This window comes from Acinetobacter sp. 12966 (assembly GCF_031196995.1).
Classification (GTDB): domain Bacteria; phylum Pseudomonadota; class Gammaproteobacteria; order Pseudomonadales; family Moraxellaceae; genus Acinetobacter; species Acinetobacter geminorum.
Genome location: NZ_JAVIMC010000136.1, coordinates 56,352 through 114,022 on the forward strand (window position 1 = coordinate 56,352; position 57,671 = coordinate 114,022).

Annotated in this window: 57 protein-coding genes, 3 tRNA genes and 1 pseudogene (2 of these 61 cut by a window edge); 37 read left to right on the top strand and 24 right to left on the bottom strand. The window is 38.4% G+C overall.

Annotated elements, in window-relative coordinates; genetic code table 11:
- Positions 1-244 carry the beginning of a ferredoxin--NADP reductase gene (locus RFW85_RS19115; RefSeq protein ID WP_002118187.1) on the bottom strand. 536 nt of this gene lie to the left of the window's left edge, so the window shows 244 of its 780 coding nt (coding positions 1-244); it begins with the start codon at positions 242-244; the stop codon falls past the left edge of the window.
- A 101-nt stretch (positions 245-345) separates the two neighbouring features.
- Here RFW85_RS19115 and tsaA point away from each other — a divergent pair, with 101 nt between their 5' ends.
- Positions 346-1,080, top strand: coding sequence for a tRNA (N6-threonylcarbamoyladenosine(37)-N6)-methyltransferase TrmO (gene tsaA / locus RFW85_RS19120; protein WP_170248649.1), 735 nt, complete (start codon positions 346-348; stop codon positions 1,078-1,080).
- Between the two features lie 6 nt (positions 1,081-1,086).
- Here the strand turns inward: tsaA and RFW85_RS19125 are convergent, their stop codons facing one another.
- A complete protein-coding gene (locus tag RFW85_RS19125; protein WP_170248648.1) occupies positions 1,087-2,358 on the bottom strand; it encodes a DUF4010 domain-containing protein in 1,272 nt (423 codons plus the stop codon).
- Positions 2,359-2,646: 288 nt separating this feature from the next.
- Between RFW85_RS19125 and RFW85_RS19130 the strand changes: the two genes are divergently transcribed.
- The 4 genes from RFW85_RS19130 (at position 2,647) to RFW85_RS19145 (ending at position 6,951) form a co-directional block, all read left to right on the top strand.
- Positions 2,647-4,404: a GspE/PulE family protein gene (locus tag RFW85_RS19130; protein ID WP_170248647.1), complete on the top strand. Its 1,758-nt coding sequence runs from the start codon at positions 2,647-2,649 to the stop codon at positions 4,402-4,404.
- 80 nt (positions 4,405-4,484) lie between these two features.
- Positions 4,485-4,844: a NirD/YgiW/YdeI family stress tolerance protein gene (locus RFW85_RS19135; RefSeq protein ID WP_170248646.1), complete on the top strand. Its 360-nt coding sequence runs from the start codon at positions 4,485-4,487 to the stop codon at positions 4,842-4,844.
- A gap of 107 nt (positions 4,845-4,951) precedes the next feature.
- Positions 4,952-5,614 carry a response regulator transcription factor gene (locus RFW85_RS19140; protein ID WP_170248645.1) on the top strand — a complete coding sequence of 221 codons (663 nt, stop codon included), beginning with the start codon at positions 4,952-4,954 and terminating at the stop codon, positions 5,612-5,614.
- Positions 5,611-6,951 carry a cell wall metabolism sensor histidine kinase WalK gene (locus RFW85_RS19145; RefSeq protein WP_170248644.1) on the top strand — a complete coding sequence of 447 codons (1,341 nt, stop codon included), beginning with the start codon at positions 5,611-5,613 and terminating at the stop codon, positions 6,949-6,951. Before RFW85_RS19140 ends, RFW85_RS19145 begins: the two co-directional genes overlap by 4 nt.
- 72 nt (positions 6,952-7,023) lie before the next feature.
- Here RFW85_RS19145 and hemP read toward each other — a convergent pair whose 3' ends face one another.
- Entirely contained in the window at positions 7,024-7,194 is a 171-nt protein-coding gene (gene hemP, locus RFW85_RS19150; protein ID WP_002118129.1) for a hemin uptake protein HemP, read from the bottom strand.
- A 136-nt stretch (positions 7,195-7,330) separates the two neighbouring features.
- Between hemP and RFW85_RS19155 the strand changes: the two genes are divergently transcribed.
- Positions 7,331-8,227, top strand: coding sequence for an NUDIX domain-containing protein (locus tag RFW85_RS19155; RefSeq protein ID WP_170248643.1), 897 nt, complete (start codon positions 7,331-7,333; stop codon positions 8,225-8,227).
- Between the two features lie 25 nt (positions 8,228-8,252).
- On the opposite strand, the gene RFW85_RS19160 is transcribed toward RFW85_RS19155, so the two are convergent.
- Both RFW85_RS19160 and mrcB read right to left on the bottom strand, forming a co-directional pair.
- A complete protein-coding gene (locus RFW85_RS19160; RefSeq protein WP_170248642.1) occupies positions 8,253-8,801 on the bottom strand; it encodes a tetratricopeptide repeat protein in 549 nt (182 codons plus the stop codon).
- Between the two features lie 21 nt (positions 8,802-8,822).
- Positions 8,823-11,219, bottom strand: a complete 2,397-nt coding sequence (gene mrcB, locus RFW85_RS19165; RefSeq protein WP_170248641.1) for a penicillin-binding protein 1B — start codon at positions 11,217-11,219, stop codon at positions 8,823-8,825.
- 185 nt (positions 11,220-11,404) lie between these two features.
- Between mrcB and RFW85_RS19170 the strand changes: the two genes are divergently transcribed.
- On the top strand, positions 11,405-12,313 hold the full coding sequence (locus RFW85_RS19170; protein WP_309171799.1) for an NAD(+) kinase: 909 nt from the start codon (positions 11,405-11,407) through the stop codon (positions 12,311-12,313).
- Positions 12,310-12,582 (top strand): YeaC family protein, encoded by a 273-nt coding sequence (locus tag RFW85_RS19175; RefSeq protein WP_002118245.1) that lies wholly within the window; start codon positions 12,310-12,312, stop codon positions 12,580-12,582. The genes RFW85_RS19170 and RFW85_RS19175 overlap by 4 nt, the downstream gene beginning before the upstream one ends.
- Before the next feature lie 201 nt (positions 12,583-12,783).
- Here RFW85_RS19175 and RFW85_RS19180 read toward each other — a convergent pair whose 3' ends face one another.
- Positions 12,784-13,797 (bottom strand): glycosyl transferase family protein, encoded by a 1,014-nt coding sequence (locus RFW85_RS19180; RefSeq protein WP_170248640.1) that lies wholly within the window; start codon positions 13,795-13,797, stop codon positions 12,784-12,786.
- A gap of 503 nt (positions 13,798-14,300) precedes the next feature.
- On the opposite strand from RFW85_RS19180, the gene RFW85_RS19185 reads away from it, so the two are divergent.
- Both RFW85_RS19185 and RFW85_RS19190 read left to right on the top strand, forming a co-directional pair.
- Positions 14,301-15,659 carry a dicarboxylate/amino acid:cation symporter gene (locus RFW85_RS19185; protein ID WP_002118145.1) on the top strand — a complete coding sequence of 453 codons (1,359 nt, stop codon included), beginning with the start codon at positions 14,301-14,303 and terminating at the stop codon, positions 15,657-15,659.
- 163 nt (positions 15,660-15,822) lie between these two features.
- On the top strand, positions 15,823-16,968 hold the full coding sequence (locus RFW85_RS19190) for an acyl-CoA dehydrogenase family protein (RefSeq protein ID WP_002118240.1): 1,146 nt from the start codon (positions 15,823-15,825) through the stop codon (positions 16,966-16,968).
- A gap of 50 nt (positions 16,969-17,018) precedes the next feature.
- Here the strand turns inward: RFW85_RS19190 and RFW85_RS19195 are convergent, their stop codons facing one another.
- Positions 17,019-17,645, bottom strand: coding sequence for a hypothetical protein (locus RFW85_RS19195; protein WP_309171800.1), 627 nt, complete (start codon positions 17,643-17,645; stop codon positions 17,019-17,021).
- Positions 17,646-17,753: 108 nt separating this feature from the next.
- Positions 17,754-18,698, bottom strand: coding sequence for an alpha/beta hydrolase (locus tag RFW85_RS19200; protein WP_170248639.1), 945 nt, complete (start codon positions 18,696-18,698; stop codon positions 17,754-17,756).
- Between the two features lie 183 nt (positions 18,699-18,881).
- Here RFW85_RS19200 and pheA point away from each other — a divergent pair, with 183 nt between their 5' ends.
- The 4 genes from pheA to RFW85_RS19220 all read left to right on the top strand — a co-directional run bounded on the left by pheA (position 18,882) and on the right by RFW85_RS19220 (position 24,485).
- Positions 18,882-19,991: a prephenate dehydratase gene (pheA, locus tag RFW85_RS19205; RefSeq protein ID WP_002049199.1), complete on the top strand. Its 1,110-nt coding sequence runs from the start codon at positions 18,882-18,884 to the stop codon at positions 19,989-19,991.
- Between the two features lie 107 nt (positions 19,992-20,098).
- A complete protein-coding gene (locus tag RFW85_RS19210) occupies positions 20,099-22,345 on the top strand; it encodes a bifunctional prephenate dehydrogenase/3-phosphoshikimate 1-carboxyvinyltransferase (RefSeq protein WP_216076553.1) in 2,247 nt (748 codons plus the stop codon).
- Positions 22,346-22,472: 127 nt separating this feature from the next.
- Positions 22,473-22,856, top strand: a complete 384-nt coding sequence (locus RFW85_RS19215; protein ID WP_044100993.1) for a hypothetical protein — start codon at positions 22,473-22,475, stop codon at positions 22,854-22,856.
- A gap of 168 nt (positions 22,857-23,024) precedes the next feature.
- A complete protein-coding gene (locus RFW85_RS19220; RefSeq protein ID WP_170248637.1) occupies positions 23,025-24,485 on the top strand; it encodes an aminoacyl-histidine dipeptidase in 1,461 nt (486 codons plus the stop codon).
- Positions 24,486-24,521: 36 nt separating this feature from the next.
- Here RFW85_RS19220 and rtcA read toward each other — a convergent pair whose 3' ends face one another.
- From rtcA to RFW85_RS19245, 5 genes and pseudogenes are all read right to left on the bottom strand, one after another.
- Positions 24,522-25,568 (bottom strand): RNA 3'-terminal phosphate cyclase, encoded by a 1,047-nt coding sequence (rtcA, locus tag RFW85_RS19225; RefSeq protein WP_170248636.1) that lies wholly within the window; start codon positions 25,566-25,568, stop codon positions 24,522-24,524.
- Positions 25,569-25,826: 258 nt separating this feature from the next.
- Entirely contained in the window at positions 25,827-26,285 is a 459-nt protein-coding gene (locus tag RFW85_RS19230) for a DIP1984 family protein (protein WP_170248635.1), read from the bottom strand.
- 13 nt (positions 26,286-26,298) lie between these two features.
- Positions 26,299-26,681 (bottom strand): annotated as a pseudogene (locus RFW85_RS19235) (hypothetical protein).
- Between the two features lie 2 nt (positions 26,682-26,683).
- Positions 26,684-27,952 (bottom strand): RtcB family protein, encoded by a 1,269-nt coding sequence (locus RFW85_RS19240; RefSeq protein ID WP_170248634.1) that lies wholly within the window; start codon positions 27,950-27,952, stop codon positions 26,684-26,686.
- Positions 27,953-28,207: 255 nt separating this feature from the next.
- Positions 28,208-29,182 carry a ribonuclease Z gene (locus tag RFW85_RS19245; protein ID WP_170248633.1) on the bottom strand — a complete coding sequence of 325 codons (975 nt, stop codon included), beginning with the start codon at positions 29,180-29,182 and terminating at the stop codon, positions 28,208-28,210.
- 67 nt (positions 29,183-29,249) lie between these two features.
- On the opposite strand from RFW85_RS19245, the gene rtcR reads away from it, so the two are divergent.
- Complete coding sequence (rtcR, locus tag RFW85_RS19250) at positions 29,250-30,851, top strand: RNA repair transcriptional activator RtcR (RefSeq protein WP_309171801.1); 1,602 nt, start codon at positions 29,250-29,252, stop codon at positions 30,849-30,851.
- A gap of 56 nt (positions 30,852-30,907) precedes the next feature.
- On the opposite strand, the gene RFW85_RS19255 is transcribed toward rtcR, so the two are convergent.
- Positions 30,908-31,540, bottom strand: a complete 633-nt coding sequence (locus RFW85_RS19255; RefSeq protein WP_032053414.1) for an alpha/beta hydrolase — start codon at positions 31,538-31,540, stop codon at positions 30,908-30,910.
- 125 nt (positions 31,541-31,665) lie between these two features.
- On the opposite strand from RFW85_RS19255, the gene yaaA reads away from it, so the two are divergent.
- Entirely contained in the window at positions 31,666-32,439 is a 774-nt protein-coding gene (gene yaaA, locus RFW85_RS19260) for a peroxide stress protein YaaA (protein WP_170248630.1), read from the top strand.
- A 19-nt stretch (positions 32,440-32,458) separates the two neighbouring features.
- The gene (locus RFW85_RS19265) at positions 32,459-33,082 is read left to right on the top strand and encodes a metal-dependent hydrolase (protein WP_170248629.1); all 624 of its coding nucleotides are present in this window, start codon (positions 32,459-32,461) and stop codon (positions 33,080-33,082) included.
- A gap of 99 nt (positions 33,083-33,181) precedes the next feature.
- Here the strand turns inward: RFW85_RS19265 and RFW85_RS19270 are convergent, their stop codons facing one another.
- The 5 genes from RFW85_RS19270 to RFW85_RS19290 form a co-directional block, all read right to left on the bottom strand.
- The gene (locus RFW85_RS19270) at positions 33,182-33,967 is read right to left on the bottom strand and encodes a thiazole synthase (protein WP_001154366.1); all 786 of its coding nucleotides are present in this window, start codon (positions 33,965-33,967) and stop codon (positions 33,182-33,184) included.
- A gap of 13 nt (positions 33,968-33,980) precedes the next feature.
- A complete protein-coding gene (gene thiS / locus RFW85_RS19275) occupies positions 33,981-34,178 on the bottom strand; it encodes a sulfur carrier protein ThiS (protein WP_002115323.1) in 198 nt (65 codons plus the stop codon).
- A gap of 13 nt (positions 34,179-34,191) precedes the next feature.
- Positions 34,192-34,557, bottom strand: coding sequence for a DUF423 domain-containing protein (locus RFW85_RS19280; RefSeq protein ID WP_002115263.1), 366 nt, complete (start codon positions 34,555-34,557; stop codon positions 34,192-34,194).
- Positions 34,558-34,669: 112 nt separating this feature from the next.
- Entirely contained in the window at positions 34,670-35,536 is an 867-nt protein-coding gene (rpoH, locus tag RFW85_RS19285; RefSeq protein WP_002115267.1) for an RNA polymerase sigma factor RpoH, read from the bottom strand.
- Positions 35,537-35,669: 133 nt separating this feature from the next.
- Positions 35,670-35,915, bottom strand: coding sequence for a sulfurtransferase TusA family protein (locus RFW85_RS19290; protein ID WP_086265859.1), 246 nt, complete (start codon positions 35,913-35,915; stop codon positions 35,670-35,672).
- Positions 35,916-36,288: 373 nt separating this feature from the next.
- Between RFW85_RS19290 and RFW85_RS19300 the strand changes: the two genes are divergently transcribed.
- Together RFW85_RS19300 and rhlB are read left to right on the top strand one after the other, a co-directional pair.
- Positions 36,289-36,501, top strand: a complete 213-nt coding sequence (locus RFW85_RS19300) for a cold-shock protein (RefSeq protein ID WP_000126912.1) — start codon at positions 36,289-36,291, stop codon at positions 36,499-36,501.
- 108 nt (positions 36,502-36,609) lie between these two features.
- Positions 36,610-37,761, top strand: a complete 1,152-nt coding sequence (gene rhlB, locus RFW85_RS19305) for an ATP-dependent RNA helicase RhlB (RefSeq protein ID WP_016140502.1) — start codon at positions 36,610-36,612, stop codon at positions 37,759-37,761.
- Positions 37,762-37,798: 37 nt separating this feature from the next.
- Here the strand turns inward: rhlB and RFW85_RS19310 are convergent, their stop codons facing one another.
- The gene (locus RFW85_RS19310; RefSeq protein WP_170248628.1) at positions 37,799-38,179 is read right to left on the bottom strand and encodes a hypothetical protein; all 381 of its coding nucleotides are present in this window, start codon (positions 38,177-38,179) and stop codon (positions 37,799-37,801) included.
- A gap of 204 nt (positions 38,180-38,383) precedes the next feature.
- On the opposite strand from RFW85_RS19310, the gene RFW85_RS19315 reads away from it, so the two are divergent.
- The 12 genes from RFW85_RS19315 (at position 38,384) to RFW85_RS19370 (ending at position 50,739) form a co-directional block, all read left to right on the top strand.
- Positions 38,384-38,959, top strand: a complete 576-nt coding sequence (locus RFW85_RS19315; RefSeq protein ID WP_170248627.1) for a nitroreductase — start codon at positions 38,384-38,386, stop codon at positions 38,957-38,959.
- Positions 38,960-38,993: 34 nt separating this feature from the next.
- Positions 38,994-40,067, top strand: a complete 1,074-nt coding sequence (locus RFW85_RS19320; protein ID WP_002115297.1) for an NAD(P)H-dependent glycerol-3-phosphate dehydrogenase — start codon at positions 38,994-38,996, stop codon at positions 40,065-40,067.
- Between the two features lie 56 nt (positions 40,068-40,123).
- Positions 40,124-40,579: a histidine phosphatase family protein gene (locus RFW85_RS19325; RefSeq protein ID WP_086265862.1), complete on the top strand. Its 456-nt coding sequence runs from the start codon at positions 40,124-40,126 to the stop codon at positions 40,577-40,579.
- 23 nt (positions 40,580-40,602) lie between these two features.
- Complete coding sequence (gene gspL / locus RFW85_RS19330; RefSeq protein WP_170248626.1) at positions 40,603-41,742, top strand: type II secretion system protein GspL; 1,140 nt, start codon at positions 40,603-40,605, stop codon at positions 41,740-41,742.
- Entirely contained in the window at positions 41,742-42,221 is a 480-nt protein-coding gene (gene gspM, locus RFW85_RS19335; protein WP_309171803.1) for a type II secretion system protein GspM, read from the top strand. Before gspL ends, gspM begins: the two co-directional genes overlap by 1 nt.
- Positions 42,222-42,310: 89 nt before the next feature.
- On the top strand, positions 42,311-43,315 hold the full coding sequence (locus tag RFW85_RS19340; protein WP_086265864.1) for a quinone-dependent dihydroorotate dehydrogenase: 1,005 nt from the start codon (positions 42,311-42,313) through the stop codon (positions 43,313-43,315).
- A gap of 6 nt (positions 43,316-43,321) precedes the next feature.
- Entirely contained in the window at positions 43,322-43,909 is a 588-nt protein-coding gene (locus RFW85_RS19345; RefSeq protein WP_002115251.1) for a CvpA family protein, read from the top strand.
- A gap of 25 nt (positions 43,910-43,934) precedes the next feature.
- Positions 43,935-45,476, top strand: coding sequence for an amidophosphoribosyltransferase (purF, locus tag RFW85_RS19350; protein ID WP_044100970.1), 1,542 nt, complete (start codon positions 43,935-43,937; stop codon positions 45,474-45,476).
- 78 nt (positions 45,477-45,554) lie between these two features.
- Entirely contained in the window at positions 45,555-47,444 is a 1,890-nt protein-coding gene (locus tag RFW85_RS19355) for a M48 family metalloprotease (RefSeq protein WP_078221132.1), read from the top strand.
- A 100-nt stretch (positions 47,445-47,544) separates the two neighbouring features.
- Positions 47,545-48,192 carry a hypothetical protein gene (locus tag RFW85_RS19360; RefSeq protein ID WP_170248624.1) on the top strand — a complete coding sequence of 216 codons (648 nt, stop codon included), beginning with the start codon at positions 47,545-47,547 and terminating at the stop codon, positions 48,190-48,192.
- Between the two features lie 11 nt (positions 48,193-48,203).
- Positions 48,204-49,169 carry a D-glycerate dehydrogenase gene (locus tag RFW85_RS19365; RefSeq protein WP_078221130.1) on the top strand — a complete coding sequence of 322 codons (966 nt, stop codon included), beginning with the start codon at positions 48,204-48,206 and terminating at the stop codon, positions 49,167-49,169.
- A gap of 142 nt (positions 49,170-49,311) precedes the next feature.
- Positions 49,312-50,739, top strand: a complete 1,428-nt coding sequence (locus RFW85_RS19370) for a M48 family metalloprotease (protein WP_080759594.1) — start codon at positions 49,312-49,314, stop codon at positions 50,737-50,739.
- Between the two features lie 90 nt (positions 50,740-50,829).
- Here RFW85_RS19370 and RFW85_RS19375 read toward each other — a convergent pair whose 3' ends face one another.
- Positions 50,830-51,276, bottom strand: a complete 447-nt coding sequence (locus tag RFW85_RS19375; protein WP_002115302.1) for a GatB/YqeY domain-containing protein — start codon at positions 51,274-51,276, stop codon at positions 50,830-50,832.
- Between the two features lie 25 nt (positions 51,277-51,301).
- A complete protein-coding gene (gene rpsU, locus RFW85_RS19380; RefSeq protein ID WP_001136722.1) occupies positions 51,302-51,517 on the bottom strand; it encodes a 30S ribosomal protein S21 in 216 nt (71 codons plus the stop codon).
- A gap of 145 nt (positions 51,518-51,662) precedes the next feature.
- Between rpsU and tsaD the strand changes: the two genes are divergently transcribed.
- A complete protein-coding gene (tsaD, locus tag RFW85_RS19385) occupies positions 51,663-52,673 on the top strand; it encodes a tRNA (adenosine(37)-N6)-threonylcarbamoyltransferase complex transferase subunit TsaD (protein ID WP_005068344.1) in 1,011 nt (336 codons plus the stop codon).
- Positions 52,674-52,675: 2 nt separating this feature from the next.
- Here the strand turns inward: tsaD and RFW85_RS19390 are convergent, their stop codons facing one another.
- On the bottom strand, positions 52,676-53,779 hold the full coding sequence (locus RFW85_RS19390; RefSeq protein WP_170248623.1) for a DUF6670 family protein: 1,104 nt from the start codon (positions 53,777-53,779) through the stop codon (positions 52,676-52,678).
- Positions 53,780-53,884: 105 nt separating this feature from the next.
- A complete protein-coding gene (locus tag RFW85_RS19395) occupies positions 53,885-54,766 on the bottom strand; it encodes an ATP-binding protein (RefSeq protein WP_170248622.1) in 882 nt (293 codons plus the stop codon).
- A 177-nt stretch (positions 54,767-54,943) separates the two neighbouring features.
- On the opposite strand from RFW85_RS19395, the gene RFW85_RS19400 reads away from it, so the two are divergent.
- From RFW85_RS19400 to RFW85_RS19420, 5 genes are all read left to right on the top strand, one after another.
- A complete protein-coding gene (locus tag RFW85_RS19400) occupies positions 54,944-56,452 on the top strand; it encodes a DUF3336 domain-containing protein (RefSeq protein ID WP_170248621.1) in 1,509 nt (502 codons plus the stop codon).
- Positions 56,439-57,254, top strand: coding sequence for a protein kinase (locus RFW85_RS19405; RefSeq protein ID WP_216076549.1), 816 nt, complete (start codon positions 56,439-56,441; stop codon positions 57,252-57,254). The genes RFW85_RS19400 and RFW85_RS19405 overlap by 14 nt, the downstream gene beginning before the upstream one ends.
- Before the next feature lie 92 nt (positions 57,255-57,346).
- A tRNA-Leu gene (locus tag RFW85_RS19410) sits at positions 57,347-57,431 on the top strand.
- A gap of 55 nt (positions 57,432-57,486) precedes the next feature.
- A tRNA-Trp gene (locus RFW85_RS19415) sits at positions 57,487-57,560 on the top strand.
- A gap of 27 nt (positions 57,561-57,587) precedes the next feature.
- A tRNA-Leu gene (locus RFW85_RS19420) sits at positions 57,588-57,671 on the top strand; it runs 1 nt beyond the window's last position.

The window sequence follows — 57,671 nt, forward strand, 5'->3', positions numbered from 1 at the left end:
TTTGCAAAATCGAAGTTAAAGGACCATCTTGTACTTTAATTGAGAAGAATTCTAACTCTTCTTCGTAGTTTGCACTTGCAATCGAATACGCACGCATTAACGGTTTGCCATTCACTTCAAGTCCGATCATTACGAACTGACCATTTTTAAAACGTAAGCTAGTGTCGCGTGTAGTTTTAAAACTGAAAAGAGTGTCATTCCAGTGGTGAACATGAGTAATGCGTTCAACGTTAAAAGCAGCCATTAAAGGTCTCGATCACGATTAAAAGAAAACAGATTGCTATTCTAATCTAATTTCATTCCCGATAAACTGAATATATTTAATTGTGTTTATAAGAAAAAGTGATGATCAATTCTGTCACCTTACCCATCATTGGCCATATGTGCTCTCCCTATCGTGAAAAATTTGGTATTCCACGCCAGCCTAATCTGGTCAATATCGAGTCTTATATTGATATGGTAGAACCATATAATGACTTATTAGCCTTTGAGGGAATTGAGCAATTTAGTCATCTCTGGTTAGTTTGGCAGTTTCATAATAATAAAAATCAAGGCAGCGCAGATAAGTTCCGTCCACAGGTTCGTCCGCCACGTTTAGGTGGTAATGAAAAAATTGGGGTATTTGCTACACGAAGTATGTATAGACCTTCTCCAATCGGGCTTTCAGTCGTAAAACTTAATAAAGTGGAAAAAGTGGGGAAGTCTGTCCGTGTCTATGTCACAGGAAGTGATTTGTTAAATGGCACCCCAATTTTAGATATCAAACCCTATATTCAATATTCTGATGCAATTGCGGAGGCTCAAAGTGGTTATGCACATGCAGAACCTGAACGAAAGGCAGTCATTTGGACTGAAGCTGCATTAACAGCGCAAAAATATTTTCTGCAAAATAAAGAAATAGATTCGCAGTATATTGATGAGCTTGAGCAAGTGTTAGCTTTAGATCCTCGGCCTGCTTATCAAGAAGACCCTGAACGAATCTATAAAATGAAATTTTCAAACTTTGATATTCATTTTAAGGTCGATCAATTTGTAGTTACCGTCATCGATGTAGTGAAGACTTCTTCGCTTGCACAATAGAAATTTTTAAAACCAATGGATATTGAGCCAAAGTAAAGTAATCAATATCCCCATGTGAATGAGTTGGGCGGGAACGAAAGCAAGGGCATAGTGTAGCCCGCCCGAAATTGCAGAATTCACACTTTTAGCAAGTGCATGAACTGCAAAGCCTCCTAAAAAGGCAATTAATAAGGATGTCCTATGTGCGCTATCAGGTTCACCTTGCACAATGACCGCTGCTATAGCTGCATGTATTTCAAATAATGAAGCAAGTAACGTTCCCGCGATTAATCCCGCATCGCCTAAAGATATACTTAAACCATAAACACCTGCCTGAATAAGGGTAAGTGTACCTGCAATAATAATGGCCTCTTTTAAGCTGAACATTCTTGAGTCAAGCTCGGGCGAAGCCGTACTAGGCTCGGCTTTACGTAATAAAATAAAGGCCCATACTGCTAAAACTATTAATGCAATAAGTGTAGGAAATATAATTAGCTTGAACCAAGCAAAGCTAATACCGATCACAATAATTAAGGTTTGAATCAGTGTTGAAACGCAAGACATCAATGCAGCACCTGCATTGGTCTTTGCATTTGCTCGACCAGAACGAACTTCTAAACCTAAACTGGCAATGGTCGCCGTACTTGAAACAAAACCAGAGGCTAAGGAAGAAAGTAATAAAGCATTTTTAGAGGAGAGTAATCGCTTTGCAATATGAGCGAGTGCTTGCACAAATAAAATTAAAGTCAGTAATTTTAAAATCACATGTGGATTTAGAACTGGTCCCCAAAAAGGCTTATTGGGAACTAAAGGCAAAGCAATTAAAAGTAAGGCAAGCAGAAAAATACCATCACGCAATTCCGATTCGGTAATCCACTGACTGGCAATGCCATGCATAGACTGCTTGGCTATTAAGATAGTTGTCATGATCACAGCTAGGCCAGCAGCGAGCGAAATATTCCAAATACAAAGTGCCCCAATGAAATAAGTCATAATAAAGGCGAGTTCGGTAGTTACGCCCGGGTCATTTGGCTGATTTTTTAGGGAAACGATGCTAATTGCACCGATGATTAAAGCTCCAACAATCCCAATTGAAGTGCCGAATAAAAAACAGATCGCGCCTAATAAAGCACTAATTGCAAAAGATCTAAAACCAGCGAAAGTTTTATATTCGTGTTTGAGCTTACTGCGCTCTCGTTCTAAGCCGATTAATAAGCCACAGCCAAGGGCAGCTGCAATGACTGTAATGAATTCTTCAAAGGATGTTGTTTGTAATGACATTGTCATTGGAAGTTCCATATTACTTCCTCTTATGCTTATCGTTATATGTAGATTTGAATCATTTTAAAATCATGTATTCATGTTCAGTTTATGCTTTTTATGAGACTGATCATAGTATCTTTTTTAGACAATGCAACATACAAAATATTTTTATAAACATGACCTATGACGCAAAAAAATATCAAGTTGAGAATTGGTTTAATTATTTGAAGTTGAAGGATATTTAAATAGTGGATTTAACGATTTTGGGGTGAGTTAAATCTAAAACATCTCTGCTATATTATAAAAATATATTGGGGATAACGCATGAATGCACATGTAGAAATAGATACTTATTGGTGTCTAGAACAACTATTACAAGAAGGCCGTATCACAGAACGAGATAAATTACTGGTACAGTCAAGCCACCGCCAAAAAGACCAGTTAAAGTGGCATCCATTACAGTGGATCGCACATTTTAATTTAAAAGATCAGCAGCATACACATGCCCATTTGAGTTTAAACCGCTTGTGTTTATGGTTTGCAGATCGGGTTCAGCTACCACTATTTGTAATAGATCCTTTAAAGGCAGATGTAAGCGCTTTAACGCAGGTCATGTCACAAGAGTTTGCGATTCGCAATCATATTTTAGCTGTTGAAATTCATGCTGACCGAATCGTGATAGGAACAGATCAGCCCTTTCAAACAGATTGGCTCAATAATCTCGAACGAAGTCTAGCGCCTAAAAAAATTGAACGGGTACTGCTTAATCCCGAACAGTTACAGCGTTATTTGCGAGAATATTATCAGGTAAGTCGCGCGGTAAACTCGGCTCAAAAAGATGCGGCTCATGACCGCGACGCTAAAAATGTTGAAGCACTTTTGCAGCTTGGCGATAGTCAAAACCCAGATGCGAATGATCAGCATATAGTGAAGTTGGTCGACTGGATTTTACAGTTCGCATTTGAACAGAGTGCCAGTGATATTCATATGGAACCGCGCAAAGATAATGGTAAAGTTAGGTTCCGTATTGATGGCGTTTTACACACCATTTATAACATGCCTTCAAATACACTGACCGCCGTGATTTCTCGAATTAAAATTTTAGGGCGTTTGAATGTAGCGGAAAAGCGTAAACCACAAGATGGTCGCTTAAAAACACGTACACCAAAAGGGCAAGAAACCGAACTACGCCTATCTACTTTGCCAACAGCATTTGGTGAAAAACTGGTTATGCGAATTTTTGATCCTGATGTGCTGGTGCGTTCTTTTCAGCAATTGGGTTTTGAAGAGCGTTTATTACAACAGTGGCAACAATTAACAAAAAATAGCCACGGTATTATTTTAGTCACGGGACCCACAGGCTCTGGTAAAACGACCACGCTATATTCATCTTTAAAGCAGCTTGCAACCGAGCAGGTCAATGTATGTACCATTGAAGATCCGATTGAAATGCTAGAGCCTAGTTTTAACCAAATGCAGGTCAATAATGCAATTGAATTAGGCTTTGCAGACGGTGTGCGTGCGCTTATGCGTCAAGACCCTGACATTATTATGATTGGGGAAATTCGTGATCAAGATACAGCGAATATGGCCATTCAGGCAGCATTAACAGGTCATTTGGTTTTATCAACTTTACATACCAATGATGCACCGTCTAGTTTGACTCGTTTGCATGATCTAGGTGTACAGCCATTTCTGACAGCTGCAACAATTTTAGGTGTTCTCGCGCAGCGCTTAGTCCGCCAGCTTTGTCCACACTGTAAGCAAAAAACTCACATTAATGAGGATGAGTGGGAACACCTAACCTTTGACTACATTATGGAAATGCCTGAAACGGTTTATCAAGCGGTAGGCTGCGAAGAATGTCGTCATACAGGCTATAAAGGGCGAGTCGGTATTTACGAATTTATGCCGGTCAGTCTTGAGCTTAAACACCTTATTAGTAGTCATGTGACATTAAATGATTTAAGAACTCAAACTAAAAAAGAAGGTATAGAACCTTTAAGAATTGCAGGAGCCCGTAAAGTGATTGAAGGACTTACGACATTAGAAGAGGTCTTGAGGGTTGTGCCATTAAATTAAGTTTTTCTTAAGATTCACCTCATTTATGCTTGATTTAATCGCTTTATCCCAAGAGGGAACCATAAACAGAGGGTAATAATATGAATATGCTTAAAGTAATGTTGATGACTGCTGGTATGACTGCTGCTAGCGTAGTTGTGGCGAATACACCAGTGAATCAAGCTGCAATTGCTCCGGCAACTGTCACCACAGTAAAACAGGCATTAATCTCAAAAGATAATACACCGATCAAATTACATGGTCAGGTTGTAAAATCTTTAGGTGATGAAAAATATCAATTTCGTGACAAGACAGGTAGCATTACAATTGATGTAGATGATGAACTTTGGCAAGGTCGCCCTATTTCAGCCAATACAAATGTGACTTTAATTGGTGAAGTAGATATTGACTATAAACCTTTAAAACGCGTAGAGATTGACGTAGATCAAGTTCAGTTCTAATGAATGAATCTCTAGATTTACTACTTTTAGCCGCATTTAAATCATGCGGCTTTGCTTTTTTTATAAAGGCTTGGCAAGATCAAATCAGGATATAACAGGAAAAATAGATGAGAATTTTGCTTGCAGAAGATGATCGCTCTCAAGCTGAAAGCATTCAATCATGGTTAGAGTTAGACGGTTATCAGGTAGATTGGGTCGAAAGAGGTGATTATGCACTTACGGCAATCGAACAGCATGATTATGACTGTATTTTACTTGATCGGGGACTACCTCAACTGGCTGGTGAAAAGGTTTTAACGACGATTCGCCATAAACAAAAAAATGTTCCTGTTATTTTTATTACAGCTCGTGACAGTATTCATGATCGGGTAGAGGGGCTAGATTTAGGCGCAAATGATTATTTGGTTAAGCCTTTTAGTTTAGAAGAGTTATCCGCCCGAATTCGCGCTCAATTACGTAAGCACACGTTGAGTCAACAATCAATTCTAACATGGGGCGACCTACAACTTGATACGCAAGCGAAAGTCGTATTAAGCGCTGGCAAGTCTATCGATTTAACGGCAAAAGAATTCCAAATATTGCGTAAGCTTATGGTGCATCCCGAGCATATTATTACCCGTGATCAATTAGAAGAAGCCCTTTATGCATGGGGCGAGGAAATTGAAAGTAACGCGATCGAAGTGTTTATTTATCAACTTCGAAAAAAAATCGGAAGCAGCAGCATTAAAACCATACGGGGACTAGGCTACCGTATGGGAGATTTAAAATGAAATCGAATCGCTCATCTTTGCAGTCGCAACTGATTAAAACCACGATGTGGAGTAGTATCGTGGTGGGATTGTTGGCTTTAAGCTTACTCACCATATTTTCGATCTATCACAACATGTCAGTGCAAGACGAAATCATGGATGAAATTTCAGATACTTTACTGGTTTCCGATCTTTCTGAACACTCCATGAAACAGTTTGATGAGCTAAGTGATGAATTTGATATTCAGTATGAGTTATTAAACACAGGCCAAGTACTTACTCATTCTCATACCTATCAGCATGAACTTTTTGAACAAGGTAACTTATCAGAAGGTTTTTCGTATTTTTGGTTTGATGGACAATTATGGCGTAGTCTAGCTGCACAACAAGAAGACTCTCAACTACAAGTTGAAGTTTTTCAACCAATGAGTACGCGTGTTGAAGAGGTACTTAAAGCACTTGCTGGATATAGCGGTCTTATGTTGTTGTTCTGGCTATTACAATGGGTGATTATAAGTTGGCGTACCGAACATGAATTGGCCGCGTTAAATCTACTCTCTAGACGGATTGCTCAAAAAACTGCATCAAATTTAGAACCGATTCAGGAACCAGATGTCATTACAGAAATTCAACCTGTTATAGATGCTTTAAATCAATTGCTTGCAAGACTGCAAAGAGCTCTCGTTGCTGAACAGCGTTTTACTGCGGATGCTTCGCATGAGCTACGTTCTCCGTTATCTGCCATACAAATGCGCCTTCAGGTTTTGCAGCGTAAATACCAACATCTTCCAGAACTTCATCAAGATTTTGAACGCATACAAGAAGACGTCTCTAGAAGTACAAAAATACTTGAAAATTTGTTACTTCTTGCTCGTTTGGAACCCAATGAGGCTGAGCAGCCCGAACTGCCTAAGACAGTTATCGATTTAAATTATTTGTTGGCAAGAGTGATTGAAACTGTAGATTTAGATGCGAAAACTAAACAGATGTTGATAGAGACAAATACTTTATCGACAGAAACTAAAACATATGCGAATGAAGAATTGCTGTTTATTGCTTTTAGAAATTTATTTGATAACGCCATTCGTTATAGCCCGAATTTAGGTTCTATTCATGTTGAGATTAGTCAGTATGAACAGCAAATTAAGGTGTCTATTGAAGACACGGGAAATGGGGTAGATGATGAAGTGCTATTACGGTTAGGGCAGCGCTTTTTTCGGGTGCTTGGTACTCAGCAGCAAGGTTCTGGGTTAGGAATTTCAATTACTCGAAAAATTATTGAATTGCATAATGGCAAGTTACATTTTATGCATGCTGAACAAGGTGGTCTGAGGGCAGAGATTATTCTTCCTTCATAAAAAATAGCATGGTTACCCATGCTATCCATTTTTTGTTTTCCCACGAATATTATTGAAACGCGAGTATGTTTTTTATTTAGTTAAAATTAGGCGATTGTTGCGAGTGAGGCGTAAACGATATTCCTCGCCAGCATGCATAATGCGAATTTCACGACCTAATGCAAAGAGGTTATTAGAATGTAACATTGGTAAGGCGTGAGCTGTGTCATTGTTACGGGTAAATAAGCTAAAAGGTGCGTTCATTTGTTGTGCTCCGTGGTATGTTCTTGAACGATTTAAATGATAATCATTATCGAATAGATCTGTCAATGAGATTTTTAAGATTTTATAAAATGATAAAATTTGCTTACACTTGAGAAAAGTTTTAGAGAGTAAAAAGATGCCCAAACCAATAGTCGATGTCGCTATAGCAATCTTGATCCATCGTGGAAAAATATTAGTTGGATGGCGCGAAGAGCAGCAACATCAAGGTGGAAAGCATGAGTTCCCTGGAGGAAAGGTTGAGCAGGGTGAAACACCAGAAGAAGCCTGTCGCCGTGAAATCTATGAAGAAGTGGGTATTGGTTTAAAAGATTGGCACCAGTTTGATTATATTCACCATGAATATGATGACATTATTGTCAATTTACATTTGTTCCATAGTTATGTGCCTGATGAACTATTAAATCTTATTCATCAGCCATGGGCATGGTATACACGTGAACAATTGCTTCACCTAAACTTTCCAAAAGCCAATAAAGACATCATAAAGAGGCTATACTGGCCTCATCTCATCAAAATTAGCAATACGCTTTCAACGGTAGAAAGTAGTGATGCTTTATTGTACTGGCGTATCGAAGAATTTGAGCCGCAGTATATAGAGCAATTAACTGCTTTAGATGAAGAACAACGATCAAGTTTAATTGTAAATGTAGATATTTGGCAGCAATTAAGCCCTGAATTACGAAAACAGATTAAGACCGTTCATTTAAAACAATCTCAACTCATGAATTTGCATAAAGGCGATTTAACAGTGGGCGTACGTTATATTGCTGCTTGTCATGATGCGGTTTCTTTAAAGCAAGCTCAGCAGATTGGTTGCGATGCTGTTTTTATTAGTCCTGTAAAACCAACAACGACTCATCCAGAAGCTGTGGCATTAGGTTGGGAACGTTTTAGGGATCTCGCCCAAAATAGCCAGATTCCGGTTTTTGCATTGGGGGGAGTGCATCCTGATAATTTAGCTACTGCACAACAGCATGGTGCATATGGCTTAGCAGGTATTCGTAATTTCTAATAAGAAAATAGAAAAGCATTAAAAGCTAGAGGGCTTTTAATGCTTGTTGCGCTTCTTGAACAGTTTTTTGATTATTGCGTTGTTGTCCAGCTTTTAAGATGGTCAACCAAAGTTGCTTTTTCATGGCCTGACTTTGGGCAAAACTTAAACCACGTCGTGCTAGAGACTCGGCATTAGAATATTGCTGTTTATGATTTGCCGTAAGGGCAAGAAATAGATATGTTTCTGCGGCTTGAGGAGCTAAACGCTGTGCTTGAAGCGCATAGCGTTCAGCTTCTGACCATTGCTGGTTTTTATAAGCCTGCTGTGTTTTTTGCATTAAAACTTTAAATGCAGGTAACTGGCTACCATCATCACTAAAATGTTGAGGCTTTTTCTGTTGAGGAACAATCACCTGTAAATTTTTACGTTGAATTTCTGGGTGATCATAAGGCGTAATTTTTACACCTGATGAAGTTTCCGTCTTTTTGACTGGAGGAGTAGGTGTTTTCTCTTGGGAGTCAGAATGATCGGGCAGAGTTGTACAGCCGACCATAAGAACAGCACCAATATAAAAAACACCTTTCTTCAACATATCCTAATTTCCTGTTAACGCTTAGTTGTTATAACTACCACTTGAAATTACACGTGAGTTGTTTGACAGATCTTGTTCCATCTGGTTTTCACTTTCACGAATATAACTGTCGGTATTATCATCCTGAGAATCAGGAATTGTGTTATCACTTTGTGGTGTATATGTTGGATCAACTTGATAATAAGGTGCTCCACATAGCGTAGCACGGTGCGGAACTGTATGGGTTAGCATCGGAATATACATTGCACCATCACATGCCTGAGCAGATAAATCACCCGTTGCACGGTCAATCCACTGCCACTGTACTGTGTCTGGTTGACGTAGATTTACAGGCGTTTGACGTAATTGTTTCATCACATTAATCCATACTGGCAATGCACCAGATGAACCTGTTAATCCAGTCACTTTGTTGTCATCTAAACCTAACCAAACTACAGCAACGTGGTTACCTGAGTAGCCCGCAAACCATGAGTCACGTGTATCGTTAGTCGTACCTGATTTACCTGCCAATTTTAAAGCAGGAGACAAGCTATTATAAGCTGCGCGACCAGTACCCGAAGACATGACCTGTTGTAGACCATAATTCATGATATAGCCAACAGACGGATCAATCGTTTGTTGAACATTCAGACCATAACGGTCAAGTAGGCGACCATTGGCATCTACGACAGATCGAATTGCACGAGTCGGATATTTAAAACCACCTGTAGCAAAGTTCTCATAAATTCCAAGAACCTCCATTGGTGACATATTGACTGCCCCAAGGAAAATAGAAGGGTAGGCAGGAATGGTCGACTCAACACCAAACTTTCTTAAGTTGTTGGTAAATGTAGATAAACCAAACTCTTGACCCAAGCGTACAGCAGAGAGGTTATATGAGTTTGCCAAAGCTTCACTCAGGCTGACTACACCATGTCCGCCACCACTGTAGTTTTTAGGTGTCCAGCTTTTGCCACCATCTACAGGGACACTAATCGGTGCATCTTCAATTTGGGTTGCCCAGTTATAACGCCCAGATTCAATAGCACTTAAATAAATCACAGGTTTTAATAAAGAACCGACTTGGCGTTTTGCATCTACAGCACGGTTAAAACCAGTAAAGTCTTGTGTAGAACCAACAGCAGCAACAAGCTCGCCGTTTTCTGGATGTGCAATCAGTACAGCACCTTGTAAATTTTTCAAACGTGATGGGTTGCTGTTTGCTAAGCGCTCTACAGAAGCTTTAAACGCATTTTGAACTTGAGTTTGAGTAATAGGATCTAACGTCGTAAAAATACGTAAGCCTTGATTAGTTAAATCACTTTCTTGATATTCTGTACGTAATTGACGACGCACAATATCTAAAAAGTCAGGGAATTTTGCAGGACCTAAACTTGGTTTGCTTAGCACATTTAAAGGACGTGCAATTTCATCTTCATATTCTGCTTGAGTTAAATAACCCATTACACGCATGTTATTTAACACGGTATCGCGGCGTTTTTTTGCACCTTCAGGATTTTTCCATGGGTTATACAAAGAAGGGCCTTGCACTAAACCAACTAAATAAGCTTGCTGTGCGACACTTAGCTCACGTAACGGTAAACCAAAATAAAATTGAGAAGCCAAACCATAGCCATTAATTGAGTAGCTACCATTTTGGCCTAGATTCACTTCATTTAAGTAGGCTTCTAAAATTTCATCTTTGCTGTAATGCAGCTCAATGAGTAAAGCCATTAATGCTTCATTAACTTTACGTTTGAGTGTACGTTCAGGTGTGAGGTAGAAGTTTTTAACTAATTGCTGAGTCAGGGTTGAACCACCTTGACGTTTACCACCTGTGATATTACTCACTAATGCACGGGCAGTACCACGAATTGAAATACCGTGATGATGATAGAAATTACGGTCTTCTGTTGAAATTAAAGCTTCAATAAGTGGTTTAGGGACATTATTCAGTTTAATGAGAACACGGTCTTCATTATGTTGAGGGTAGATCCCGCCAATCAGAAGTGGCTCTAGTCGTGCAACACCAGTTGAAGAAGGTTTTGTACTTCGAACTTCAGCAACCTGATCATTTGCAAAACTTAACTCTAGTACTTGTTCGGGTTCAACACTGTCACCGTAATCAAAACCACGTGTATGGATATACATGTTGCTACCCTGAGTAACATAGGTTCCAGACTTGTCATAATTACTTGAAGTTTTGTAACCCAAAAGTTTTAATTCTTGAGTGAAATTTGCTTGGGTAATAGGCGCGTTATTATAAATTTCCAAAGGTCGTGCAAACACTTTGGCGGGAATATCCCACCGTTGTCCTTCAAATTTTTCACGGATAATATTATCTAAACGAATCAGATAGATACTAAGAGCAATAAAAGCACCAATGACCAAAATGGAAAAAATTAGTGCAAAGAAACCGATACCACGTTCAAACTTCATAAAAATGAGATAAAACCCTAACAATGCCTGTAATGATGCGATAGCTTGTCATCAATTTGCAATGATAAAACTGTGAATAATTGGAAAACTTAGATTGAATTTTACAGCATCTTGTTGTTATGTTTTTTTAAATTAATCAGGTTAATGTTATTATAGCCAAGTATCGCAGCGGAGCTTACTCATTCGTGCAAATTTCACATAAGTCCTTCAGAAACGTCGGGTTAATCGGTCGACCAGATAAATCATCAGTAGTAGAAACACTATGTTTAATTCATGATCATTTGTTGAACCTAGGCTTAAACCCCATTTTTGATCAGGAAACTGCTGAATTAGTGCCTTATGATCATGCACAAATAGTAAGTCGTCATTTATTGGGTGAAGTTGCTGATTTAGTCATAGTTGTTGGAGGTGACGGTTCTTTACTCCATGCTGCTAGAGCTTTAGTTCGCTACAATACGCCTGTTATTGGTATCAACCGCGGGCGGTTAGGTTTTTTAACTGATATCAAACCTTCAGAAGCCATTTTCAAACTTGACCAAGTACTTCAAGGGCATTTCCAGCTTGACCGCCGTTTCTTACTTGAAATGGAAGTAAGAACAAATGGTGAAGTCATTTATGACGCCATTGCTTTAAACGATGTGGTTTTGCACTCGGGTAAATCAGTACATATGATTGACTTCGAACTTAATATTGATGGTCAATATGTTTACCGCCAACATAGTGATGGTTTAATTGTTTCGACTCCAACCGGATCAACGGCTTATGCATTGTCAGGTGGTGGTCCAATTTTACATCCAAGTATGGATGCTATTGCATTAGTTCCAATGCATCCCCATACATTGTCATCACGTCCCATCGTAGTCGGTGGTCAAAGCGAAATTAAAATTGTTATTCGCGAACATCGGGTGTTACCAATGGTGAGTGCAGATGGGCAACATAGTGTCTCACTCAATGTTGGAGACAGTTTACACATCCGTAAACACCCATTTAAACTAAGTTTATTACATCCACCAGGTTATGATTTCTATATGGCCTGCCGTACCAAACTTGGTTGGAACCAAGATTTTGAATCTTTTCAAAGAGATGAATCATGAATATTGAACAAATGCTATCTGTTTTAAACCCTGAAATTGTGGAGCGGTTAAAAACAGCAGTAGAAATTGGTAAATGGCCAAACGGCGTTGTTTTAACTAAAGAGCAACGTGAGACTTGTATGCAAGCTGTAATCGCTTGGGAGTTAAAGAACTTACCAGAAGATCAGCGTAGCGGTTATATTGACCGTGGTACAAAAGAAGAAGGTGAAGAGTGTGATGATGATCATCACAAGCATGAACCAGAATTTAAACCAATTCGTTTTGTTTAAAACTTAATAAGACAGAAAAATTATTTTTGGTTATTCCATACAGCCTTATATAGCATGTTTTTCATAAGTTATAGAATATAGGCTTTTATTACTTTTGAAGGATCAAAAGTAACCAAAAATCCTCTGTATCACTGATGATACTTCCTGTATCGCAGTGATACGGTCGACATCCATGTCGACCTTCACGATAGCATTTGTTAACTACGAATTAAGATTGCTTAAATTTCGTGTTTCCCATAACACTTTTGCTTTTTGCATCGCTTCTTCAAAGCTAGCAACAACTCCCATCGTATATAGCGCGATTCCGATGGTTTCTGTTACGGCCATTTCTCCATATTCATGGTGCTGCTGACCAAGCCATACTGCTTTAAATGTTGCTAAATCTAATTCTTCTTCAATTGGGCTTCGCTCAGGTGTGAGCTTTGGCAACTCATGTTCATAAAGCTCACCATTTTTAATACCACAAATCAGCGTTTTAGCATCTGGATTTCGTTCAAATTCACCACCTTCACCTTTAATAACGGCACTATTTTGATAGCCTAAGCGTAATGCGCTATGTTGGTGAGAAGTTCTATAAGCAGGGTGGAATATTGCTTGTAAGGTGGCTTTAGCGTTAAAAGGATTAATTAAACGAGCCAAAGTATGAATAGGCGAACGCAATCCCATGACATTTCTTAGAGATATCAAGTCGCTTAAAACTGGTGAAATCACATCTAGTGGTAAGTAAGCGAAATTTTGCTCTACTAATTGTGTACGGACTTCTTGTTCAGAATGACAAATTTGATAACCCAGATATTCTAATACTTGCTCTGTATAAACACGGTTAAGTGTGTGACCTGACGCACCATGCATAACAATTTTATGGCCATGCTGGGCAAGTGTAAGGGCGGCTAACAAAAACCATGGATAGTGTTTGCGCTTACCCGCATAAGATGACCAATCTAAATCAACATCTAAAGGTTCAAAATGAAGCTGATCTTTGGTCGCTTGCACAAACCCTGCAAGTTCATCAATCGATTCTTCTTTAACCCGAAGTAGCATTAAAAATGCACCTAGCTGCACATCTAGCACTTCACCTTTTAAAATCATGGTAAAAGCTTGATAGGCTTCTTCATAGCTTAAAGAGCGAGATCCGGTTTTCCCCTTACCTAAAATACGGACATATTGAGCAAAGGGATGTTCAGCATCTTTATAGATATTACGTTTAGTATTCATCGTAGTTCAAAACAATAAAAATGATGGGATGTAGGCAGCTCAAAATGAAATGTCCACAAGTATTTAATCAATATGACATAAAAAGCTGCTGAAAAAATATCAAAAGTGTTTCTTATACTAAAGTCTTAAGGCTGCCTGAGTGTTTTTTATGCGTATTAGCTAAAAAATTAACCGAATCGTTATTTAATTCGAGTAAACTTTCCCGTGCTTTTTTGAGCACTCATATCATAATTTTATGTGATTCTCCTATATCTTCAGCTTTTTATTGAAAAAGTAAGAGGTTATTTCTGGCTACTCAAAGTGGTTAGAAACTTCAGGTATTCTCCTGTTTTAGAAAACAGTTATTTTGTTTTCATTGAGGTAGTAGGAAGGTTTTTTGTTCACAAAAAACCATTTCCCTTTTGCGGTGTTAATGTGAAAGGTTAGGGCTGTGTATTCGTAAAGAATAGACGTTTCATTTTGGTATTTCCAACGGACTTGGAAATATAGATTGAAGTAAAGTTATGGCTAAAAAACCGATTTATAAATCACTTTATTTTCAGGTGATTATTGCGATTATTGCGGGTATCTTGGTAGGGCATTTTTCTCCAAGCTCAACGCAAATTGTCAATGGTGTCGAACAGCATATTCCGGGGTTAGGTGAAAAACTCAAGCCATTAGGTGATGCCTTTATTCGTTTGATCAAGATGATCATTGCTCCAGTTATTTTCTGTACCGTGGTAAGCGGTATTGCTGGCATGGAAAGCATGAAGTCAGTCGGAAAAACTGGCGGCGTTGCGTTGTTATACTTTGAAATCGTTTCAACAATTGCACTTCTAATTGGCCTTGTTGTAATTAACATTGCTAAACCGGGTGTAGGGATGAATGTTGACCCTACCACTCTAGATACTTCGGGCATTCAAAAATACGTCAGTTCTGGTGAGTCACAATCTACCATTGATTTCTTAATGCATATTATCCCTGATACGGTGGTTGGTGCATTTGCAAATGGTGAAATCTTACAAGTCCTTCTTTTTGCAATCCTCTTTGGTTTTGCTTTACATAAGTTAGGTGATGCAGGACGTCCAGTTTTAAAATTTATTGATCAAGTTGCACATGTGTTCTTTAACATTGTGAATATGGTCATGAAATTGGCTCCGATTGGTGCATTCGGTGCAATGGCATTCACTATCGGTAAATATGGCGTTGGTTCACTCGTACAATTAGGGCAGCTCATTATCTGCTTCTATATTACGTGCTTACTCTTTATCTTCTTGATCTTGGGTACAATCAGCCGTATTAGTGGATTCAGTATTCTTAAGATGATTCGCCTGATTCGTGAAGAGTTATTAATTGTACTTGGTACATCTTCTTCTGAATCTGTTTTGCCTCGCATGTTACGTAAACTTGAAATTGCAGGTTGTGAAAAATCTGTAGTTGGTTTGGTTATTCCAACAGGTTATTCATTTAACCTCGATGGTACGTCAATTTATTTGACTATGGCTGCAATCTTTATTGCTCAGGCAACAAATACACAGCTTGATATTCAACATCAGATTACTTTGTTGTTGGTACTCTTAATTTCATCTAAGGGTGCTGCGGGTGTAACAGGCTCTGGCTTTATTGTTATGGCTGCAACTTTATCTGCTGTAGGACATATTCCAGTGGCAGGTCTGGCATTGATTTTAGGTATTGACCGTTTCATGTCAGAAGCCCGCGCATTAACTAACCTTGTTGGTAACTCATTAGCAACGATTGTTGTTGCAAAATGGGTCGGTGCTTTAGATAAAGATAAGCTAAATGATGCCTTAAATAATCCAGATGAAGTCGACAGAAAAATGATGGAGCAAAAAACTCCTCAAGTCGCTGAAGGTTTAGATTAATTCAAATAAACCTATATAAAAGAGGAAGCTTGGGCTTCCTTTTTTATTGGCTGACTGAAAAGTACAGTTTTAATGAGCAGCTATGTCATGACAGTAGCTTAAAAAATGATTAGCATGCACAACAATCAGATTAGATAAAACAATAAAGCCGAAGGAAAATATTATGTTGGCATACGATGCAGATTTAGAATTATTCCGTGATAATTTTAAACGTTTTATGAATGAGCATATTGCACCGCAATACGATCAATGGGAACGCGAAGGAATTATGCCTCGCTCTGTCTGGAATCAACTGGGCGAAAATGGCTTTTTGTGTGTGGATGTTCCAGAAGAATACGGTGGTTACGGCGTACCAACCTATTATTCATTAATGTTGGTTGAAGAATCGGCACGTGCTGGATTCTGTGCATTATCAACAGCGATTTCTTGCCACTCTGAAATTGCTGCACCGTATATTTTGCACATCGGGACAGAAGAGCAAAAACAATATTGGTTGCCGAAAATGGTGACAGGTGAAGTGGTTGGTGCAATTGGTATGACTGAACCTGGAGCAGGCTCGGATTTACAATCAATGCGTACTAGCGCCATTTTGCAAGATGACCATTATTTATTAAATGGCTCAAAAACATTTATTTCAAATGGACAACATGCTGACCTTGTGGTGCTTGCAGTAAAAACTGATCCTCAAGCGCGTGCGAAAGGGGTGTCGTTATTATTGGCAGATACTCATCTGGAAGGCTTTAAGAAAGGTACCAACCTCGACAAAATCGGTCTGCATTCTCAAGACACATCTGAGCTATTTTTTGACAATGTTAAAGTTCCTAAAAACCAGTTACTCGGTCAAGCTGGACAAGGCTTTGCTTATTTAATGCAAGAGTTACCACGTGAACGTACAGCTATTGCATCTACCGCAATTGGCGCTATTCGTGGTGCAATTGATTTGGCAACGGCTTATGTAAAAGAACGTCATGCATTTGGCCAACCTATTTCACAGTTCCAAAATACGCGTTTTGTTTTAGCACAAGCAAAAATTGATGAGCTTGCTACGGCTGCTTTCTATGAGAGAAACGTTGCTCTATATCAAGAAGGCAAGCTAGATGTGGAAACTGCGGCAGCGCTTAAAAGTTTTAGCACTGACATGCAAATGAAAGTCGCAGATAACTTGCTGCAACTCTTTGGTGGTTATGGTTATATGACTGAATATCCAATTTCACGTTTCTTTGTAGATGCACGTATTCAACGTATTTACGGTGGTACAAATGAAATTATGAAAGAAATCGTAGCGCGTGGATTAATTGGCAAAGCCTAATTAAATAGATTTAAAAAAAGCCTACCTTTGAGTAGGCTTTTTTATATTACCTATTTGTTAGTTTGATGAATGACAGGATAGTCTTGTTGTTTCGGTAATTGCTGTAATGCATGATTCATCTTTCTTAAAAACTCATCAGCTTCATCTTGATGAAATGAATCTTCGGTGTATTTACTACGTTCTTGAAAGACGACACCACAACCCGTTATTTTCATATTTTCAGGATTAAATGACCAGTCATTTGGATTCTTTAAGTTAATGTTTAAATCACTTTCACAGCTTTTCCATAAACGTAAAAACTCATTTGATAATTCTGCTTTAAATCCTCGTGCTGGATAGACTGAAAATCCTTTCATTTCAGGATTAGAAAACTGTATAAACTTGTCTACTGGCATACCGCCCCAAATGATTGCTGTATCTGGTGGTAAATAGATACCTGATAAATTTTTCTCTTTTAAAGCATGTATTTGCTCAAATTTTTGTCTGAAATGTTGCGACTTATAGGTCAGCTTGGTTTGAGGTGGGATTGGAATGCCACGAACTTGATTACCGACAGTCGTCATATAGTACGGAGAATTATCCCTACCATTGCATCCTGCGATTAAGGGACAACCGCCACAAGCCGTTAAACTAAAACTTGTAATACCCAGTAAGCCTAAAACAATAATTTTATTCATTCTATTTTACTGTTGTTATGACATATTGGGTCAGTATAACCAATCTATACATTAAGAGGACTATCTTTAAGAACAACGAAATAATCATCTTTAAATGTAATTATGTTTTTACTTGGCTGGCTGCTGCAAAGGCCCATCAAATAAAGATTTACAGCTTTCTAAATTTTGACATGAAGCAAACATAAGTGCTTTAGGCAAGCTCGCATACAAATTTGTAATGTGTTGTTCAGCAGGGTTATAAAAATGCCAATAACTAAATTGGTTTGAACGTTTATTTTCTAAAGCTTTAAAGAAATCTGCTTCATTAAATTTATTGTTAAGTTGAGTGTGAGGGCCACCTTGCTCATGTGTACCGACTGTGGTCATGAGGAAAGGGGAATGATTTGGTTTCTGACTTTGCCAATGATTTAACTTCTGAAATAACATGCCTTGGTCAAACCAGAGAGAAGGGCTTGCAGCAAAGTAACGCTGAAATGCATTTGGCTTTTGAAAAAAATGATAAAGCACAAACAAACCTCCAAAAGAATGTCCATAAAGACTTTGCTGTTGGCTATTAATCGGAAATTGTTTTGCAATTGTAGGCTTGAGTTCGCTATTTAAAAAAGCAATAAACTGATCAGCGCCCCCATATTTATATTTACCTTGTGCTTGAAATTCAGCAGAAGGTTTTGGAGTGTAATCATAAGCACGCTTTTGCACATCAAAGGTTTTTTGCTGAGGGTAACCAACTGCTACGATCATGAGTGGATCTAGTCCTAATTTAGTAGAACCAGCGCCAATCGACTGAGCAATATTGGTAGCACTTGGAAACGTAGCATTTCCATCTAATATATAAAGTACTGGATAACCATGTTGGGGTGGGGCGACAGGCGGTTTATAAATTTGAACAAGATAATCATGGGCTGTATTTTTAGATTTGATTTGAAATTGTGCCTGATTATTTTGAAAATCGATTTTTTGTTGATTTTGTATGGGCATTTCGGCGAAGGCAGAGCAGCTTATTAAAGTACTCGATAAAAAACTAGTAGATAAAAGGAAAAATGATTTTTGCATAATGGACGATAATAAAATTTATTATGCAAATGATAAATGAAAATCATTATCAAATAAAGTGATCAAGAAATGTGAGCAAAAAGGTTAATGAAAAAAGCTCTTACAGCTATATTGCCTAACAAATCAAAGCAGACTATTGTTATACTCTCGTTTAAAAGATGATTTTACTGAGGCTGCATTCTAATGATCAACGATGATCAAAACAAAACGACTTCTCTTAGTTTAGAACAAATTCGCGAAGATATTGATAGTGTAGATCAACAGATTCAAGAATTATTAAATCGACGTGCAAGCCTTGCTGAAGCTGTTGCAAAAGCTAAATTTGCTTCCGAAGAGAATCCTCTGTTTTATCGTCCTGAACGTGAAGCACAAGTTTTACGCAAAGTCATGGAGCGCAACCAAGGTCCTTTGTCTGATGTAACCATGGCGCGTTTGTTCCGTGAAATTATGTCTGCTTGCCTTGCTTTGGAAGCTCCGCAAAGTATTGCATTTTTAGGACCGGAAGGGACTTTTACTCAATCTGCTGTTCTTAAACACTTTGGTAAAGATGCAGTAGTTCGTCCATTACCAACTATTGATGAAGTGTTCCGTGAAGTAGAAGCAGGTAGTGCACATTATGGTGTAGTCCCAGTTGAAAACTCATCTGAAGGTATTGTGAACCATACTTTAGATTGTTTTAAAACATCGAATTTAAATGTGATTGGTGAAGTTGAATTGCGTATTCATCATCAATTCCTAGTGTCTGAAAATACACGTAAAGACAGTATTAAACAGATTTATGCCCACCAGCAAACTTTGGCTCAATGTCGTCAGTGGTTAGATGCGCATTATCCGGGTGTTGAACGTGTTGCCTTAAACTCAAATGCAGAAGCTGCACGCCGTATTCGCAACGAATGGCACTCAGCAGCAATTGCATCTGATATTGCAGCAGGTATGTATAACCTTGAAATCTTGCATAGCAATATTGAAGATAATCCGGAAAATACCACTCGTTTCTTAGTCATTGGCCGTGAAAAAATTCCACAAAGTGGCAATGACAAAACTTCATTATTAATTTCAGCACATGACCGTGCTGGTGCTTTATTAGAAATTTTAGCGCCGTTTGCAAAACATAATATTAGCTTAACAAGTATTGAAACTCGTCCAGCATTACCTGAAAAGTGGGCATATGTATTCTTTATCGATTTGGAAGGCCATATCGATCAAGAGAATGTTGCTGCGGCAATCAATGATATTCGTCCAATGGTAAAAGAGCTTCGTATTTTAGGTTCTTATCCTGCTGCCGTTCTCTAATTAATCATGTTGGAATAATGACATGCATCAAGATGGGCATGTCATTATGCTTAAAAACAAATTGCTCAAAGGATTAAATAACGTTGAGCAAAAGCAAAGTTGAAGTTATGTCACAACCCCTATTTAAAAAAGTTGCATTTATTGGTTTAGGACTCATCGGGTCGAGTTTGGCACGGGTTATTGTTGCCGAAAAGTTAGCGACAACTATTGTGGCTTCTACACGCTCACAGAAAACTTTAGAAGATGCAAAATCACTTGGCTTAATACAAGAAGGATTTTCTGATCCTGTAGAGGCTGTGAAAGGGGCAGATTTAGTTGTTTTAGCCTTGCCAGTACGTGCGACACAAAAAGTGCTTGAGCAAATTAAGCCTTATTTGTCAGAAAGCACGGTTTTAACAGATGTGGGAAGTACAAAAGGTAATGTTGTTGATGCAGCAAAAGCTGTATTTGGTGAAGATTTACCAGCAGGTTTTGTACCAGGACATCCTATTGCTGGTAGTGAGCATACGGGCGTTCATGCAGGTAAGGTTGATTTATTTGCAAATCACAAAGTTATTTTAACGCCATTACCAACAAGCGCAAAATGGGCAGTTGAGAAACTGATTCAACTTTGGTCAGCTGCTAAGGCTGAAGTTATTTGTATGGATGTTGCCAAGCACGATGAAGTTTTAGCACATACAAGTCACTTACCGCACTTGATGGCATTTAATTTGGTTGAGCAACTTGCAAACCGAGAAGATAACCTTGATATTTTCCGTTATGCAGCAGGTGGTTTCCGTGACTTTTCACGGATTGCAGCTAGTGATCCACAAATGTGGCATGACATTTTCTTTGCCAATAAAACAGCGATATTAAATGCTGTAGATGGCTTTGAAAAGCAACTTACCGTACTTAGAAAACTGATTGAAAACGAAGATTCTCATGCATTAATGGGTTTACTCGGCCATGCTCAGGCAGCACGTCAACATTTCAATCATATGTTAGCCAAAAAACCTTTAATGGAGAAAAATAAGGTGACACAGCAATTCAGTATCTTACCGGGAAATAAGGCATTTAAAGGTAAATTTACCGTACCGGGTGACAAATCTGTGTCACATCGCTCCATTATGTTTGGTGCTATTGCAGAAGGCACGACTCATGTCACTGGTTTCCTTGAAGGTGAAGATGCTTTGGCGACTTTGCAAGCTTTCCGTGATATGGGTGTAAGCATTCAAGGCCCGAAGAATGGTGAAGTGACCATTCATGGTGTAGGCATGCATGGTTTAAAAGCACCAGCGAGTGCCTTGTATATGGGTAACTCTGGAACCAGCATGCGTTTGCTTTCAGGTATGTTATCTGCACAAAAATTTGATTCAGTAATGACAGGTGATGCATCACTTTCTAAACGTCCAATGGAGCGTATTGCTAAGCCATTGCGTTTAATGGGCGCACAAATCCAGACAACAGGTGAGAAAGGTACACCACCTGTCAGCATTACGGGTAGCCAGCAATTAAAAGGTATTCAATACGACTTGCCAATGGCATCTGCTCAGGTGAAGTCGGGTATTTTACTTGCGGGCCTATGGGCTGAAGGTGAAACTTCGGTAACTGAGCCAGAACCAACTCGTGACCACACAGAGCGCATGCTTCGTGCTTTTGGTTATGATGTTAAAACCGAAGGAAATAAGATTTCTCTTGTTGGTGGCGGAAAATTAGTAGGTACTAATATTCAAGTTCCATCTGATATTTCATCTGCTGCTTTCTTTATGGTGGGTGCTGCAATTACAGAAGGTTCCGATGTTGTTCTTGAAGCTGTAGGTATTAATCCAACACGTACAGGCGTAATTGAAATTTTAAAACAGATGGGTGCTGACCTGACCGTTGAAAATGAACGTATTGCCGGTGGTGAACCTATTGCTGATATTCATATTAAAGGTTCACGCACGCTTAAAGGCATCCATATGCCTGAAGACCAAGTACCTTTAGCAATTGATGAATTCCCAGCTTTGTTTATTGCAGCAGCGTGTGCCGAAGGGCAAACAGTATTAACTGGTGCGGCGGAACTTCGTGTGAAAGAGTCTGACCGTATTCAGGTCATGGCAGATGGTTTAAAAATCATGGGCATTGACTGCACACCAACTGATGATGGCATTATTATCGAAGGTAAAGGCAAATCTGGCGATTGGTCACCAATCTTTGCTGGCGGTGAAATCGAATCACACCATGACCACCGTATTGCGATGAGTTTTAGCATGGCAGGTCTTCGTAATTCTGGTCCGATTACAATTCATGGTACTGAAACTGTGGCGACAAGCTTCCCAACTTTCACTGAGTTGGCGAATCGTGCAGGTTTAACAATCGAAGTTAGCCAATAACTTTTGACCTAACACATTTTATAATTGCTAACACAATAGCAACGGCAGCAGCGGGCTAAAGGCTTGGCTGCTGTTTGTTTATTGCTTATGCTAAGTGCAGATAATGATAAAAGTGTTAGGACAAAGGATGAAAAAATTACAATTTATTGCCAGTTGCCCGCAACATGGGGTGCTTGATCATCCACCAAATGAATGCCATATCACTCAAGAATATGTAGCGGCTTTACTGTTTAAACAATTGGGGCATTATGGCTTCGATGCACAGCATATTGTGCATGAACATGAAAAAGTAGAAGTGAGTATTGATAATCATCTTTTGCCATTATCGATTACTTGCCAGAAAACAGACCATGATGGGCATTTGATGTGTGAAATCTCTGCCAATCCAGATGAAGAACAAGATTGGTTTGAGAAAATCGAAACACAAAGTATTATTCGTCAGCTTGCACAGGCAGTTGAAAATAGCTTGAAAGCCGATCATAGCTTTTCAGCATTTGAGTGGAAAAGCTAAAATATATTGTTTTAAGAGCTTTTTATGAAGTGCGGCTTTTTAGAAAGTCGTACGATCTCTTTAGATTAAGATAAAAATACAAAATCTTTCCCGAAATCCCTACCTATCTTTAATGCATTGTGTATATTGAAATTATTAAGATATTTACATAATTAGAGTGTGGTTTTCATGACACAAGTTAATATTGCAGCGTTATCTCCTCAAGTGGTTTGGCAGCATTTTCAAACACTTTGCACTATTCCTCGTCCATCGAAGCATGAACAGCAGCTTCGAGAGTTTTTACAGAACTGGGCTAAAAGTCGGAATCTAGAAACTTATGTAGATGAAGTAGGAAATTTGATTATCCGTAAAGATGCGACTGCGGGTAAAGAACATGTGTCTGGAGTTATTCTTCAGGGCCATTTAGATATGGTTACACAAGCCAATACTGGTACGGTACATGACTTCTTTAAAGACCCGATTCGTCCAGTTCTTGAGGATGGTTGGCTAATTGCCAAAGACACTACTTTAGGTGCTGATAATGGCATTGGGGTGGCCTTAGCTTTAGCAGTTTTAGACTCAAATGATATTGCTCATGGCCCAATTGAAGTTCTTCTAACAGTTGATGAAGAAGCAGGGATGAGTGGTGCACGGCTTTTAGAGTCTGGGATCCTAAAAGGGAAATGGTTATTTAATATTGATACAGAAGAGTGGGGGCAGTTATATCTTGGCTGTGCTGGAAGTATTGATGTTGAAGTAGAACAACCACTTACTTATGAACCAATCCCTGAAAATCTGAACATTGTGAATATTCAGGTTGCGGGTCTTAAAGGTGGTCACTCTGGTGTAGATATTCATTTAGGACGTGGTAATGCCAACGTTATTCTGGCCCGCTTTTTAAATGAGTATTTAGCAAAGCTTGGTGGACACCTTGTTGAATTTACAGGTGGTACGGCCCGTAATGCTTTACCGAGAGAAGCTGTAGCGACTATTGCAATTTCATCTAACCAATTGCCTGAATTAGAAAAATTAATCGATGAATATCAAACAGCATGGAAAAAACAGCTACAAGGTGTTGATGACAATCTGCAATTAACTATTCAGCCTAATAGTGCTGAAGTGACCGAAGTGATTGCTCAACCACAGCAAAACGAGTGGTTGCAAGCTTTAGCAACAAGTCCTTATGGCGTTGCAAGTATGAGTCAAGCTTTACCAGATGTAGTTGAGACTTCAAATAATATTGGGGTCGTAAAACTAAATCGAGAAGGTGGAAAAGCTGTTTTAATGGTTCGCTCAATGGTGAATCAAGAAGCTCAAGATTTTGCAGAAAAAATTCAGGCACATTTTAGTCAATTTAATATTGCTTCTCCACTCACACCCTTAGTTTCGGGTTGGACACCAAATCCAGATTCGGCTGCTCTAAAGTGCTTACAGCAGGCCTATCAAAAGGCATTTAACATTGAGCCAAATCTTAAAGTGATTCATGCAGGCTTAGAGTGTGGGATTATTGCTGAACATTACCCACATTTACAGATGGTTTCATTTGGACCAGATATCCAAGGTGCGCATGCACCGGGTGAACGAGTAAAAGTTGATACTGTAGATAAATGCTGGAAGTTACTAGTAACTGCTTTGGCATCTGTAGAGTAATTTTTTTAAGAAATAAGAAGCTCAGTTATGAGCTTCTTAAACTTTGACCTTTACATGAAAATGATTTTTACCTAACTCGATAAATTCGATTTCACAATCAATAAATTTTTCAATCATAGCTGCTTGAGTGCGAGTGTGTTCGCTAATACATTGTGCGGTGAACTCACCACCTTGACCTAAGGCCAAAGGCAATAACAACTGATCTGCTAAATACTCATCCACAGCAGCATTAGATTTCATATATTGCTTCACTTGTTCAGCCAAATGATTGGCAATTTGTTCTGCACTTTTTCGCATTTCGCCTAAAGAGGTAAATAGCTGGGTATGATGCTTATGTTCAAGTTTGATATACACCGTATTGCCTTGGCTGATTCCATTCAGTTGAAATTGCTTTTGTGTATCCAATTTCAGTCTTTTATTTAAAGTCGCTAATTCTCGTTGTGCAATTTGCGCTTCTTCTGAAAGGTTCAGGATGGCTGCAAAAGCCTCGGTACATTGCAAAGCACCACGATCTAATAAATTCAGTTTGTTGCGATGTTGCCATGGCTGAACAATAACCTGAATTTCACCTGCACCAATTGGAAAGAAGCCTGCTTTATTTAATTTAAAATCGACGTGAATTCCAATTTTTGTTAGAGCAGGTAAAAAGCACTGTTCAATAAAATCTGCCGTTGGTGCAAGCGGGTTATGTGTGCCACCTGAAATGATAAGCTCAGAGGCTTGATTTTGTAATAACAAAACAGGTAGAAGAGTTTGTAAAACCAGTGTTGTACTACCTGCGGAACCGATTTGAAATTGATATTTTCCACTTTGAACATGTTGAGGTACGAAATATAACCGTTGGCTGTGTAATTCAGCACCTTCCACATAAGCTTGGCTAATTTGTTGAGATGCTTGAACACAGACCAAATGCTGACGCATTAAGCCTGGTTTTTTTCGTCCCGCACGTATATTAATTAATTCAAATGCCTGACCTGTAATCATTGAAAGGGCAAGGGCAGTTCTTAAAATCTGCCCACCGCCTTCACCTTTTGAACCATCAATTTGAATGGTTCTTGGCATATTTGCCAAAGCTTTATTCACTTCTATTTTCCTTATTTTCTAATTTAATGAACATACTGTCAGTACATGGTAATGCGAAGTAACGCGTGACTTTGCTTTCGACAAAGGTTTGCTAGGTGCGTAGTGCTGAGCCTGATAAGTGAATATCGATGCACGGCTCACATGCTGCCATAGCCGCCTGAATTATTTTCAATCCCTCAGATCGGAGTAACGCAGGATCTTGTACTCGCCCAGTATGCCCAAACTTTGATTGTGAACTAAATTCACAAAATTTGTTGTTTACTCAACTAAATCGATCTGCCAGTTGGCAGCTTGAATTTTGATATTTAAATCACGCAATTTCGCACTGATATCATCCGCCTGCTTTTGTAAGCTAGAAACAGGAATGACTTTCTTCCACTTAATTTCACGTGAGCTATAACGATCAGGTTCTCGATGCGTATTGGTAATCGCATCTATTAAAATCTTATGCTGTTCAGCATAACTATCACGCAAGCTTAATAGAGACAATAATACTTTGCCATCTTCCAGTTTTGCTTGCGCATTGGTCAAATGAATACGACAAATCAATTGATTGCTTTCTTGGGTTAAAGCAAACACCTGTTTGATGAGTTCATTAGGGTCTTCACTAGGCTCATCGCCATCTTGTATCAATACATTGGCATTGATACGTTGTTTTAACGAAGCGAGCTTTTTTTGTTGATCGCTTCGCAGTAAAAGTGCTTCTGCGAGTTTCATTTTTATTTACCTATTATTCAATATGTAGAATGACTAAGTTCGAAATATCTTCCAATTGCATACTAAATTTTGCACATTCAGTAATGTCTTCTAAAGTTTCATCTTCATGCCAAGTTGTCATGAAGCAATGATCGGCTGGTGGTTGATAGTTATGAAAAAATAGATACTCTTCATCTAGAACATCATCCCAAACAGAACACTCATATCCTGTAACCATTGCTTGAATACAGTGTTTTGAATAGACAATCTGCTCACAGATCCAATTACGCCATTTAGGCAGAATTTCATCAGTCTTCACAACCAAGATGATGTAATACGGTTGTTCAGGTAGAATCAGATGCTTTTCTTCATTGCCCTGATTCTATAGCTTCGAATATCTAAACAATATTTTTCCATGATCACCCTTTAACACACACCACTTGTCTTAATGTATAAACCACCTCAACCAAATCACTTTGAGCTTTCATTACATCCTCAATTGGTTTATATGCTGATGGAATTTCATCAATAACTGCGGCATCTTTACGGCATTCCACACCTTCAGTTTGGGCAATTTGATCTTCAACAGTAAAGCGTCGTTTTGCTTCAGTACGGCTCATAACACGGCCTGCACCATGCGAACATGAGCAGAAAGCCTCCTGATTTCCAAGCCCGCGGACAATAAACGATTTCGCACCCATTGAACCTGGAATAATTCCGTATTCACCTAGACGCACACGGACTGCACCTTTACGGGTGACCATCACTTCTTCACCGTAGTGTTCTTCCTTTTCCACATAGTTATGGTGACAGTTCACTGCTTCCAAACGTGCTTGAAAAGGCTTTGGTACAATAGTAGCCAAGGCTTTAATCGCAGATTGCATCATGATTTCTCGGTTCTTCATCGCAAAGCGTTGAGCCCAACCTACCGCAAACCAGTAATCATCAAAGTGTTCAGTTCCTTCTACTAGGTATGCTAAATCTTTATTTGGCAAATTAATGAAATGTTTCTGCATGTCTTTACGTGCAAGTTCAATAAAATGATTACCGATAGCATTTCCTACACCACGAGAACCTGAGTGCAACATAATCCAGACATAATCATGCTCATCTAAACAGATTTCTACAAAGTGGTTTCCAGTACCTAAAGTTCCCAAATGTTTGCGGTTGTTGGTGTTTTTTAAACGTGGGTGTTTTGCGCAAATATATTCAAAATCTGCAACCAGATCAGCCCAAGCTTGATCTACCATTTCTGGTGGAGTTTCCCATGAACCACGATCACGTCCGCGCTTAGTCATTCCATGGGGAATTAATCGTTCAAGTTCACTACGTAGAGCATGTAAGTTATCTGGTAAATCTGAAGCAGTTAAGCTTGTACGGGTTGCCATCATTCCACAACCAATATCTACACCCACGGCAGCAGGAATAATTGCCCCTTTAGTTGGAATTACGCTACCAATAGTTGCTCCTAAACCAAAGTGTACATCTGGCATAACAGCCATCCATTTATAAATAAAAGGCATTTGAGCTGTTTGTAATAATTGTTGTTTTGAGTTGTCATCAACAAGCACGCCTTTAGTCCACATTTTGACTGGCATACTTTTTTCATTTTGCAGAACTTCATAAGAACGTTGTTGCTGCTTTTGTTCAAACTGAGCTTGTTGGTTAATTTCTTCAATGACAGACATTTTCTTTTCCTTTCAAAGCCTGCCTGCCAAGCGTTTGCAGGCAGGTGTTATTCACAATATCCGAATGATGTTGTGTGCTTTGTACTATTGCACTGAGTGTGCCAACTTTTAAAAATACACTTAATTTAAAATATAAGTTATTGAAAGTAAGATATAAAAATAATTATTCTTTCTGTGTAACTAATTTCTGTTGGAAATTTTAATATTTAAAAGATATCTAAAAATATATTTAAATATCTTTTTGGATATATTTATTTAATGGGTCTTCTCATTTTTATCGACTTTTAAAAGCTGTCCAGCTTCACTTAAAGTAAATTCATCAAAATCATTTGCTAAATAAAAATGACCTTTATAAAACTGACGAACTTCTTCAGTAATAGCTTGCTGCCCAGCTTTATCCTGATGTCGGGGGCTAAAATGCGTCAGAATTAAATTGCTTAAAGATTGCTGTTCTGCAAATTCAGCCACCATTTTTGCTGAGCTATGCATTGGACCTTTGCCGACTTTATCTAAAACCGTTTGCAAATAAGTCGATTCGTGAATAAGGAGTTGAGCATCTTTGCAAGCATCAACTAATAGTTCTGGTTGGTCATTATCACCACCTATAATTGCATGAACTTGGTGATTTTGAATTTTGTTAAAGTCTTGAGCTTTTAAAGTTTGTCCCTCAAATTCAATATTGTAGCCTCGTTTCAAATGGCCCCACATATCTCCTTGAGGTACGCCAAGCTGAGTTAGAGCTTTGGTATCTAACTTCTTCTGAATCGATTTGATGTAAATGCTAAAAGCAAAACTTGGAACACGATGGCTTAGTGGATGTGCTTGAACAATGAATTCGTCAGTGATCTGTTGTGGCTGCGTTGCTTCATTCACATCAATAAATTGAAGGGAATAGGGTAAATGTAAATCTGTAAGTTGGGCAGTGATTTCAAACCATTGCTGAATTTCTTTCGGTGCAATCACGATTAAGGGTTTGCTACGGGCATTCATGCCTGCACTTGCCAATAAACCAACTAGACCATAACAATGGTCGCCGTGAACATGTGTAATACAAATGGCAACTAGGTTTTGTAGTGAAAGTTTGGCTTGTTGAATGCGATGCTGTGTCCCTTCGCCAGCATCAATTAAAACCCAGTCCTTATTTTTGCTGTTACGAACTGCTAATCCTGAAACATTACGTGTCAGGGTCGGTACACCTGAAGACGTGCCTAAAAAAGTAAAATGAAGCATATTCTTGGAATTGTTTGGTCAAATGCGTATTGTATATTATAGACACTTATAAAATTTTATAGAAATTATGGCGGATGCAAAGAAAACAGTCGTTATTGGCTTTGTCGGTTCTACACTTGATCAGGGGAGAAAGCCAGATCGATGGCAACGTTGGCGTCCTACAATTAGCCTGTTAATGCATGAAGATTTACTTGTAGATGAATTGGTGTTGTTACATGATCGCCAACATCATAATTTAGTTAAATCTATAGCAGTAGATGCTAAAGAAATCTCACCACAAACTGAAGTTTCTGGACATAAGGTCAGTATTAAAGATCCTTGGGATTTTGCTGAAGTTTATGGTGCACTTTATGATTTTGTAAAAACCTATCCGTTTAATGTCGAAAAAAATAACTATTTATTGCATATCACTACGGGAACACATGTTGCCCAAATTTGTTGGTATTTATTGGTAGATGCACATTATTTGCCAGCTCAACTTATTCAAAGTTCACCTAATCAACAAAAGACCTCAGAAGGTGAATATAGAATTATTGATCTGGACTTATCTCGATACGATGTTTTAAAACAGCGCTTCGATGATGAGCAAAAGCAAAATTGGCAACAACTTAAAGCCAATATTTCTACTCATAATAAAGCGTTTAATCAGCTTATTGAGGAAGTTGAATTAGTTGCAACCCGCTCTAGTGCGCCTATTTTAATTATGGGGGCAACAGGGGTTGGTAAGTCTCATTTGGCAAAACAAATTTTTCAGTTAAAGAAAGATAAATTTCAATTAAGTGGTCGTTTTATCGATGTTAACTGTGCAACCTTACGTGGTGATAGTGCCATGTCGACCTTATTTGGTCATATAAAAGGTGCATTTACAGGAGCAGCTGCATCTCGTGCTGGTTTATTAAAAAGTGCTGACCAAGGCATTTTATTTTTAGATGAAATTGGTGAATTGGGACTTGATGAACAAGCTATGCTGCTAAAAGCGCTAGAAGACAAAAGCTTTTTTCCTGTTGGAAGTGATAAGGAAATTCAGGCCGATTTTCAGCTGATAGCGGGTACTAATCGTGATTTGCGCAATGAAGTTCAAGCGGGTCGTTTTCGTGAAGATTTATGGGCTCGTTTGAATACGTGGACGTTCTTCTTACCAAATTTAAAAGATCGTGTAGAAGATATTGCACCCAATATTGATTTTGAGTTACAGCGTTTTGCGGCAATTCATCAAAGACAATTACGTTTTCAACGTGATGCCTTAGAAACATATTTAAAGTTTGCTAAATCAGCAGATGCATCATGGCAAGGAAATTTTAGAGATCTAGCCGCGAGCGTGACTCGTTTAGCAACTTTATCGCAAGGTGAGTTAATTCGCCGTGAAACTGTAGGAAAAGAAATTCAACGGTTAAAGCAACTTTGGCTTATTCAGGGTGAATCTTACAAAGATAAAGATGCTGATATTCTGTTGAGCTATTTAAGTACTGAGCAGCTAGAACAAATAGATGAATTTGACCAGATTCAATTACGAGGTGTGCTCAAAGTTTGTAAAAATTCAAAATCAATGGCAGAGGCGGGAAGACAACTCTTTTCGGTATCTCGTCAACAACGTAATACAACGAACGATAGTGACCGAGTGAAAAAATATTTGGCACGTTTTGGGTTAAGTTGGAATAATTTTCAATAAGGACATGGCTTAAAAATGATGGGCATACTCTCAAGTTATGCCCATCAAGTTACCGTTTATTTCATGATAATAAAACGTGTAATGATTTGGCGAAGCTGTTTTAAATAACCTGTAAAGAAGTGGTTAGCACCCGGTAAAATCGTGATTGGATGCTTTTGTGGTTTTGCCCATTCAATCGCATCTGAAAGCAAAGTAATGTCATCTTGCTCACCATGGATGAGGAGAATATCACCTTGAATTTCAGGAGTTTTATAGTGGCGTAAACCTACTACAGTAGCTGTTGGTAAACCACATAAAATTAACTGTACAGGTCGTAATTCAGGTTCGAGCTGTGCAAAGCATTTTGCTAAAACATGTGAGCCAAAGCTAAAACCGCCTGCATAAAATGGTAGGCCTTCATGAAGCTTACGAACGTGCTCAATTACAGCTAAGATATCTTCAGTTTCACCATGGCCTTCATCATGAACACCTTCACTGCCCCCTAAACCACGGAAACTAGGACGATAAACAATACAACCATATTCATTAAAAATTTGGGTTAAAAGGGCAGGGACTTTATGTTGAGGGGTTCCACCTTGCAATGGGTGCGGATGGCAAACAACCGCAAAGCCTTTGATTTCACCTTCAGGGCGGTCAACGAAAAGTTCAATTTTACCTACTGGACCCTGGATGAAAGTTTGCTCAGACATATAAGAACCGCTAAATAACAAAACGTGATGCTATTTTACCGATAGTCGTCATTGAAAACACGAGTTAGCATTAAAAAATATCTACTGTTATAGTTGGTATTAAGAATAATTTTTTCAGGTTGTCTATGCTTGCTTTAATTTCTCCTGCAAAAACTTTAGATTATGAAACAGCGTTACCTACAGATGAGTTTACTCAGCCTCGCTTGTTAGAAAACTCAGCACAATTAATTGATGTTTGTCGCAAACTTTCTGCTTCGGAAATTGCGAGTTTAATGAGTGTGAGTGAGAAAATTGCCACATTAAATGCAGATCGATTTAGAGACTGGAATCCAGAATTTAATTTCTCGAATGCTCGTCAGGCGATTTATGCATTTAAAGGTGATGTCTATACTGGTTTAGATGCTTATCAATTAAAAGACAAAGATATTGATTTTGCACAGCAGCATTTACGTATGCTTTCTGGTCTTTATGGCTTACTGCGTCCTTTAGATTTAATGATGCCTTATCGTTTAGAAATGGGTACCAAATTAAAAAATACTCGTGGTCATAATTTGTATGAATTCTGGGGTGATATTATCACTAACCAAATTAATGAAGACTTGGCAGCAATTAAATCTGAATTACTGGTAAATCTAGCTTCAGATGAATATTACAAGTCTGTCAATGAAAAGAAAATTAAGGCTGAAATTGTAAAGCCTGTTTTCCTTGACCAGAAAAATGGCAAATATAAAGTCATTAGTTTCTATGCGAAAAAAGCACGCGGTTTAATGGCCCGTTTTATTATTGAAAACCAATTAAATAAAGCTGAAGACATCAAAGCTTTTAATACCGAGGGTTACTACTTTGATGCTGATAACTCATCAGCAAAAGAGTTGGTGTTTAAGCGTGATGAACAATAATCTTAAGCGTGGTTAATAGATGATGATGCAGCTTTATTTATCAAAACTAAAGCATGTTTGGTTTGAGCTGCATCAGCATTATGATTTTTCTGAACCGCAGAAAATCTATAATGAACTTATTGCGGCTTATAGTGAAAAGCAGCGAGCCTACCACACCGTACAACATTTATATGAATGTTTGAGTTTAATGGAGGCGGTTCAATACGAATTGAATGATCCGTATGCTGTTGCATTGGCTCTCTGGTTTCATGATGTTATCTATGATCCTCAAGCACCAGATAATGAGCTTAAAAGTGCCGAGTTATTTGAACAATTGATGGCGCAAGATTTATCGTTCGATACCCTAGAGAAAATAAAGCGTTGGATACTTGCGACTCAAAAGCATGCATTAACCGATGAAATAGATTTGCAATTTTTGTTGGATATTGATTTAGCTATTTTGGCAGCAACACCTGAACGTTTTATCCAGTATGAACAGCAAATTCAGCAGGAGTATTCTTGGGTTGATCCAGAAGTATATTCAATTAAGAGAAAACAAGTTTTAATACATTTTTATCAGTCTGAGCCACTTTATCAAACTGGATATTTCCAAAAGAATTTTGAGTTAAACGCCAAGGATAATTTAAGACGAATATTGGAATAGCCTAAGCATATTAGAATAAAGCGATATATTTTTAAAACGTAAAATGGTTATATGACAGGAGAGGAATCACTGGAAAAGCAGTGATTCCTTGGAAATAAATTATTTAAAGAAATAACCTGTTTCTGGCGAGCTTGCATTTGCCATACGTTTGCGTGGCATACGACCTGCTAAAAATGCTTCACGTCCTGCTTCAACAGCTTTTTTCATTGCAGAAGCCATTAAAATAGGGTTTTGCGCAGCTGCAATTGCTGTATTCATCAATACACCATCACAACCGAGTTCCATTGCAATAGCAGCATCACTTGCTGTGCCAACGCCTGCATCGACTAAAACTGGAACTTTCGCATTCTCTTTAATAATTGAAATGGTGTGTGGGTTTAGAATACCTAAACCTGAACCAATTAGACTGCCTAAAGGCATAATCGCAACACAGCCCATACTTTCAAGTTCTTGCGCAATGATCGGGTCATCAGAGGTATAGACCATAATCTCAAAACCATCATCAATCAAAGTACGAGCCGCTTTTAAGGTCTCGGTTACATTTGGATATAAGGTTTTTTCATCACCTAGAACTTCAAGTTTTACTAGGTTATGACCATCGAGTAACTCACGCGCTAACATGCAGGTACGTACTGCGCTGTCAGCATCAAAACAACCTGCAGTATTTGGCAAAATTGTATATTTTTCTGGTGGAATGACAGAAAGTAAATTCGGTTGATCTGGATTTTGTCCAATATTCACACGGCGGATTGCGACAGTTACGATTTCTGCACCACTAGCTTGAATGGCTAAATCCGTTTCATTTAAGTCTTTATATTTCCCTGTTCCTACCAATAAACGAGATTGAAAAGAACGTGAACCAATAATGAGAGGGGTGTCTTGCATGGATAACTCCGACTTAGCCGCCGCCAACAGCGTGAATAATTTCGATACGGTCATGTTGAGCAATAGAAATTTGCTCTAATTTGCTTTTAGAAACGATTTGCTGATTGTGCTCAACAGCAAAACGTTTTCCTTCAAGTGCCAACTCCTGAATGAGTTGCAACAGGTTTTGGCTAGGCGTGTCCGTTAATTCGCCATTTAAATAAATTTGCATGATCACATTCCGATTATTTTGCGTATTTGAAAGCATTCCAAGCCAAGACTAGCCATCCCGCAATCATTAAGGCTCCACCGATTGGCGTAATTGCGCCTAATATTCGTGGTAAACCTAGCGCCATGATGTAAAGCGAACCACAAAAAAATAGAATACCAATTTGGATAAGCAAGAAAGATAACTTGATTGGGAAATGAGGAAGAACCTTACTTAAAATACCAAGAGCTAATAGGCCAAGCGCATGATAAAAAAAGTAGTCGGTTGCAGTCTGCCACCAAGCAAGTTGCTCAGGACCCGCGTGAGCTTTAAGACCATGTGCTCCAAAAGCACCCAACATGACTGCAAAAGCAAGATTAAGGGCTGAAATGGCGATCCACATAACAAAAAATGCAACTGAATAATGAAAGGCAACGTTACCATAGAATAGGTTGGCTAAACATAGCCAGATAAAACAAAAGGGCGAATCGCCCTTTTATTTTTTACATTTATTTTTAGCTAGCTGACATGGCAGTTTTAATTTTTTCCATCGCATTTTTTTCAAGCTGACGAATACGTTCTGCCGAAACATTATATTCAGCGGCAAGCTCATGTAGGGTAGATTTATCATCATCTAACCAACGGCGCTGCAAAATATTACGCGAACGGTCATCTAACTGGTCCATGGCATCATGCAAGGCTGAAGTACTTTGCTCTTCCCAGTCTTCGTTCTCGACTAAACGGGCAGGGTCGTAGCGGTTATCTTCAAGATACAACGCAGGCGCTGTGTGTGGAGTATCGTCGTCGTCATCGCCTTGTGCTTCAAAAGCAGCATCATAAGCAGTTAAACGACCTTCCATTTCCAGAACTTGTTCTGGAGTTACATTTAAGTCATTAGCAATTGATTGAGCTTCTTCGAGCGTTAATTTTTTACTCGATTTTTTTAAACTACGTAAATTGAAAAATAATTTACGCTGAGCTTTTGTCGTTGCAATTTTAACGATACGCCAGTTGCGTATAACGTATTCATGAATTTCTGCCTTAATCCAATGGACGGCAAAAGATACTAAACGCACGCCCATATTTGGGTCGAAACGTTTTACGGCTTTCATTAAGCCTAAATTACCTTCTTGAATAAGGTCGCCTTGTGGTAGGCCATAACCTGCATAGCTGCGCGCAATGTGAACGACAAAGCGTAAATGCGACATTACCAGCATTTTTGCGGCATCAAGATCTTGGTCATAATAATAACGTTCAGCAAGTTCTTTTTCTTGCTCTGCCGTTAAAATAGGAATCTGATTGACAGTACTGATATATGCACCAAGGTTTACACCGGGCGCAGACAATGACAGGGGCATCAATTGATTGCTGCTGTCACTCATGAGTTCTCCTTATAGGATCGAATGGGATAACCAATAAATTCATCTTAATTTGAATCAGCTTCATAATTAAGGAAAATTGGGTAGAGAAATGTAAAATTTTATGCAATTTCTAATCTTTTAGTTTAGCAAAGAATTATTGAGTTTCAATTAAATAGTGAAATTCTCTGTCTGATATGTGAGTTGTTTGACACATAAAATGATGTAAACCACAGTAACGAGTTACATCAATTTCACTATGAGGATCTGACGATTTTAATAAAAATTGTTGTTTGCCCGACGCTTTTTTAAGTTCACGTTTTAGCATTAACAATGGCATTGGGCAGGGTTGTCCAAGGGCATTAATTTCAATGGGTGCTGTATTAGAAGAAGTATTGCTCATTCATCATCAAAACAACTAAAAAAAATATTCTAACAAATTTTTAGTAATTGCAGCATATTTTATGGAAGAAGATCTGGCTAATTTCTATAAAAAATATTGTAATAAGCTGTTTAAAAAAAGAACTAAAAATAGGGGAAATAATTGAAAAAAATTCTATTAATTGTCATAAACCCATGTTAAGCTCGAACCGTTTTAGGATTTACCACACAATCAAATTGATTTAATAACCCTATAACAAATGGATGTAACCGGAAATTGTTGATAGTTTTACAGAATGATTACAAGCTTTAAGATTATAAATATTTTAAAACCTTGTTTGCTCTGCTGTTTGCAACACCGGAAGGTCCTTTTTTCAACATCTGAGGATTGACTTATGACAGCTCGTGAACAAGGCGTAGTAAAGTGGTTTAATGACACTAAAGGCTTTGGTTTTATTCAACGTAACGGCGGTGACGACGTATTCGTTCATTTCCGTGCAATCGTAGGTGACGGTCACCGTTCTCTACGTGATGGTCAACGCGTAGAATTTAGCGTTGTACAAGGTCAAAAAGGTTTTCAAGCTGAAAACGTTCAGCCTTTAGACTAAGACTAATTCATCTTTTGATGAATCATGGACGCTCCAATTTTTGAATTGGGGCGTTTTTGTTTATAATGATCTTCTCATTCGAGAGATTGTTTGTTAGAGCACGTATTTATGACATCTGGTTTTGAAACCTTGAATTTACATCCGCAACTTAAAAAGGCGATTGATGCTTTAGGGTTTACTCAAATGACCCCAATTCAGCAAAAGGTTTTAAAATATACATTAGCCGGGCATGATGCAATTGGGCGAGCACAAACAGGAACTGGTAAGACAGCAGCCTTTCTGATTAGTGTAATTAATGATTTACTCAATAATCCAGTTCAAGAGCAGCGTTTCCGTGGTGAGCCACGTGCCTTAATTTTGGCCCCTACTCGTGAATTGGCATTGCAGATTGAAAGTGATGCAAAGCTACTCACAAAATTTTCAGATTTGCACCTTGTAACATTATTAGGGGGTGTGGATTTTGATAAGCAAAAGAAACAGCTAGATGCTAATTTTGTCGATATCATGGTGGCTACACCTGGGCGTCTAATTGATTTTGTAGAACAGAAAGAAGTTTGGCTAGATCAAATTGAATTTTTAGTTATTGATGAAGCCGACCGTTTATTGGACATGGGATTTATTCCTTCGGTAAAACGTATTGTCCGTTATTCTCCTCGTAAGGAACAGCGTCAAACGCTCATGTTCTCAGCAACATTTAGTTATGATGTTCTTAATTTGGCAAGACAATGGTTGTTTGAACCAATCACTGTTGAAATTGAGCCTGAGCAAAAAACGAATAATGATGTTGAGCAACGTGTTTATGTTGTGGCTAAACAAGATAAATATCGTTTATTACAAGATATCTTGCGTGAAGAACCGATCGATAAAGTGATGATTTTTGCTAATCGACGTGATCAGGTGCGTCGTCTTTATGATCATTTAAAGAAAGATGGATACAGAGTAGGTATGCTTTCAGGTGAAATTGCTCAAGATAAACGTTTAAAAATGTTAGAGCAATTTAAGCAAGGTAAACATAATATTATGATTGCGACAGATGTTGCTGGTCGTGGTATTCATGTGGATGGTGTGTCGCATGTCATCAACTTTACATTGCCTGAACAGTCTGATGATTATGTGCACCGTATTGGTCGTACAGGTCGTGCTGGCTCACAAGGGGTAAGTATTAGTTTCTTATCTGAAGATGATGCCTTCTATTTACCCGAAATTGAAAAAGCAATTGGTAAAAAATTACCACTGACCAGATTAGATGGTTATTGCTAATAAAAAATCCCAATCATTTGATTGGGATTTTTTTTGATTAGTTAATTTTACAATAAAAGGTAAGCGTGGTTTGGTAGTCATCATCTTTTGCTAGAGATGCATTTTTACCAGTTAATGTACCAATAACACCTGCTGCTGCTTCAACCATTTGACCTGTTTTTTCGCTTACAACATCTTTTAATACACCGTTATATGTTGTTTTTTCATCTACAACGACTGGCGTAGTGTTTTTTGAGCAAGTTTTTTGAGCTGCAGTAATCGCATTATTCTTCGCGATTAAATTGGTTTTACCAATACCTGTAACTTCAAACTGATTATTTTCTTTTTGAACTGCTAAAGTATTTTTAGGAGTAGTTGCGCAAGCACTAAGTAATAAAACAACACCGCTCATTGCGCTCGCTAAAATTATTTTTTTCATAATGCACCTAAAGTTAATCGCTAAAAGATATTGATATTTGAACACAAGTTTTCTATTTGATTTTGAAGACGTTGTATGAGTTTTGATGTTTTGTATTAAAAAATGTCAAAGTGAGAGTTCGCTAATTTTATAAACTAGATTCAATGGTGGATTAACGGTAGATTATGCTAATCTATTTTGAATTTTTGAGTTAGATCAATATTAATGACGGATTCAGCAATACAAATAATTCACCAAAATATTCATCAGCGTCAGTCTATTGGCCAATTAGTTGAACCAGCTCCAAGTACAGAGCAATTAGAGTTAGCTTTCCAAGCAGCTTTGACTGCTCCAGATCATCATCGACTTAAGCCAACGCGTTTTGTGGTTATTTCACGCGAACAACGTGGTGCTTTTGGTGAAGTTCTAGCAAAAGCTTTGGCAGATTTAGGTGAAACTGATCCCGCTCAACTCGAACGTGTTAAACAACATCCTTTTCGTGCTCCGCTACTCATTTTAGCGCTTACACAACTCCAAGATCATCCGAAAGTACCGCATTTTGAACAAATCTTAAGTACGGGTGCCGCAGTACAAAATCTTTTATTATCTCTACAAGCTCAAGGTTTTTCGACCATGTGGCGTAGTGGTGCAGTTGTCGAATCAAATTGGTTAAAACAGCATTTAGGTCTGCAACCCCGTGATTTAATTTCAGGTATTATTTACGTCGGCACAGCAGCTAAAGTGATTGCACCGCGTGCAGATATTGAAAGTAAAGAATTCGTAAAAGTTTGGCAGGCTTAAACGTCTGTAGAAGTAAGAAATAGGATAATAAAAGATGGCTGAATTTAAGTTTACAGATTTGGTAGAACCAGTTGCGGTTGATAAAAAAACCGCTTTACGTATTACTGTTCTGGGGGGAGGTAGCTTCGGGACGGCTATGGCAAATTTAGCTGCACGTAATGGTTGCGATACCATGATCTGGATTCGTGATGCCGAAACAGCTGAGGAAATTAATAAAACCCACATTAATAAACGTTATTTGCCAGATTTTATTTTAGAGTCATCATTACGCGCTGTGTCTGATCTTGAGCAAGCCGTGTGTGATCGAGATATTATTTTGGTCGCAATTCCGAGTCACTCATTCCGTGATGTCTTAAAACAAATTGCTCCTTATATTACTGCACAGGCGGTTGTGTCTTTAACCAAAGGTGTTGAAGCTAAAACTTTCAGCTTCATGAGCGATATCATTCGTGAAGAATTACCTGAAGTTCCTTATGGTGTGCTATCAGGTCCAAACCTTGCAAAAGAAATTATGGCAGGTATGCCATCTGGCACTGTTATTGCCAGTGACTCTGAATTAGTACGTTATGCTGTGCAACATGCTCTGCATAGTGCTCTATTCCGTGTTTTTGGTAGTGATGATGTGCACGGTGTGGAGTTAGGTGGTGCGCTTAAAAATATTTATGCGGTTGCAATGGGAATTGGTGCCGCTTACAAGATTGGTGAAAACACCAAGAGTATGATTTTAACGCGTGCTTTGGCCGAGATGAGCCGTTTTGCAGTAAAACAAGGTGCAAATCCGCTTACATTCTTGGGGTTGTCAGGTGTTGGTGATTTATTCGCTACTTGTAATAGTCCTTTAAGCCGTAATTATCAGATTGGTTATGCTTTAGGTTCAGGTAAAACACTTGATCAGGCAAGTAAAGAGTTGGGGCAGACAGCAGAAGGCATCAATACAATCGTTCAGGTGCGTGGTAAAGCAGAAGAATTAGATGTTTATATGCCTATCACTAACGCTTTATATGAAGTTATTTTTGAAGGGGCACCTCCTTTAAATATTGCATTATCTCTTATGAAAAACGGACACCGTAGTGATGTTGAATTTGTTTTACCTCATCACGAAGTCTGAAGAAGAAATGTCATAAATTGTGGTTATAATGCAGGAATTATTAACAAGGAAAATTTATGCAACTGACATTGGTTCGCCATGGGGAAGCCGCTCCACCTGTAAATGGTAACGACACTAAACGTCCTCTTACTGCTCGTGGACATGCTCAAGCAGAACAGACAGCAACATTTTTAAAAGATATTGTTAAGCCTGATATTTTTGTAGTTAGTCCTTTGTTACGTGCTCAAGAGACATTGGCACATATTCAAGCTTATTTTAAAGATGTGCCTGTGTTGTTATGCGATAAAATTAAGCCAGATGATAATGCTAAAGAAGCAATTGAGTGGTTGTCACAGATTCCTTATGAGTCAATTGTAGTAGTTTGTCATATGAATGTAGTAGGGCATATTGCTGAGCTACTGACTCATGAAAACTTTAATCCATTTGCATTGGCTGAAGCTCGAATTTATGATCAGGCTGTGATTGCAACTGGCTTATCAACACAAAAAAATAGTTTTATACCCACAATATAATTAAAAAGGTTATTTAGCCCATTATGCTGTATTTATGGATGCCTGAAACCAATGGAATATGGCATTGGTCTAACGGAGAAAACTGGTTGCAGGCTGAAAGCCTCGACCAATTAATACAAGACCTACAATTACATCAAGGAAAAGAGGCTGTCGTCTTTTTTCCTAGTCGTCATGCTCAGGTATTCCAGCAACAAATAGCAAAGTCTCATTACAAACAACTGGGGGCAGATGGTGTTAAATATTTGCTTGAAGAGTTTGTGACTTTACCGATTGATCACATGAAAGTGGTTCATCATTTTCATGCTGATCAATTAACAATATTGGGCGTTGCAAAAACCACTGTGGAAACATGGCAACATGCAATGAATTTGTTGCCAATCAAGCTTGTTGCTTTGTTGCCAGACTTTTTGATTTTGCCAGAACCACAAGAACACCAAGTTATCCTTTGTAATATTGATCAAAAATTACTGGCGCGTGAAAGTAAATGGGTGGGTAATTCACTAGATGATTTGGGATTATTTTTGGAATTCCAGCCAGTTGAAACAAACTATCAATATAGTGGATTAACGACAGAACAATTAGAAAGCTTAGAAGCAGCTTCTAGTGTTGAGCAACGTTCAGAGTTTTTTTATCAATTTCAGGGTTTAGATAAACCTAAACAGCATCCTTTTAATATTTTACCGAAAGCCAAAGGACAAGAGCAAACTGTCTCAGGTTACTGGAAAGCATGTGCTGTTATTCTTTTAGCAATCATTGTGGTTCAGTTTAGCTATGATTTATTGCGTTGGGTCAAATTAAGAAATGTAGCGAATCAAACAGCTGAACAGGCGATAGAGCAATATAAATATTGGTTTGGTCCTTCTAGTCGTGTAAACGAACAAAATATAAAAAGCCAATTTGAAAGTCATTTACGCATGAGTAAGCAAGGTGATACACAAGCACTTTCTTTATTGAGCCGTGTTGGACCTATTTTGATGCAAAGACAAATTTTAGCTCAACAATTAAATTATGATGCCTCTACACTAACCATGGCTTTAAAAGCAAAATCTGCAGATGATTTGCAAGCTTTAACTCAGCAACTCAATCAGCAAGGATTTAAGGCAGAGTTAGGTAATGTTCAAGCCGATGGTGGTGGGGCAATTGGGGTGGTGAAAATACAATAATGAAAATGTTAGCTCAATTGCAGAACCGCTTTGATCAGTGGATCCAACAAGTTAATCAATATTTAGACCGTTTGACTGTCCGTGAACGTATTATGGTGGTCTTTACTACAATTTTTGTTGTAGTAGCTATTATTGGAGCTTCACTTTGGAAAATGCATTCCTTAGCAGAACAACAGCAACAGCGTTTAAATGATTTAAAAGATTTGATGGTGTGGATGCAAAGTAATGCGGTCACTATGAAACCTGCGAGTGAGCTTGAGCTGGGGCAGGCAGAAAAAATACAACGTGTAGCTCAACAGCAAGGTTTAACGGTTACTTCTCAACAAAATGGTGAGCAGTTACAAATTATTGTTACTCATCAGAATTACGCAATTTTAGCTAACTTTTTAACCCAACTGGCACAAATGGGCTTAAGTATTGAAAAAATGGAAATGATTTCAAGTGAAGGTCAGATTAAATTAACAGCGACGGTTCAATAACATATTAAAATATGCTGGTCTTAAGCATGGTGTTTTGTGCTCCCTGTGCCTATAATATGCCTACCTAAAATCAGTAGATTGTGATTGGTATGTTATATTCACTTGCTCGCCCGATGTTGTTTAGTTTAGCACCAGAGCGTGCCCATGAATTAACATTATCTATGCTTGATAAAGCACATAAGTTCGGCCTACTCCGTCAGAGCGTAGAGGCGAAACCAACGACTTGTATGGGAATTGAATTTCCAAATCCAGTAGGTTTGGCAGCCGGTCTTGATAAAAATGGTGCACACATTGATGCTTTAGCTGGGTTGGGGTTCGGTTTTATTGAAATTGGAACCATTACACCTCGTCCTCAATCGGGTAATCCGCAGCCGCGCTTATTCCGTATTCCAGAAGCTCAAGCCATTATTAACCGTATGGGGTTCAATAATGATGGTGTTGATAAGCTGATCGAAAATGTCAAAGCTTCAAAGTTTAAAGGAATTTTAGGCATTAATATTGGTAAGAATGCTGATACGCCTGTAGAAAAAGCTGTTGATGACTACTTGATTTGCCTTGAGAAAGTGTATAACTACGCTTCATATATTACCGTTAATATTTCATCTCCAAATACTAAGAACTTAAGAAGTTTACAAAGTGGCGATGCATTAACTGAATTGTTGCAAACCTTAAAAGAAAGACAACTTGAGCTAGCTGAACAAAATAACCACTATGTTCCTTTGGTTTTAAAAGTTGCACCTGATTTAACAGCTGAAGATGTTGAGTTTATTGCAGCTCAATTAGTGCAGTTCAAAATTGATGGCTTGATCGTTACTAATACTACCTTATCAAGAGAAGGTGTAGAAAATCTACCTAATGGTAATGAGTCGGGTGGTTTATCTGGTGCACCTGTTTTTGAAAAAAGTACAGAATGCTTACGTTTGTTTGCTCAAACATTGAAAGGACAAATCCCATTAATTGGTGTGGGTGGAATTTTGTCGGGTGAACAAGCAGCAGTCAAACAGCAAGCTGGAGCAACATTAGTGCAAATCTATAGCGGGCTTATTTATACCGGTCCTGTTCTAGTGAAACAATGTGTTGCAGCCATGACTTAAGTGAATATGAACACAATTGATATCATTATTCTGATACTTTTGCTCATTGGGGGGCTAAACGGTTTGCGACAAGGATTTATTAAAGCCTTTGCGAACTTGGTAGGATGGGTCATTGCATTAATTATGGGTGCAAAATATGCTGTCCTTCTTGCTCCGTCTATGTCGGGTTTAAGTCATGATCCAGTTGTTCAAAAAATTGCAGCTTTTGCATTTATAGCACTTTTGATCATTGTTTTAACATGGATCGTCTCTGCATTTTTAAATGGCCTCTTGAAAAGTCTGAAATTGGGGCCATTAAATCGTTTAGCAGGTGGTGCTTTTGGTTCTTTAAAAGGCTTGTTGGTTGTACTAATTACAATGCAGGGTGTAGGGCCTTGGGTTGAAAGTTCACCGCACTGGAAACAGTCCAAATTTATACAGTTTTTATTGCCTTATGCGCCTTTAGCTACCGAGTTATCTAAAGATGCTGCAAGTGAGGCATTTCATCAAATAACATCTGGAGGTAGTGCATCAGGCACTCCTTCAAAACCAATGGACGAATCGGAAGATTTAGAAAACCGATCCGACCATTCGACAAAGAATCCTTTTTATTAATTCCTAGCTTGTCTGCGAGGTTGCTATGTGTGGAGTTGTTGGTATAGCCGGTAAATCGCCAGTGAACCAAATGTTGTTTGATGCTTTAACGATGTTGCAACATCGTGGGCAAGATGCAGCTGGAATAGTAACCTGCCATGAAGGCCGTCTTTTCCTTCGTAAGGATAACGGTATGGTGCGTGATGTCTTTCATACTCGTCATATGAGAGCATTACTTGGTAATTATGGTATTGGCCATGTACGTTACCCAACTGCTGGTTCTGCGAGCAGTGCTGAAGCACAACCATTTTATGTAAACTCACCTTACGGTATTACACTTGCACATAATGGTAATTTGACCAATGCAGAAGAAATTCATGATGACCTGTTTAAAACAGATTTACGTCATATGAATACTGATTCTGACTCAGAAGTTCTTTTAAACGTGTTCGCGCATGAATTACAGAAGAAAGGCACTTTAAATCCTACAGCTGACGATATTTTTCACACGGTTTCTCGTGTGCATGAGCGTTGTCAGGGTGCGTATGGTGTCGTAGCGATGATCACTGGTCATGGCTTGGTAGGTTTCCGTGATCCAAATGGTATACGTCCACTCATTTATGGGTCACGTGTGACTGAACAGGGTGAGATGGAATACATCATTGCTTCTGAATCGGTTGCTATTACTGCTCTTGGTTTTAAAATTGAGCGTGATATTGAACCAGGTGAGGCAATTTTCATCGATGCAAATGGTCAGTTGTTCTCTAAACAATGTGCTGCTAATCCTAAATATCGCCCATGTATTTTTGAGTACGTTTATTTTGCTCGTCCTGATGCCATTATTGACGGAATTTCGGTTTATAAAGCGCGTTTAAAAATGGGTGAAAAGCTTGCTCATAAAATTTTACGTGACTGGGGTGAGGACCACGATATTGATGTGGTTATCCCAATTCCTGATACGAGCCGTACTTCAGCTTTAGAACTTGCAAATATTCTAGGTGTGAAGTTCCGTGAAGGTTTTATGAAAAACCGTTATATCGGTCGTACCTTTATTATGCCGGGTCAACAGCAACGTAAAAAATCTGTACGTCAGAAATTAAACCCAGTTGAGTTAGAATTCAAAGGTAAGAACGTTCTATTGGTGGATGACTCTATTGTACGTGGTACAACGTGTAATGAGATTATTCAGATGGCACGTGATTCTGGTGCAAAAAAAGTATACTTTGCGTCAGCAGCACCAAAAGTGATGTATCCAAACGTTTATGGTATTGATATGCCTGCTAAAGCTGAGCTTATTGCTTCAGAACGTAGTGTGGAAGAGATCCAAGAAATTATTGGTGCTGATCGTTTGATTTTCCAAGAATTGGAAGACTTGAAAAATGCTGTACGTACCAGCAAAGTGCCTGACTTAACTGAGTTCGATTGCTCAGTATTTGATGGAATCTATGTAACAGGTGATATTGATGGTAACTATCTAAATAACTTAGAGCAGAAGCGTAATGACTCTGCGAAAAAGAAAAAAGATGGTTATATTGATGTCAATGTCGATGCTGCTTCTGTAGATTTAACAGGCATCAAAGAAGAATAGAAATCGCCGAAAAAAGCGGGTATTTCCCGCTTTTTTCTTTTATGATGAAACCTAACAATGTAATTGGGAATATTTACATTGAAAGAAGTAAGCCACTATCTAATCGAAAATAAAAATATGGCATGGTCCATCACTATGTGTTTGGTTGCTGTGTTGCTTACTATTTTTATCTTAAATTTAATTTTAGGTTTACTCGTACATTTTTTTGATTATAGCCAACCAATTTGGTGGCATACTTTAAGTCCTTACTTCATTGCGCTATTACTTTTTATTATGGTTTGGTCGGTAGTTACCGAACTTTATATTCTGCGTAAAGGTGGGCACTCTTTAGCAAAACAACTTAAAGCACGTCGTTTGGTGAAAGAGGAAAGTACTCCCGAAGAACTTGCGGCATTAAAAATTACAGAACACTTAGCGCAAACTTTTTCACTTAAAGTTCCAACCGTATATGTACTACCTGATGAAGTTGGTGTAAATGCACTTACGGCAGGTTTTCATCCCAAAGATATCGTAATTATTCTGACATGGGGTGCTTTACAGAATCTGGATAAGCTTGAGTTATATGGTTTATTGGGCCATGAGTTTAATCAAATTTTATCGGGTGAGGCTGTTGAGAATACAAAATTAAAGATTTTATATAGTGGTTTAACAACTTTTAGTCAGTGGGGTAGTAAATTAGCCAAACAAGGTTTTAAGCGCTATAGCCCGGGCTATAAACATAAATTTGAAACAGTTTTTGTTGCGGTGGGTGGAGTCATCTGGTTGGCTGGAAGCCTCGGTGTACTGATTACTCGTTTTATCAAATATTTGACTTTGAGTGGGCGTACCTTTCGTAATGACCAAAAAACAGTACGACTATTAAAAAATAATGCAAATACCCAAACCTTGTTGCGTATTTATGTTCACCACTCTGGTTCGCAAATTCATAGTGCTTATTCCGAATCAATCGCACATATGTGTTTTGCTAACTCACTGAGCCCCCAAAGCTGGATGAATATTCACCCGAGTATTCGTGAACGTATTTATGAGTTAAATCCCACTTTGCTACAAGATTTACAATTAGAAAATTTAAAGAAACTTCGTAACCGTCCGTTGTTTAGCTTATTTCATTTCTTGGAAGAATCTGAGAAAGAAATTTATATTCCGTGGTCATCTCCGCAGCCTCTACCTTTATTAAGGCTTTCACCAATTAGTTTTGCATTAAATGATGCTATTAAGCCCCTGAGTAGTGATGTACGTCGAAATAAAAAGCGTCCAGAATTAATTCAACGAGCACTACAAACTGCGACTGGTTCGCGTGAAGTGATGGTCGCTATTTTGATGATTCGCCAATATCGGGAATTCATTCCAAAAGATGCACCTGTGAGTCATGCCATTATTGATGCATTATTGAATTTGGATGGGCGTATCCATATTCAGATATTTCATGATGCTTGTAAAAATATTGGGCATATACCTGCAAGTATTGCGCGGCAATTTCTTACTAAGCTAGCACTTATTATCCAAGAAGATGGTGAAATTGGGTTGTTAGATGCACTTTTACTGGAGCGGGTTAAACATGAGTTGAACTTGATGCCGTTACATCTACCGACTGCATTTGAAGAAGTGAAACCTCAAATTGTCCGTTTGATTGATGCTCTGCTTCATGTTCAACAAATTAATAGCCCGAATCAGTTAGAAGTACGTGAGCGCATTTTACGTTCGTTACTCAATCCAGATGAAATGTATATCTATGATGAAATTTCAGATGAGCCATTAGATCTGGCTGAAATTTTAAATGATATTGCTGGTTTATTATTACGTGACCGTCTAAGTATTCTAGCTATTGCAGAAATGTGCTTGTGGAGTGACCGTATTATCACGCAAGATGAACTGGATGTGCTTGAATTGCTTTATTGGCGTTTTGGCTTTGAGACAGAAGAAATTGTGGATCAAATGCAAAAGAGAAATAGTGTGATGATTATTTAAAAGACATATACGATTATAAAAACATCTGAATGAAATAAAACACTGAAAAAAAAACTGAAGCCCGTTAGAATGTAGGTAGAGTAGAGGTATTGATTTACAGATGATTGGGCAGCAAAGAAATATATTGGCAACTTTGGGAATTGATGTATGGATTCCTAAGATACAGGTGTGCCAAAGAAATAATGCTCAAAGCCTCTGGCGAGATCAAGCTGCTCCAGAAGGTGAGCCAATTATATTGCCTTCTAAGAGCAATCCAGTTGTTGAGCAGCCGACAAAACCACAAGTCAACGAAATTCCAAAAGCTGAACCTGAAATTGCGGTACCACTTCCAGTAGAAGTTCCGCCTGTTGTAGTACCTCGTGCTGAAGTACAAGCTCCAGTGGTTACGATTGCTTCATTTGAGTTGCAGGCTTTTGCGCTTGAAAAGTGTGTTATTTTTTTAGATGTTACTAATTTAAGTGAAGAAGAAAAGCAGCTTTGGAATAACATTCAAAAAGCAAAAATAGGGCAATATGCTGAACTAAAATGGCCGTTCCCTTTAGCTAACTATCAAGACCAACGTGGTGCAGGTTCATATATTCAAGGATTTTTAGATGCTGTCGCAGCAGGCAAGAAAATCTTGTGCCTTGGTGAATGTTCTTATATTCAACATGCCAATATTATTCATTTGGCGAGTTTAAAAGAGATGTTGGAGAAACCACTCCTTAAAAAAAGGTTATGGCAATTAATGCAAGATAACAACGAGTAGTAGGGATTTACATGAAAAAAGTTGTAGTTTTTAGCCAAATTGATGAAGAAATTTTGTCTCGATTACAACAGGATTATCATGTTGTGGTTCTTAATCCAAAACTGGGTGATATTAATGAGCAAATACGCCAACAAGTTGTAGATGCTGATGGAATGATTGGTGCTGGTCGACTTCTTAATGAAAGTAATCTTGCGCCTGCTCAAAAACTCAAAATTATTTCATCTGTAACAGTTGGCTATGACAATTATGATGTGGCTTATCTAAACCAAAGAAAAATCTGGTTATCAAATACCCCTCATGTTTTAACTGAAACAACGGCTGATCTTGCTTTTACATTATTACTAAGTGCCGCTCGAAAAGTTCCTTTTCTTGATCATTGGACTAAACAAGGTGAATGGAAAAGAACTGTTGGGCCTCAACAGTTTGGTTTAGATGTTTTTGGAAAGACGCTAGGAATTATTGGACTTGGTAATATTGGTGCTGCAATTGCACGACGTGGTTTTTATGGATTTAACATGAATATTGTTTACCATAACCGCCGTGAAAAACCTGAATTGGCAGAGCCTTTAAAAGCACAATATCTTGGTTTAGATGAGTTATTGCAACAGTCTGATTTTGTAGTAACCGCAGTTGATTTAAATAATGAATCGAAAGCCTTGATGGGTAAAGCTCAATTTGAGCTTATGCAAAAGCACGCTATTTTTATAAATATTGCGCGTGGTTCAGTGGTTGACGAGCATGCATTGATTGAGGCCTTACAAAGCGGTGAAATCTTCGGGGCTGGTTTAGATGTATATGAAAAAGAACCTTTACAAGATTCAGAGCTTTTTAAACTGCCAAATGTTGTTACTTTGCCTCACGTAGGATCTGCGACTGCAGAGACCCGTAAAAAAATGGCAAATCTTGCTTATAAAAATCTGGTTGAAGCTTTAGAGGATAAAACTCCTAGATATTTGGTAAACCCAAACTTTGCATAAATGATTAATAACACTTCATTGCAAAACTAAGCGATCTCGAGTGATATATTAAAAGTCTATTGATTGAACATAATTTTTTATGTTTTATATCAGTAGACTTTTTTGATGGTTTAATTTTACTAGAGAAAAACTTTTGAGATTTTTGCCAATTATTTTAAGTACGGCTTTTATAACAAATGCTTCGTACGCACAGCCTTTCGACCCTCAGCCTTCTGCAAATCAAGTAGAAATTCCAAATATTGGAAGTGGGATTGGTTTGCTTGATCAACAAAAAGAAAAATTTATTGGCGAAAAAGTTTTTCGTGAAGTTCATAAACAAATGCCTGTTATTCAGGATGTCTGGTTAGAAGATCAATTTTTTCAGGTATTTTCGAGTATTTTAAGTGAAACTCAGCTTGGTCAGCCGATTGGTTTAGTCGTGATTAAAGACCCGCAAATTAATGCTTTTGCTGTTCCGGGTGGCTTATTTGCGCTCAATACAGGGCTTATTGCCTCAGCACGAAATATTGATGAAATTGCTGGTGTTATGGCGCATGAAATTGCGCATGTATCGCAAAGACATTTTAGTCGCTCTGAAGAAGCCTTTAAAGGTCAAACATTGCTAAGTCTAGCAGGACTTTTAGCGGGGGTGGCTATAGCTGCGCAGGGTGGTGGTGATGCGGGTGCAGCAGTGATGCTTGGAACTCAAGCTGCACTCATGGATAAGCAATTAACATATAGTCGAAATCAAGAGCGTGAAGCAGACCGTATTGGTATGCAATATATGTATGCGGCGGGTTATAACCCTCAAAGTATGGCTGATTACTTTGAAACAATGCATAGAGCTACAAGTCGAGTAAGTTTTTTACCGGATTTCTGGTTGACTCATCCCTTGACGACTGAGCGTATGAGTGAAGCTAGGCTCCGTGCAAACCAGCTGCCTAGAGTTAAAAATCGTATATATGATGCAGATTTTGAAATTTTAAAATGGTACACCATGGTGGTTGCCAATCAGGCCACTGAAAACCAACTACAAAGTTTGGCCTCGCAAAAAAATATTGCTGGTCTGATTGCCTTGGCAGCATTTTACACAAGACAAGGTGATTATGTACAAGCGCAGTCTACTCTAGATCAAGCGAAATCTAGTGGAAAGCCTCTTGTAACATTATTGCAGACAGATATTTATCTTGGCCAAAATAAGTTAGATCAAGCTTATACTACAATTGCTTCTATGCAGATGACGATGCCTGAAAATAAAGCTTTTAGTTATAAGTTGGCTGAGGTGTTGCTGCGCCAAGGTAAGTTTGCGCAAGTTCAAACCTTGGTTCAAAGATTTATTAATAAGAATCCAAGAGATATACAAGGTTGGCAATTTTTACAGCAAGCTGCGAATTTGGATAAGAATGGACCTTTAAGAGCGGTTAATGTTTTACGCTATCGGGCTGAAGCAGAATATTGGTCGGGTAGTGAGGAAAATGCAATTAAATCAATGTTGCATGCCCAGCGATTGGCAAAAGATAATCAAGCAATGTCGGCAAGAATAGACAGTCGTTTGAAACAAATGCAAGATGAGCGAAGAATGAAAATTTAAGAGTTATAACTTACTTAATTTGCGGATGTGCAAGTATAGACAAACTAAAGAAGCTTGATTGGAAGAAATATAAAATTTAAGAAAGGGTAATTAAGCTAACTTAGCTTTAATTTTTGCTGAAACTTGAGCAGGATCGGCACGCCCGGCTATGATCGGACGTAGAGAATTCATCACCTTACCCATATCTTTCATGCTAGTTGCTTCTTGAGCAGCAATCGTTTGCTCAATGATAGAATCAAGCTCTTCCTCAGTCATAGCTTCTGGTAGAAACTGAGAGATAATCTCAGCTTCGGCTTGTTCTTTACTAGCTAAATCATTACGACCAGCACCTTCAAAGGCTTTGATCGATTCTTTACGTTGTTTAATTTGCTTTTCAATGACCGCAAGAACCTGAGCGTCGTCAAGCTCTTTGCGCTCATCGACTTCGATTTGCTTAATTGCTGCTTGTAGACTACGCAAAACCGTCACTGTTGCCATATCTTTGGCACGCATAGAAGTTTTTAATGCATCAGTAATTTGGTTTTTTAAAGTAGTCATAATTCAGCAGTCAATCACAAATTAATTAGTAAAGGCGAGTAGTACGTACAGATTCGCGAGCCAATTTCTTTTGGTAGCGTTTAACTGCTGCAGCTTTTTTGCGCTTACGTTCTTGAGTTGGTTTTTCGTAGAATTCGCGTTTACGAACGTCAGCTAAAACACCAGCTTTTTCGCATGAACGTTTGAAACGACGGATAGCTACGTCAACTGGTTCGCCTTCTTTCAACTTAACTTGTGGCATGTAAAATCCTCTAGATTATGGATAAGATCAGGCACACCATTGCGCCGGATCACAAGTGAAGGTCAGTATTTTACTCATTTACAACTCATATCACAAGTCTATAATAGCGATTGCAATATTTTGACTCATATAAAAGGCAGTTTTGATGATTGTTTTAGGCTTGGAAACTTCTTGTGATGAAACAGGGTTGGCACTTTATGATAGCGAACTCGGCTTACGGGGACAGGTTCTTTATAGCCAGATTAAACTTCATGCCGAATATGGTGGAGTAGTACCTGAACTTGCTTCTCGTGACCATGTTCGTAAATTAATTCCTTTAATGAATCAATTGCTTGAACAAAGTGGTGTAACAAAACAAGAGATTGATGCGGTTGCTTATACGCGTGGTCCTGGCTTAATGGGAGCATTAATGACAGGTGCACTGTTTGGCAGAACTTTAGCTTTTTCTTTAAATAAACCTGCAATTGGTGTTCACCATATGGAAGGTCATATGTTGGCCCCATTACTTTCAAGTCAACCACCTGAATTTCCGTTTGTAGCATTGTTAGTTTCAGGTGGACATACACAATTGATGGCAGCCCACGCTATTGGTCAATATGAACTATTGGGTGAGTCTATTGATGATGCTGCGGGCGAAGCTTTTGATAAAGTTGCAAAAATGATGAGCTTGCCATATCCGGGTGGGCCCAATATCGCAAAACTTGCATTATCTGGTGATCCATTAGCTTTCGAGTTTCCAAGACCTATGCTTCATCAAGGTCTAGATTTTTCTTTTAGTGGTTTAAAAACAGCTGTGTCTGTTCAATTGAAAAAATTGAATGGTGAAAACCGTGACGCTGACATCGCTGCTTCATTCCAAGAGGCAATTGTAGATACCTTGGTAAAAAAATCAGTAAAAGCTTTAAAGCAAACCGGACTTAAACGTTTAGTGATTGCAGGTGGAGTTAGCGCAAATTTAAGACTACGCGAGCAATTAGAAACTTCTTTGGCGAAAATTAAAGCGCAAGTTTATTATGCCGAACCTGCTTTATGTACTGATAATGGGGCAATGATTGCATTTGCTGGTTATCAACGTTTAAAAGCAGGTCAGCATGATGGTTTAGCGGTAACGACCACGCCGCGCTGGCCGATGACCGAACTTACTATTCCTGAGTAAGATTATTCATCTTCAAAGGCTTGTTGATTTTCGATATCAATATATTCGATGTAACCACGGCCTTGAACTTCATTGCCAAAACAATGACCTGTAAATATATAGCTACTCGCATAACCTCGCCCATGACCATAACGGAATGGGCAGTCAATTTCTGCCTGAATGTTTAAGATAATTTGCTTTGCATCATTTAGAGCGATCCAAGAAAAATATTTTGGAAGTCGCATCTTTTCTCCAGTCGGTGAGATATAGTCATCGACTTGATGAGAAATAACGTCAAAGCTAACATCTGTATAAATTTCAGCTGGCTGATCAAGATATCTAATATGCAGGCTATAAGCTACCGTCTGTCCTGCAATATCTGCTTTAGTAAGAAGAAGTTGAGTATTGTCGTTTAAATTAATAATTTGATAAGTAAAAAAATCAAGCGGCAGTTTATAAGCGTCAGGAAGAAGTTTGTTTATGAAACTATGTGGACCAACTGCTCGTGCATATTCGTAAGTGCAAAGTCCTTCACTTTCAATGCGTTCTGCTTGATAGTTTAAAAAACCTTTAAACTTTGCCAATAAACTAAAATGATCATAGATTGGTGTTTTTATAAACCACGAAACATGTGAAGTAATATCGATATCAAAGTCGAAATCAAATCCATCATAATGTCCATTAATGTGAATTTGAGGGAACTTCCCTTGAATTGAAATCTCTTTACCTAATTCTATTAAGCTTCCATCTTTATTAATTTGTGTCTCTTTTGGAATGATATAAGCTTTAAGCAAAGCTTGCTCAACCGCGGCAGTACTTGAAAAGAACGTGGCTGTTTTTCTGGGGTCTTCATTAATTATGTTGTCATGATCAAAGGCTAGCGCACCGGGCGTGCCTAATAAAATCATAATGTTTAGATAGCGATGCGGCTCTGGTAAAAGCGGGAAAAAGATACCGTAATGTGTCCAGCTATAATATTTTTCGTCAACTCGTGGACGGATGCTATGAGCTTGAGTAAAAGGAAGAGTTGAATATTTTTTTGCTTGGTCTAAAACGCCTTGTGCAAGTAATAAACTTTTACCAAGCGCTTTACTGGCTGTAGAAATTTTTGGCAATTGTTTTTTCATATATAAACCTAAAGAAGGGCTATCTTTGTTTTAGGTTATGAAAAACAACTGCCAAATCTAAGCGGCTTTCAGGCCAAAGCCAAGGCTTTGCGGGACATTCGTCATTTAATTGTTAGACAACTGTTTTAACCCATTTAAACCAATCCAATGCTTTGAGAACTGGTAAGCAGCACGGCCAGAGCGCTGACCACGCATCTGACACCAACGTAAACTTTCAGCACGAACTTCATCATTGAAAGGCATGTTTGCTTTATCAAGATAATGCTCAACGATTTCTAAATATAGGTTTTGATCCATTGGATAAAAAGATAGCCATAGACCAAAACGATCCGACAAAGAGATCTTTTCTTCTATCGCTTCTTGTGGATGTAGCTCAGTATATTGGGGAACATCGACCTTAGTTACAGGTGTATTTTCATGCATGAATTCTGGTAACAGGTGGCGACGGTTACTGGTTGCATAAATAATAAAATTACTTGAACCTGACTGTAATGAACCATCTAATACACTTTTTAGACTACGGTAATTTTCATCTTCGGCATTAAAAGCCAAGTCATCACAATAGACGATATATTTTTCAGGTCGATTTTGAATGAGTTTTTGAATTTTAGGTAAGTCTGATAAATCATCACGTTCAATTTCAATTAAACGTAATCCCTGAGGGGCATACTCAGTGAGTAAAGCACGAACAATAGATGATTTTCCTGTACCACGTGAGCCGGTTAACAGCACATCATTTGCTGGCAGGCCATTTAAAAATTGCAAAGTATTTTGAATAATTTTTTCTTTTTGACGCTCAATGCCTTTTAAGTCATCAAGATAAATATTTTTTGGCGTATAGATGGCATTAAGTTGCTGATTTTCCCATCTAAAAGCAGGTGCAGTAAAATCTGTTTCTTGTCTAGGCTCAGGCAAGACTTGCTGTAACTGATTTAATACAAGTGATAATGTTTGAACTAAATTGTCCGGTAAATCAATGGTAGCCATGGTAAGTCAATCATGTTAAACAGTGTTTGACAGGATACTAACACCGAAATTAACAGGCTTACAAAAAACTTATTGCCTATACACTTTATCGGTTTTGCAATTGATTGAAATGTTCAGACCGAGCATAGTGTTGTGATGTCTATTCAGTAAAATCATCTGTGAAGATGAGGACGAAATATGTTTGAAAAAATACGAAGTGATATGAATCCACATCAGGCTTACCGTATCAAAAAATTACAACGTCAATTAGACATGGCTGAATCTTATGAAGAATGGAAGTCTTTTGCATTAAAACTAGATGAAGAAACAGGTGTGCAAGAGTGGAAATTTGATAATAGTTCACCTTACTTCGATGCCGAACTCATTTCTTATCGATACACTTTGCTCAAAAGATATCGTCAGCAACATCGCACATTAGACCTCATCTATTTACTTAAAGAAGGTCTAACCTACGATATTGCAAATATTGGTCATCCAATGCTTTTTGCCGCCACACATGTCGGTACAAAAAAGTTAATTGAAGACTATATTGAAGAAGTTAGCCAAAGCTTGGCTTACATTGCTTCAAGTGAATGCATTACGTTTCAAAGAAAAGAAAAAATAGAGTTTTTTGAAAACTGTGAAAAGGCGTATGGACAACCTGCACTTATGTTTTCGGGCGGGGCGACTTTAGGACTTTTTCATACGGGAGTATGTAAGGCTTTAATTGAACAAGACTTAATGCCTAAAGTGCTCTCTGGCTCAAGTGCAGGAGCAATTATGACAGGTATGCTTGGAACCTCTGCCAGTGAAGATATCCAAAACTTATTAAATGGTGAGCAATTTTTTAGTGATGCTTTTCATTTTAGGAAATTCCGTGAACTCATTAAAGGCAATGGTGGAATTGCCGATGTTCAGTATTTGAAAAAATTCCTCATTGAGAATTTGGGTGATCTGACTTTTGAAGAAGCTTTCAAGAAATCTGGTTTAAACATTAATGTGGCAGTGGCGCCATATGATGCAACAGAAAACCCAAGAATTATGAACGCCATTATGACACCGAATGTTTTGGTGTGGAGTGCGGTATTGGCTTCATGTGCCGTGCCAATTTTATTCCCACCGGTGCGTTTAACCAGTAAACGTTATGACGGTGAACATACACCTTATATGGCAAATACAAAATGGGTGGATGGAAGTGTACGAAGCGATTTTCCACAAGAAAGAATGGCACGACTTTATAACTTGAATTACACCATTGCGAGTCAAGTTAACCCACATATTGTTCCATTCATGCAAAATGATGCGGACCGTTTTCGTAAGGACGTTTTAAGCTGGCCTGAAAGGATTCTAAGACGCCAAGGTAAAGTGTTATCAATGGGCGTTATGGATTTTACGCGTCAACGACTTGGTTCTATTTCTCCAGTTAGAAGATTGTTAGATCATGGCTATGGAGTAATGGGACAGCGTTATTACGGTGATGTGAACATCATTGCTAAATATAGCCTAAGTCATTATACCTATACTTTGCAAAACCCACGTCCACATCTGTTTAAGCGTTTGCAAAGAGAAGGGGAACGTGCAACTTGGCCAAAAATTTCTTCAATTGAGACCCACGCTCGTATTGGTAAGACGATTCAGCATTGTTTAGAAGTTTTGCGCTTTGAAGAAAAGAAACAACAGCCTGAGTCTTACTATGCTGAAGCATGATTTTGCTTCGCATATAGAAAACTTAACATGTGTAACAAAGCCAACAAGTGCAGCGTTAGGGCGGTGTTTATGGACATGTACCATAGACACCAAAAATTACTGGTTAAAATATCATTTGCCTGAAACCCATGCTCAAAGTGAGCAAGATTTTATGCATGAGCAATTATTTTACAAAGAAATTAACCTTAAAAAACCTGTATGGCTTTTACCTTATAAGTTGATTGAGGGCAGTTTAATTCCTCAGCTAGATCATTCTTTGGGTAAGGTTTTAATTTTACCTGATAGTGACCTGTGGTTTGGTTCATTCACTCATGAAAGTGATTTAACTGATGTATATCGTAAGATTTGGTTGTCAATAAATAAGCTTGCAGAGCTTCACGAACTTGGCTGGATTCATGGAGACGTTAAGGCAGAACATTTTAGAAAGTTTCAGCAAGAACTTTATTTAATTGATTTTGAGAAAACGAGACCTATCTTAAGTTGCGATACAGTCATGGATGCAACACCTCGTTATATGGCTCCTGAGTTATTTCAAGGAGGGCGTAAGGGAATACAAAGCGATTTATATGCATTTGGCATCGTTCTATATGAATGGTTAACACAAAATCGCTTAGAAGCAGGTAGTTATCGTGATTGGGCAATCTTGCACTGTCAAAATTTAACCATTCAATTACCCACGCAGTTTTTGATTTTTTATCCCTTACTTGCAGGTTTATTACAAAAACAACAGCAAAATCGGTTTTCAAATGCTGATGAAGCAATAAATTGCTTAAAACAGATTCAAATTGATAAAAATCATTGATCTAGTATCTGTATACAATTTACACGGTTAGTTTTTTTTAGAAAAAAAACACTTGTCACTGTCAGATCTTATCGCTAATATACACAGCCATCGGGGGCGTGGCGAAATTGGTAGACGCACTGGATTTAGGTTCCAGCGCCGCAAGGTGTAAGAGTTCGAGTCTCTTCGCCCCCACCACTTTAAGTTAATAACTTAAAGTTTGATGTGGATGTTAAGTCATCTAGATCTTGGAAGAGGATTGGTGTAATGGTAGCATGACGGTCTCCAAAACCGTTCGTCAAGGTTCGAGTCCTTGATCCTCTGCCACATTTATTTTAAATAAATGTCCCAGATGGGGGCGTGGCGAAATTGGTAGACGCACTGGATTTAGGTTCCAGCGCCGCAAGGTGTAAGAGTTCGAGTCTCTTCGCCCCCACC

Excerpts from the sequence above, each read along its gene's own strand:
- rtcR (WP_309171801.1), top strand. The coding sequence starts at position 29,250 with ATGGCGGATGCAAAGAAAACAGTCGTTATTGGCTTTGTCGGTTCTACA.
- gspL (WP_170248626.1), top strand. The coding sequence starts at position 40,603 with ATGCTGTATTTATGGATGCCTGAAACCAATGGAATATGGCATTGGTCT.
- RFW85_RS19155 (WP_170248643.1), top strand. The coding sequence starts at position 7,331 with ATGCCCAAACCAATAGTCGATGTCGCTATAGCAATCTTGATCCATCGT.
- RFW85_RS19300 (WP_000126912.1), top strand. The coding sequence starts at position 36,289 with ATGACAGCTCGTGAACAAGGCGTAGTAAAGTGGTTTAATGACACTAAA.
- RFW85_RS19180 (WP_170248640.1), bottom strand. The coding sequence starts at position 13,797 with ATGAATACTAAACGTAATATCTATAAAGATGCTGAACATCCCTTTGCT.
- yaaA (WP_170248630.1), top strand. The coding sequence starts at position 31,666 with ATGCTTGCTTTAATTTCTCCTGCAAAAACTTTAGATTATGAAACAGCG.
- tsaA (WP_170248649.1), top strand. The coding sequence starts at position 346 with ATGATCAATTCTGTCACCTTACCCATCATTGGCCATATGTGCTCTCCC.
- RFW85_RS19365 (WP_078221130.1), top strand. The coding sequence starts at position 48,204 with ATGAAAAAAGTTGTAGTTTTTAGCCAAATTGATGAAGAAATTTTGTCT.
- rpsU (WP_001136722.1), bottom strand. The coding sequence starts at position 51,517 with ATGCCACAAGTTAAGTTGAAAGAAGGCGAACCAGTTGACGTAGCTATC.
- mrcB (WP_170248641.1), bottom strand. The coding sequence starts at position 11,219 with ATGAAGTTTGAACGTGGTATCGGTTTCTTTGCACTAATTTTTTCCATT.
- purF (WP_044100970.1), top strand. The coding sequence starts at position 43,935 with ATGTGTGGAGTTGTTGGTATAGCCGGTAAATCGCCAGTGAACCAAATG.
- RFW85_RS19265 (WP_170248629.1), top strand. The coding sequence starts at position 32,459 with ATGATGATGCAGCTTTATTTATCAAAACTAAAGCATGTTTGGTTTGAG.
- RFW85_RS19140 (WP_170248645.1), top strand. The coding sequence starts at position 4,952 with ATGAGAATTTTGCTTGCAGAAGATGATCGCTCTCAAGCTGAAAGCATT.
- RFW85_RS19360 (WP_170248624.1), top strand. The coding sequence starts at position 47,545 with ATGATTGGGCAGCAAAGAAATATATTGGCAACTTTGGGAATTGATGTA.
- RFW85_RS19245 (WP_170248633.1), bottom strand. The coding sequence starts at position 29,182 with ATGCTTCATTTTACTTTTTTAGGCACGTCTTCAGGTGTACCGACCCTG.
- RFW85_RS19405 (WP_216076549.1), top strand. The coding sequence starts at position 56,439 with ATGCTGAAGCATGATTTTGCTTCGCATATAGAAAACTTAACATGTGTA.
- tsaD (WP_005068344.1), top strand. The coding sequence starts at position 51,663 with ATGATTGTTTTAGGCTTGGAAACTTCTTGTGATGAAACAGGGTTGGCA.
- hemP (WP_002118129.1), bottom strand. The coding sequence starts at position 7,194 with ATGAACGCACCTTTTAGCTTATTTACCCGTAACAATGACACAGCTCAC.
- pheA (WP_002049199.1), top strand. The coding sequence starts at position 18,882 with ATGATCAACGATGATCAAAACAAAACGACTTCTCTTAGTTTAGAACAA.
- RFW85_RS19280 (WP_002115263.1), bottom strand. The coding sequence starts at position 34,557 with ATGTGGATCGCCATTTCAGCCCTTAATCTTGCTTTTGCAGTCATGTTG.
- RFW85_RS19130 (WP_170248647.1), top strand. The coding sequence starts at position 2,647 with ATGAATGCACATGTAGAAATAGATACTTATTGGTGTCTAGAACAACTA.
- thiS (WP_002115323.1), bottom strand. The coding sequence starts at position 34,178 with ATGCAAATTTATTTAAATGGCGAATTAACGGACACGCCTAGCCAAAAC.
- RFW85_RS19310 (WP_170248628.1), bottom strand. The coding sequence starts at position 38,179 with ATGAAAAAAATAATTTTAGCGAGCGCAATGAGCGGTGTTGTTTTATTA.
- RFW85_RS19340 (WP_086265864.1), top strand. The coding sequence starts at position 42,311 with ATGTTATATTCACTTGCTCGCCCGATGTTGTTTAGTTTAGCACCAGAG.
- rhlB (WP_016140502.1), top strand. The coding sequence starts at position 36,610 with ATGACATCTGGTTTTGAAACCTTGAATTTACATCCGCAACTTAAAAAG.
- RFW85_RS19125 (WP_170248648.1), bottom strand. The coding sequence starts at position 2,358 with ATGGAACTTCCAATGACAATGTCATTACAAACAACATCCTTTGAAGAA.
- RFW85_RS19160 (WP_170248642.1), bottom strand. The coding sequence starts at position 8,801 with ATGTTGAAGAAAGGTGTTTTTTATATTGGTGCTGTTCTTATGGTCGGC.
- RFW85_RS19395 (WP_170248622.1), bottom strand. The coding sequence starts at position 54,766 with ATGGCTACCATTGATTTACCGGACAATTTAGTTCAAACATTATCACTT.
- RFW85_RS19230 (WP_170248635.1), bottom strand. The coding sequence starts at position 26,285 with ATGAAACTCGCAGAAGCACTTTTACTGCGAAGCGATCAACAAAAAAAG.
- RFW85_RS19290 (WP_086265859.1), bottom strand. The coding sequence starts at position 35,915 with ATGAGCAATACTTCTTCTAATACAGCACCCATTGAAATTAATGCCCTT.
- RFW85_RS19320 (WP_002115297.1), top strand. The coding sequence starts at position 38,994 with ATGGCTGAATTTAAGTTTACAGATTTGGTAGAACCAGTTGCGGTTGAT.
- RFW85_RS19390 (WP_170248623.1), bottom strand. The coding sequence starts at position 53,779 with ATGAAAAAACAATTGCCAAAAATTTCTACAGCCAGTAAAGCGCTTGGT.
- RFW85_RS19215 (WP_044100993.1), top strand. The coding sequence starts at position 22,473 with ATGAAAAAATTACAATTTATTGCCAGTTGCCCGCAACATGGGGTGCTT.
- gspM (WP_309171803.1), top strand. The coding sequence starts at position 41,742 with ATGAAAATGTTAGCTCAATTGCAGAACCGCTTTGATCAGTGGATCCAA.
- RFW85_RS19345 (WP_002115251.1), top strand. The coding sequence starts at position 43,322 with ATGAACACAATTGATATCATTATTCTGATACTTTTGCTCATTGGGGGG.
- RFW85_RS19190 (WP_002118240.1), top strand. The coding sequence starts at position 15,823 with ATGTTGGCATACGATGCAGATTTAGAATTATTCCGTGATAATTTTAAA.
- RFW85_RS19210 (WP_216076553.1), top strand. The coding sequence starts at position 20,099 with ATGTCACAACCCCTATTTAAAAAAGTTGCATTTATTGGTTTAGGACTC.
- RFW85_RS19185 (WP_002118145.1), top strand. The coding sequence starts at position 14,301 with ATGGCTAAAAAACCGATTTATAAATCACTTTATTTTCAGGTGATTATT.
- RFW85_RS19375 (WP_002115302.1), bottom strand. The coding sequence starts at position 51,276 with ATGACTACTTTAAAAAACCAAATTACTGATGCATTAAAAACTTCTATG.
- RFW85_RS19145 (WP_170248644.1), top strand. The coding sequence starts at position 5,611 with ATGAAATCGAATCGCTCATCTTTGCAGTCGCAACTGATTAAAACCACG.
- RFW85_RS19195 (WP_309171800.1), bottom strand. The coding sequence starts at position 17,645 with ATGAATAAAATTATTGTTTTAGGCTTACTGGGTATTACAAGTTTTAGT.
- RFW85_RS19270 (WP_001154366.1), bottom strand. The coding sequence starts at position 33,967 with ATGCAAGACACCCCTCTCATTATTGGTTCACGTTCTTTTCAATCTCGT.
- RFW85_RS19255 (WP_032053414.1), bottom strand. The coding sequence starts at position 31,540 with ATGTCTGAGCAAACTTTCATCCAGGGTCCAGTAGGTAAAATTGAACTT.
- RFW85_RS19240 (WP_170248634.1), bottom strand. The coding sequence starts at position 27,952 with ATGTCTGTCATTGAAGAAATTAACCAACAAGCTCAGTTTGAACAAAAG.
- RFW85_RS19400 (WP_170248621.1), top strand. The coding sequence starts at position 54,944 with ATGTTTGAAAAAATACGAAGTGATATGAATCCACATCAGGCTTACCGT.
- RFW85_RS19315 (WP_170248627.1), top strand. The coding sequence starts at position 38,384 with ATGACGGATTCAGCAATACAAATAATTCACCAAAATATTCATCAGCGT.
- RFW85_RS19325 (WP_086265862.1), top strand. The coding sequence starts at position 40,124 with ATGCAACTGACATTGGTTCGCCATGGGGAAGCCGCTCCACCTGTAAAT.
- RFW85_RS19220 (WP_170248637.1), top strand. The coding sequence starts at position 23,025 with ATGACACAAGTTAATATTGCAGCGTTATCTCCTCAAGTGGTTTGGCAG.
- rpoH (WP_002115267.1), bottom strand. The coding sequence starts at position 35,536 with ATGAGTGACAGCAGCAATCAATTGATGCCCCTGTCATTGTCTGCGCCC.
- RFW85_RS19175 (WP_002118245.1), top strand. The coding sequence starts at position 12,310 with ATGAATATTGAACAAATGCTATCTGTTTTAAACCCTGAAATTGTGGAG.
- RFW85_RS19135 (WP_170248646.1), top strand. The coding sequence starts at position 4,485 with ATGAATATGCTTAAAGTAATGTTGATGACTGCTGGTATGACTGCTGCT.
- RFW85_RS19200 (WP_170248639.1), bottom strand. The coding sequence starts at position 18,698 with ATGCAAAAATCATTTTTCCTTTTATCTACTAGTTTTTTATCGAGTACT.